The sequence below is a fragment of the Streptomyces sp. GS7 genome (genome assembly GCF_009834125.1).
In the GTDB taxonomy this organism is placed as follows: domain Bacteria; phylum Actinomycetota; class Actinomycetes; order Streptomycetales; family Streptomycetaceae; genus Streptomyces.
This window is the reverse complement of record NZ_CP047146.1, coordinates 7,277,844-7,335,207: the sequence shown is the minus strand read 5'-3', so window position 1 is coordinate 7,335,207 and position 57,364 is coordinate 7,277,844. Positions and strand designations below refer to the sequence as shown.

Sequence of the window (57,364 nt, the reverse complement as noted above, 5' to 3'; positions counted from 1 at the left end):
GCTCGCCGACGCGGGATGCGAGGTGACCCTGTGGGGGCGCAGAGCGGCCCTCGTCGACGCCATCAACAACGGCCGTACCAACCCCGACTACCTGCCGGGGGTGGAGCTGCCCGCGGGGGTACGCGCCACCACCGACCCGGCGGAAGCGGCCCGCGGCGCGGACTTCACGGTCCTCGCCGTGCCCTCGCAGACGCTGCGTGCCAACCTCGCCGAGTGGGCGCCCCTGCTGCCCTCCGAGACGGTCCTGGTCTCCCTGATGAAGGGCGTGGAACTGGGCACCGCGAAGCGCATGAGCGAGGTCATCGAAGAGGTCGCCAAGGTCCCCGCGGAACGCGTGGCCGTGCTGACCGGACCCAACCTCGCCAAGGAGGTCGCAGCGAGGCAGCCCGCCGCCGCCGTCGTGGCCTGCGCCGACGAGGCGGTCGCCCGCCGGCTCCAGACCGCCTGCCACACCTCGTACTTCCGGCCGTACACCAACACCGACGTGGTGGGATGCGAACTGGGCGGCGCCGTCAAGAACGTCATCGCGCTCGCGGTCGGCATCGCCACCGGCATGGGCCTGGGCGACAACGCCAAGGCGTCCCTGATCACCCGTGGTCTCGCCGAGACCACCCGGCTCGGCCTCGCCATGGGCGCCGACGCGCACACCTTCGCGGGCCTGGCCGGCATGGGCGACCTCGTCGCCACCTGCTCCTCGCCGCTCTCCCGCAACAACACCTTCGGCACCAACCTCGGCCGCGGGATGACGCTCCAGGAGACCATCGCGGTCACCAAGCAGACCGCCGAGGGCGTCAAGTCCTGTGAGTCCGTGCTGGATCTGGCCCGCCGGCACGGAGTCGACATGCCGCTCACCGAGACGGTCGTGGACATCGTCCACGAGGGCAAGCCGCCCCTCGTCGCCCTCAAGGAGCTGATGTCGCGGACCGCCAAGTCCGAGCGGCACTGAGCGCACCGCCTGCCTGACCGGCGCGTACGCCACGCCACCAACGGCCGCCGCGGCACTGACGCCGCGCCGGTCAGCAGGTACCCTCGACGCGATATGAGCAGCGAGACCTCCTCCCAGAAGCCCCGCGTCGCCGTCGTGTTCGGCGGGCGCAGCTCCGAGCACGCCATCTCCGTGGTCACCGCCGGAGCCGTGCTGGCCGCCATCGACCGCGACAAGTACGACGTGCTGCCGATCGGCATCACGACCGACGGGCGCTGGGCGCTCACCGCCGACGACCCGGCGCGGATGGCCATCACGGACCGGCGGCTGCCCAGCGTGGCGCAGCTCGCCGAGTCCACCGACGGCGCCGTGGTGCTCCCCGTGGACCCCACCAACCGCGAGGTCGTCTACAGCGAGCCGGGATCGGTTCCCAAGGCGCTCGGCGAGGTCGACGTCGTCTTCCCCGTCCTCCACGGCCCCTACGGCGAGGACGGCACCCTCCAGGGCCTCCTGGAGCTGTCCGGCGTGCCCTACGTGGGCTCCGGCGTGCTCGCCTCGGCCGTCGGCCAGGACAAGGACTACATGAAGCGGGTGTTCGCCTCCTTCGGGCTGCCGGTCGGCCCGTACGAGGTCATCCGCCCCCGCGAGTGGGAGAACGACCCCGCCGCCGCCCGCAAGAAGATCGTGGACTTCGCCGGCGAGCACGGCTGGCCGCTGTTCGTGAAGCCCGCCCGGGCCGGCTCGTCCATGGGCATCAGCAAGGTCGACGGCCTCGCCGGGCTCGACGAGGCCGTCGAGGAGGCCCGCAGCCACGACCCGAAGATCATCGTGGAGGCGCTGCTGCGCGGACGCGAGATCGAGTGCGGGGTGCTGGAATTCGAGGACGGCCCCCGGGCCAGCGTGCCGGCCGAGATCCCGCCGGTCACCGCGCACGACTTCTACGACTTCGAGGCCAAGTACATCGACTCGGCCGACGGGATCGTGCCCGCGCCGCTGACGCCGGAGCAGACCGCCGAGGTGCGGGAACTGGCCGTCGCGGCCTTCGAGGCGGCGTCCTGCGAGGGCCTGGTCCGCGCGGACTTCTTCCTCCAGGACAACGGCGAGTTCGTGATCAACGAGATCAACACGCTGCCCGGCTTCACGCCCATCTCGATGTACCCGCGGATGTGGCAGGAGAGCGGCGTCGACTACCCGGAGCTCATCGACCGGCTCCTCCAGGCGGCGCTGCGCCGGTCCACGGGCCTGCGCTGAGCACGGGCCCCTCGGGGGCGTGCGAACGGATCCCCTAGGGGATGCGCGCGCCCCCTGCGGGGCCCAACGCGGCCCGGCCGGGCCGTATTCCGGTACGCGCCGCCCTGGTCCGGTGCGCTGCGCACCGCACAGGGTTGCCGCCAAGGACTGCCGCCCGGGGGCCGGTCCGATGGGTGAGGGGCGGAACGGGGCAGGGGCGGACGGACGCCGGACCCCGGCCGGAGCCCCAGGGCCTGTGCGACGGGCCGGGACCGGAGAGGCCCCGGACGTCTTGCTGTGCTGCCCCTAGACCCCGGCCGGAATGGCCTTCTTCACGGCGTTCGCGAGGTCGGGGAGCACATCGACCTCGGGGGCGTACTTCCCCGGCACCGTCACCTCGACGTAGACCTTCCGCAGCACCGTCGTGAAGCGGTAGCCGTCGTCCTGCTTCTCGAAGAGCCACTGGACGCCGTTGACTTCCGCCGCGTCGGGGTTGGCGTTGTAATGTTCACTCCCGTACCTCAGCACGTCCGGCTTCGGCACTCCGCAGCGCAGCTCCACGGCAGGATCGCCCCATATGGCAGTGAAGTCCGAGACCGGCTCGGCGATACCCCGCTTCAGGCCGTTCACGGTCTGCGGCAGCGCCTTGTGGAGCGCCCGGCAGTGCTGCGCGGCGTCGCCCTCGGGGGAGGGCGCCGCCACGTGCGTCGCGGACGAGCAGCCGACCGCCCCGAACAGCACGGCTAGCAGGGGCAGGGCCAGGTACCGGCGTCGTGCACGTATCACCCGGCCGAGCATACGGGGGAGCTAGAGATGGACGACCGGGCAGGTGAGCGTGCGCGTGATGCCCTCTACTTGCTGGACCTTCGCGACCACCATGCGCCCCAGTTCGTCGACCGTGTCGGCCTGCGCGCGCACGATGACGTCGTAGGGACCGGTGACGTCCTCGGCCTGCAGGACGCCGGGGATCTTCGCGATCACTTCGGCCACCGCCGAGGCTCTGCCGACCTCGGTCTGGATCAGGATGTAAGCCTGTACCACGGAACCTCCAGGGCGGCTACGAGGATCATGTGGGAAGAAGGGACGCCACGGTACCGCGTCACCGAGCGGAGCGGGGAGACCCGCGCGGTGAACACGGCAAGTGCGGCGCAGTCGTCAGCCACGTACGGACCGTCCGTACACATGGGAAGGGCAACAGCATGAAGGGCACCGTGGGCGAGCTGGGGGAATTCGGGCTGATCAGGGAGCTCACCTCCCGGCTCACCTCCACCCCCGCCGTACGGATCGGGCCGGGGGACGACGCCGCGGTGGTCACCGCGCCGGACCGCAGGGTCGTCGCCAGTACCGACGTTCTCCTCGAAGGACGGCACTTCCGCCGCGACTGGTCCACCGCCTACGACGTGGGCCGCAAGGCCGCCGCGCAGAACCTGGCCGATATCGCGGCGATGGGCGCGGTGCCCACCGCCATCCTGCTGGGCCTGGTCGTCCCCGCGGAGCTGCCCGCGACCTGGGCCACCGAGCTGATGGACGGGCTGCGCGACGAGTGCCAGGTGGCCGGCGCCGCGGTGGTCGGCGGGGACGTGGTCCGCGGCGACACCATCACCGTCGCCATCACCGCCCTCGGCGACCTGCGCAACCAGGAGCCGGTCACCCGGGCCGGCGCGCAGCCCGGCGACGTCGTCGCGGTGACCGGCTGGCTCGGTTGGTCCGCCGCCGGCCACGCGGTGCTCTCCCGCGGGTTCCGCTCCCCGCGCGCCTTCGTGGAGGCGCACCGCCGCCCCGAGCCGCCGTACCACGCGGGCCCGGCCGCGGCGGGGCTCGGCGCCACCGCCATGACCGACGTCAGCGACGGGCTGGTCGCCGACCTCGGGCACATCGCGGAGGCCAGCAAGGTCCGTATCGACCTGCGGTCCGCCAGCATCGACATCCCCTCGCAGATGTCCGATATCGGTACGGCGGTCGGCGTGGATCCGATGCAGTGGGTGCTGAACGGCGGCGAGGACCACGCCATCGTGGCCACCTTCCCGCCCGACGTGAAGCTGCCCGCCCGCTGGAAGGTCATCGGCGAGGTCCTCAACCCCTCCGCGCTGCCCCAGGTGACCGTCGACGGCGCTCCCTGGGCGAGCGCCGGCTGGGACCACTTCGGGGACACCGCGGACGCGGAGTAGATTCGCCGCATGCGCACACCTCCCCGCGTGCTGACCGTCGCCGGCTCCGACTCCGGCGGCGGCGCGGGCATCCAGGCCGACCTGAAGACGATGCTGGCCCTGGGCGCCCACGGCATGAGCGTGCTCACCGCGGTCACCGCACAGAACTCGCTGGGCGTGCAGGGCGCGTGGGAACTGCCCGCGGACGCCGTGCGCGCCCAGTTCCGCAGCGTCGTCGACGACATCGGCGTCCAGGCCGTGAAGACCGGGATGCTGTCCTCGGCCGAACTGGTCACCACCGTCGCGGAACTCCTCGCCGGCCTCTCCGTGCCGGTCGTCGTCGACCCCGTGGGCATCTCCAAGCACGGCGACGCACTGCTCGCCGCCTCCGCCCTGGACGCGGTCCGCGGCACGCTCCTGCCGACGGCGACGGTGGCCACGCCCAACCTGGACGAGGTGGCCCAGCTGACCGGCGTACGGGTCCGCACACCGGCCGACATGCGGCGCGCGGCCGACGCGATCCTGTCCTTCGGGCCGCGCTGGGCGCTCATCAAGGGCGGCCATCTGCCGGGCGGTACCGCGGAAGCGGACGGCGGCCCGGCACCGGCGGTCGACGCCGTCGATCTGCTCACCGACGGCAGCGAGGAGCACTGGCTGCGCGCCCCCCGCCACGACAACCGGCACACCCACGGCACCGGCTGCACGCTCGCCAGCGCGCTCGCCGCCCGGCTCGCCGCGGGGGACACCGTCCCGCAGGCCGCAGCGGCGGCGAAGGAGTACGTCACCGGCGCGATCGCGGCCGGCTTCCGGCTGGGCGCCGGCATCGGGCCGGTCGACCACGGCTGGCGGCTGCGCGGCTGACCCGGCCGCCCGAGGCCGGCCCGGTCCGGCCCGCCACCGGGAAAGGCGAAAGCCGGCCCACCACGGAGGTGGACCGGCTTCACAAGCAACCGGCTTGGCTGCGCTACGGCTAAGTCGTCAGCGCGAGACCTTGCCGGCCTTGATGCACGAGGTGCAGGCGTTCAGCTTCTTCGGCGTGCGCCCGACCACTGCACGAACCGTCTGGATGTTGGGGTTCCAACGACGGTTGGTGCGGCGGTGCGAGTGCGAGACACTCTTGCCGAAGCCCGGCCCCTTGCCGCAGACGTCGCAGTTGGCAGCCACGGGTCACTCCAAAGACTTCAGATGCACTTACGGTGAAATCCCACCGGGCCGAGTGCATTGCCGTGCCGGCGCCGACAGGAGAGGAATGGCCCGATTTTCATCGGGCAACCGGAGCAGCATACAACGGCCGCTCCCGCAGAGCGAAACTATCACGCACCTCCCGGCCCCCGCCCCGGCCTCCTCACCGGACCGCGGCTACTGTGCGGTGCATCCCACGATCCAGGAGGACGACGTGCCGTACCCGCTCGACGCCGCCGCCGTCCGCACCTGGTGCGAACTGGCCCTGGAGGCGCTCGGCCGGGAACGGGAGCGGATCGACGCGATCAACGTCTACCCGGTGGCCGACGGCGACACCGGCACCAACCTCTACCTGACCCTCGAATCGGCCGCCCGCGCCGTCGAGGCCGCCTTCGACGGCCACGCCTCCGCGGGCACCGCCCCCGCCCTCGCCGACGCCATCGGCGCCATGGCACACGGCGCCCTCATAGGGGCGCGGGGCAACTCCGGCACCATCCTCGCCCAGCTGCTGCGCGGCATGACCCAGGTGCTGGCGGTCGCCCCGGACGCCGGGCCGGGCTCCGCCGACGCCCTGCGGCGGGCCCTGCGCCGCGCCGCCGCCGCGGCGTACGAGGCGGTCGCGCACCCCGTGGAGGGCACCGTGCTGTCGGTGGCGACCGCCGCCGCCGACGCCGCGGAGCGGGCCGTGGCCGAGACCGCCGAGCCGGCCGAGGTCGCCCGGGCCGCCCACCGGGGTGCGAACGACGCGCTGCAGGCCACCCCGGGGCAGCTCGCGGTCCTGGGGCGGGCCGGCGTCGTGGACGCGGGCGGCTGCGGACTCGTCGCCCTGCTGGGCGCGCTCGCCGCCGCGCTGTCCGGGGAGGTCTCCGCGGCCCCCGTCGCCATACGGGCCGACGCCCCGCTCCCCGAGGCGGCCGGCTGCGGGGTACCGCGCCCGGAAGGCCCCGGAGCCGACGGCTGCGCCGACCCGCACGCCGGCGGTCCCGCCTTCGAGGTGATCTACCTCCTGGAGGCCGGCGACGCCCAAGTGGCCCGGCTGCGGGCCCGGCTCGACCGGCTCGGCGACTCGCTCGTGGTGGTCGGCGGGGACGGCCTGTGGCACGTCCACGTGCACGTCGACGACGCCGGGGCGGCGGTGGAGGCCGGTATCGAGGCGGGCCGCCCGTACCGGATCCGGATCACCCACTTCGGCGGCGCCACCCGCGCCGAGGAGCCCGCCCTGGCGGCCCGCGCCGTGGTCACCGTGGTCCCGGGCGCCGGGCTCGCCGGGCTCTGCGCGCAGGCCGGCGCCACCCCGGTCCCGGTACGCCCCGGGGAGCCGCCCGCCAGCGGGGAACTGGTGCAGGCGATCCGGCAGGCCCGCGCCCGCGAGGTGATGCTGCTGCCCAACGACCCCGAGCTGCGGCACACCGCGGCGGCCGCCGCCGAGCAGGCCCGCACCGAGGGCGTGCGGGTCGCCCTGATCCCCACCCGCTCCGCCGTGCAGGGCCTGGCGGCGCTGGCCGTGCACGAGCCGGGCCGCAGCTTCGACGAGGACGTGGTGGCGATGACCGCGGCGGCCGGCGCCACCCGCTACGCCGAGCTGGCGGTCGCCGAGCGGCAGTCCTGGACGATGGCCGGGGTCTGCCAGGCCGGGGACGTCCTCGGCCTGATCGACGGCGATGTCGCGGTGATCGGCCCCGACCTCACCCGGACCGCGATGACGGTGCTCGACCGGATGCTCTCCGCGGGCGGCGAAATGGTCACCCTGGTCCTCGGCGCGGATGTTCCCGATTCCCTCGCCGACCGGCTGGAGCGGCATGTACGGGAGCGCTATCTCGCGGTGGACACCGTCGTCTACGAAGGCGGCGAGTATGCGGCACCGCTGCTGATCGGCGTCGAATAGTCGAAATAGCCGCCTCTCACCATCTCTCACCGCCTCTCAACATCCCTCACCGCCTCCGCGGAACGCCGGTGAACGGCGGGCCGGGGAATGCGGTGATTGTGGCCCGCTGTCAGTGGCGTGGTGTGCAATAGGTTGCGTGGCAGCGCTCGACGAACCCCTGAAGAAAATCCTCGGCGGCACCACCGCGAAGGTGCTGGCCGAGCATCTCGACCTGCATACGGTCGGCGATCTGTTGCACCACTATCCCCGGCGCTATGCCGAGCGCGGTGAGCTGACCCGGCTGGCCGATCTCCCGCTGGACGAGCACGTCACCGTCGTCGCCCAGGTCGCCGACGCCCGCGTCCTCACGTTCAACCACGGCCGCGGCCAGCGGCTGGAAGTGACCCTCACGGACGGCAGCGGCCGTCTCCAGCTGGTCTTCTTCGGCAAGGGCATCCACAAACCGCACAAAGAGCTGCTGCCGGGAAAGCGCGCGATGTTCGCGGGCAAGGTGTCCGTCTTCAACCGCAAACTCCAGCTCGCCCATCCCGAATACCAACTCCTCGACCGCGACGCCGACAGCGAGGCGGGAGCGGTCGACGCATTCGCCAATCAGCTGATGCCGATCTACCCGGCCTGCCAGCAAATGGCGTCCTGGAAGCTCGCCAAGGCGGTCGACGCGGTGCTGCCCAGCGCCCGGGACGCCGTCGACCCGCTGCCCGCGGCGCTGCGCGAGGGCCGGGCGCTGATCCCGCTCCCCGAGGCGCTGCTGAAGATCCACCGGCCGGGCAGCAAGGCGGACATCGCGGGCGCGCGCGCCCGGCTGAAGTGGGACGAGGCGTTCGTCCTCCAGATCGCGCTGGCCCGGCGCCGCTTCGCCGAGACCCAACTCCCCGCCGTGGCGCGGGCGGTGACCGAGGGCGGCATCCTCGACGCGTTCGACGCCCGGCTGCCGTTCACGCTCACCGACGGCCAGCAGAAGGTCAGCCGGGAGATCTTCGACGACCTGGCGACGGAACACCCCATGCACCGCCTCCTCCAGGGCGAGGTCGGCTCCGGCAAGGCGCAGCCGCTGGACGCCCTGGTGCTGACCCCGCGCGGCTTCCGGCCCATGGGGGAGATGGCCCCCGGCACCGAAGTGGTGGTGCCGGACGGCGGGATCGCCCTGGTGGACGGCGTCTTCCCGCAGGGCGAGCGGGAGGTCTGGCGGCTGGTGCTGTCCGACGGCAGCCGCGTCGAGGCCGACGACGAGCATCTGTGGATCGTCGGCTCCCGCAGCACGGGGGAGCGGGTGCTGACCACCCGCGAGCTGCGGGCCGATCTGCTGGGCCCCGACGGCCGGCCCCGGTGGTCCATCGCGCCGGCCACGCCGGTGGACCTCGAAGGCGGCGGGGACCGCCCGCACGATCCGTACCTCCTGGGGCTGGACCTGGGCGGCGGGAGCGCGCACGGACGCCGGGTCCCGGACGCCTGCCGCAACGCACCGCTCAAGGACCGGCTGGCGCTGGTGCAGGGCCTGATGGACGCCGGGGGCGAGCCCGCGGGAGCCGCCGCGGTGTTCCGCGGGGCGCCCGCCCCGCTGGCCGGTGACCTCGCGTGGCTGGTGCGCTCCCTGGGCGGCTGCGCCCGGATCGCGCGCGTGCCGGACGGTTCCTGCAGGGTGCACGTGGCGCTGCCGGCCGCGTATCCGCCGTTCCGGGAGGCCGGCGGCGCGTGGGCGCCCCCCGAGGGCGACAGCGGCTTCCGGCGCACCGTCGAGGCCGTCGAGCACGTGGGCCGCAAGCCCGTCCAGTGCATCAGCGTCGCCCACCCGAGCCGCGCCTACGTGACCGACCACTTCACCGTCACGCACAACACCATGGTCGCGCTGCGCGCCATGCTCGGCGTGGTGGACAGCGGCGGCCAGGCCGCGATGCTCGCACCGACCGAGGTGCTGGCCCAGCAGCACCACCGCTCCGTCACGGAGATGATGGGGGAGTTGGCCGAGGGCGGGATGCTGGGCGGCTCCGACCAGGGCACCAAAGTGGTGCTGCTGACCGGCTCGATGGGCGTCGCGGCCCGGCGCCAGGCGCTGCTCGACCTGGTCACCGGCGAGGCCGGCATCGTCATCGGCACGCATGCGCTGATCGAGGACAAGGTGCAGTTCCACGACCTGGGCCTGGTCGTCGTCGACGAGCAGCACCGCTTCGGCGTCGAGCAGCGCGACGCCCTGCGCGGCAAGGGGAACAACTCCCAGGGGGAGAAGCGCACGCCGCATCTCCTGGTGATGACCGCGACCCCGATTCCGCGCACGGTCGCCATGACCGTCTTCGGCGATCTGGAGACCTCGGTCCTGGACCAACTCCCCGCCGGGCGCTCGCCGATCGCCAGCCATGTGGTGCCCGCCAAGGACAAGCCGCACTTCCTCGCCCGCGCCTGGGAGCGGGTCCGCGAAGAGGTGGCCGCCGGGCACCAGGCGTATGTGGTGTGCCCGCGGATCGGCGACGACGAGGACGAAGTCGCCGCCAAGGGCGGGAAGAAGGGCGCGGCGGGCGCCAAGGGCGGGGCGGCCACGGCCGGTTCACCGGAGGACATCGCGGAGAAGCGACCGCCGCTCGCCGTCCTCGAGATCGCCGACCAGCTGGCCAGGGGCCCGCTCGAAGGGCTGCGGGTGGCGGCGCTGCACGGCCGGATGGCCCCGGACGACAAGGACGCCGTGATGCGCCGGTTCGCCGCCGGCGAGCTGGACGTGCTGGTCGCCACCACCGTCATCGAGGTCGGCGTGAACGTCCCGAACGCCACCGCCATGGTGATCATGGACGCGGACCGCTTCGGCGTCTCCCAGCTGCACCAGCTGCGCGGCCGGGTGGGCCGCGGCTCCGCGCCCGGCCTGTGCCTGCTGGTCAGCGAGATGCCCGAGGCCAGCCCGGCGCGCGCCCGGCTCGCCGCGGTCGCCGCCACCCTCGACGGCTTCGAGCTCTCCCGTATCGACCTCGAACAGCGGCGCGAGGGTGATGTCCTCGGCCAGGCCCAGTCCGGCGTCCGCTCCTCGCTGCGCATGCTCGCCGTCATCGAGGACGAGGAGGTGATCGCGGCGGCCCGCGAGGAGGCCACCGCGGTGGTCGCCGCCGACCCCGAGCTGACCGGCTATCCGGAGCTGCGCACCGCGCTGTCGGCGCTGCTGGACGACGAACGGGAGCAGTATCTGGACAAGGGCTGACGGCAGGGCGGGGGAGTGCCCGCCGGGTGAGATCGATCACGGCCGGAGGGCGACGCGGCCGGGCACCGCCGCGCAGGTGACGGAATATCGTGGGAGAGCGGGAGCCCACCGGGGCGCCCGCCCCTGCACCACCGACCATGCTCAACGTAAGGACGGGCCCATGACCCGCGTGATCGCCGGTACGGCCGGCGGCCGGCGCCTCGCCGTACCCCCGGGGAACGGCACCCGCCCGACCTCCGACCGGGCGCGCGAGGGCCTGTTCTCCACGTGGGAGTCGCTCGACGGGCCGCTGACCGGTGCCCGGGTGCTCGATCTGTACGGCGGTTCCGGCGCGGTCGGCCTGGAGGCGCTCTCCCGCGGCGCCGCGCACGTCCTGCTGGTCGAGGCCGACGCCCGCGCCGTCCGCACCATCCGGGAGAACGTCCGGGCGGTCGGCCTGCCCGGTGCCGAGGTCCGCGTCGGCCGGGCCGAGCAGACCGCCGCCGCCCCGGCCCCGGCCGAGCCGTACGACATCGTCTTCCTGGACCCGCCGTACGTGGTCGGCGACGACGAACTCCGCGAGATTCTGCTCACACTCCGTGGTCAGGGGTGGCTTGCCGAGGAGGCACTCGTCACCGTGGAACGGAGTACCCGAGGCGGCACGTTCCCCTGGCCGGACGGTTTCGAAGCGATCAAGGCCCGTCGCTACGGCGAGGGGACGCTTTGGTACGGTCGCGCCGCTTCGGCGTCCGCCGAATCGACGTCAACAAGCGTGTCATGAACGGACCGGAGAGCGAGGAGACGAAGTTGCGCCGCGCCGTCTGTCCGGGGTCCTTCGACCCCATCACCAACGGGCACCTGGACATCATCGCCCGTGCCTCCAAGCTGTACGACGTCGTCCATGTCGCCGTGATGATCAACCAGTCCAAGAAGGGGCTGTTCACGGTCGAGGAGCGGATCGACCTGATCCGCCGGGCCACCGCCGAGTACGGCAACGTCGAGGTCGAGTCCTTCCACGGCCTGCTGGTCGACTTCTGCAAGCAGCGCGACATCCCCGCCATCGTCAAGGGGCTGCGCGCGGTCAGCGACTTCGACTACGAACTCCAGATGGCCCAGATGAACAACGGCCTCTCCGGGGTGGAGACGCTGTTCGTCCCCACCAACCCCACCTACAGCTTCCTGTCCTCCAGCCTCGTCAAGGAGGTCGCGGCCTGGGGCGGAGACGTCTCCCACCTGGTCCCGCCGTTCGTCCTGGACGCGCTGACCGAGCGGCTCCGCCAGCAGTCGTGACCCGGTCCGCGACGCGGTGCGGGCCGACTGCCTCCGGAGGCCTTCTGATGGGGCGTCAGTAGGTGTCGGGCCGGGGGTCCCTGGCCGTACAGTCGTCCCGTTCCCTCGTTCCAACCCTGCAGAGAGTGGCGAGTCCAAGGTGGACGTCCAGAAGAAGCTCGACGACATCGTCGCAGCCGTCGGCGGTGCCCGGTCCGTGCCCATGTCGGCCTCGTGCGTGGTCAACCGCGCCGAGCTGCTCGCCATGCTGGAGGAAGTGCGCACGGCCCTGCCCGGCTCCCTCGCGCAGGCCCAGGAACTGCTCGGCGGGCGCGAGCAGATGGTCGAGGAGGCGCGAGCCGAGGCGGAGCGGATCATCGAGTCCGCGCACGCCCACCGCGGTTCGCTGATCTCCGACACCGAGGTCGCCCGGCAGTCCCAGGACGAGGCGGACCGGATCCTGGCGGAGGCCCGCCGGGAGGCCGAGGAGATCCGCGCCCAGGCCGACGACTATGTGGACAGCAAGCTCGCGAACTTCGAGGTCGTCCTCACCAAGACCATCGGATCCGTCGACCGCGGCCGCGAGAAGCTGCTCGGCCTCGACCCGGGGTCCTACGGGCCGGACTACGACGCACAGGCGGACGCCGAGGCCCCCGAGCGCAGCTCCGACCCGGAGACCCTCAGGCGGCGCGCGGACGAGTACGTGGACACCAAGTTCGGCGCCTTCCAGGCCGTGCTGACCAAGACCCTCGAAGCGGTCGGCCGGGGCCGCGACAAGCTCCAGGGCGCCCGCGCCGTCGACGAGCTCGGCGCCCACCTGGCGGCCCAGGGCGACCCGCAGTCCGCCACCGCGCCGCAGGCCGACGCCGAGTACCTGGCCGGCCTGGCGGGCATCGGCGCCGCCGGCGCCGGTCACGACTCCGCACCCCAGCAGCACCATGAGCAGCAGCTCCACGAGCAGGCGCAGCCCGTCTACTACACCGACCAGGCCGCCGCCTACCAGCAGCCGGACGTCTACGCCTACCAGCAGCAGCCCGAGCAGGTCTCGTACGCCCAGCACCAGGACCCGTACGCCTACGACTGGCAGCAGGCCCAGCAGCAGACCCAGCAGGGCTACGACCCGAACACCGGCTACCTCCCGCCGCAGGTGCCCGCGCAGCCCCAGCACACCGCGCAGCACCCCGGCGCACTGGACGAGACCAGCCTCTTCGATACCAGCCTGATCAACCTCGACCAGCTGCGGCAGTACGAAGAGGGCCGCCAGTAGGCGTCCCGGCCCCGGGGCGCCCGACCCGCGAGCCGGGAACGGCCGGATGCGGATTGGGCCTATCGGGGCCGGTCCAGTATCCTGGCTCTTCGGTCGCGTGTATGTCCGCGATCACTGCTGCCCGCTTGCCGCTCGTCGGTGACGGTCGGCGGATACCGCAGTACAGAAAGCAGGAAGCCATCAACGCCCGCCTCGACCACCGTTCCCCGCTCGTGTTCGATACACGCGAGCTGGGTCGTCGTCCCGGCACGCTCAAGCGGCTCTCCCGCTCCGCCGAGGCCCCCGCGGACCTCGGCAACGAGGTCATCGGAGTGCCCGAGGGCGAACCGATCGAGCTCGCCCTCCGCCTGGAAGCGGTCATGGACGGGGTGCTTGTCACAGGCACCGCCCGTGCAACCGTCAAGGGGGAGTGCGTAAGGTGTCTGGAGCCGCTGGAGCAGGTGCTCGAAGCGGACTTCCAGGAGCTGTTCTCCTACCCCGACGCCGATGCCCGGACCCGCACCGCGGAGTCCGGCGACGACGCCGAGGACGAGGAGGACAGCCTCTACATCGAGGACGACCTGTTCGACCTCGAACCCGTGCTGCGGGACGCGGTGGTGCTGTCACTGCCGCTGCAGCCGGTGTGCCAGGACGACTGCCCCGGCCTGTGCTCCGAGTGCGGAGCGCGGCTCGCGGACGATCTGGACCACCACCACGATGCCGTCGACATGCGCTGGGCGGCACTGCAGGGACTCGCCGGGACCAACCAGGACCGCGAGAAGGACAACGTACCCCGCGACGGCGGGGATGAACCTCAGGAGAAGTAGCCGTGGCTGTTCCGAAGCGGAAGATGTCGCGCAGCAACACGCGCCACCGCCGGTCGCAGTGGAAGGCTGCGGTCCCCACCCTGGTGGCGTGCGAGCGCTGCAACGAGCCGAAGCAGCAGCACATCGCGTGCCCCAGCTGCGGCACCTACAACAAGCGCCAGGTCATCGCGGTCTGAGCGGCTGGTGACAGGCACTGTGTCTAGCCCCAAGAAGGCGGAAGACGCTCATTCGTCGCCCCGCGCACGCGGGGAGGAAACGGCTCCCGCGGACACGGCCTCGTCTCTCACGCTTCTGGAAGGGCGGCTCGGGTACACACTTGAGTCCGCCCTTCTGGTGCGTGCGCTGACGCACCGCTCGTACGCCTACGAGAACGGCGGTCTGCCCACCAACGAGCGGCTCGAATTCCTCGGGGATTCGGTGCTCGGCCTGGTGGTCACGGACACGCTGTACCGCATCCACCCCGACCTGCCGGAAGGCCAGCTGGCCAAACTGCGGGCCGCGGTGGTCAACTCGCGGGCGCTCGCCGAGGTGGGCCGCGGCCTCGACCTCGGCGCCTTCATCCGCCTCGGCCGGGGCGAAGAGGGCACGGGCGGCCGGGACAAGGCGTCCATCCTCGCCGACACCCTGGAAGCGGTGATCGGTGCGGTCTATCTCGACCAGGGCCTCGACGCGGCCGGCGAGCTGGTGCACCGGCTCTTCGACCCGCTGATCGAGAAGTCCTCCAGCCTGGGCGCCGGCCTCGACTGGAAGACCAGCCTCCAGGAGCTGACCGCGACCGAGGGCCTCGGCGTTCCGGAGTACCTGGTCACCGAGACCGGCCCGGACCACGAGAAGACCTTCACTGCTGCCGCCCGCGTCGGTGGTGTCTCGTACGGCACCGGCACCGGCCGCAGCAAGAAGGAAGCCGAGCAGCAGGCGGCCGAGTCCGCGTGGCGTGCGATCCGCGCCGCGGCGGACGAGGCGGCCAAGGCCAAGGAGTCCCCGGCTTCCGGCGACTCGGCTCCGGCTTCCGGCGACGGCTCGTCGCCGGCGCACTGAACCACTTCCTCTGACCCCGTCCGCGGCGGCCCGGCCGCCGCGGACGGGGTCAGAGGTCTTTCCCGACGATGACGAGGAGCGTCCCGTGCCCGAGCTGCCCGAGGTCGAGGTCGTACGCCGCGGCCTTGCGCGCTGGGTCAGCGGCCGGACCGTCGACGCCGTCGAGGTCCGCCACCCGCGCGCGATCCGCCGGCACACCGCGGGCGCGGCCGACTTCGCGGACCGGCTCAAGGGGCTGCGCATCGGCACCGCCCGCCGGCGCGGCAAGTACCTCTGGCTCCCGGTGACCGGCGGCGGCCCGGCCGCGCAGAGCGCCGCCGAGGGCATCGCGCCGATCATCACCCCGTCCGTCACCCACGGCCTGGCGATCCTGGCGCACCTCGGCATGAGCGGCCAGCTGCTGGTCCAGCCGCAGGACGCCCCCGACGAGAAGCACCTGCGGATCCGGATCCGCTTCGCCGACGACCTCGGCACCGAGCTGCGCTTCGTCGACCAGCGGACCTTCGGCGGCCTCTCGCTGCACGACACCGTCCCCGGCGACGCCGACCTGCTCCCCGACGTCATCGCGCACATCGCCCGCGACCCGCTCGACCCGGCCTTCGACGACGCCGCCTTCCACGACGCGCTGCGCCGCCGCCGCACCACCGTCAAGCGGGCCCTGCTGGACCAGTCGCTGATCAGCGGCGTCGGCAACATCTACGCCGACGAGGCGCTGTGGCGCTCCCGGCTCCACTACGAGCGGCCGACCGCCACCTTCACCCGCCCGCGCACCGCCGCGCTGCTGGGGCACGTACGGGACGTGATGAACGCGGCGCTGGCCGTCGGCGGCACCAGCTTCGACAGCCTCTACGTCAACGTCAACGGCGAGTCCGGCTACTTCGAGCGCTCCCTGGACGCGTACGGTCGCGAGGACGAACCGTGCCGCCGCTGCGGTACGCCGATCCGCCGCCGCCCCTGGATGAACCGCTCCAGCTACTTCTGCCCGCGCTGCCAGCGCCCGCCCCGGCCGCGCTGAGCCGGACCGGCTCGGTGGCCCGCACCGGGCAGCGGGCTCAGAAGCCGAACAAGTGACAGACCAGGTGTCTCACCTGCGGTCAGCTAACCGATCAACGTTGTGACCTGCGGTTGAGCGGTCGATGGTTGTCAGTGTTGGTTATTACTGAGCGCCCTTTCACGGCCCCAGGACGGCCCGGCTTCGCTCGGACGGAGTTCCGTAAGTGACCTTGACCTGCGCAGTCGATTTAGGGTCGTTTCGTGGATATTGCGTCGTTGATGGTGGCCTTGGCGGGTGTTCTGGCATCCGGACTTGGGATTGTCTTCGAACGACTTGCGAAGCGTCGGGTAGACGCCTCCCTCAAGCCAGTGCCACTAGACCAGCGTGTGCAGCAACTCGGTCGATCGATGCGTGAGTCCGCTCGATTGATCGAGCAAGTGACAGCAGAGCTTGAGGCTCGATCAGCCTCGGCTCAGCGACTTAAAGAAGAAGCAGAGTCAGCTCAGGTGCTAGCAAAGCTTCAGGAAAAGGAGAGGAAGGCGGTGGCTGACCTCGTGAAGGCGGAGATTGAAGGACAGCGCCGGCGCACCCTTCGTGATGGCTTGATCGCTAATGCCTTCTTTTTCGTGGGAGGTGGGCTGGTCACGCTTGCGGTGGCACTTTTCGTTCATCCGATCGGATAAAGCCTGGAAGTCGTCACCGTTGCTGTACTCAGCTGCTGTGCCGCAGGGTCTGCGCTAGCCTTTGATCGGGCCGATCGCGCTGGCCTGTCTCCGCTGGGGTGCCCACGTTGCCCCTGGAACGCGGACAAGGTTCTCCGAATCGCGCGTCCTTATCGCTGCATGTCTACAGCGGTCAGGGCGTGGGTCGGGGCCGCAGGAAGCGCAGTTATGAACCGTACGCCGGCCACGGTTGATCGGAAGTCTCGGCAGATTTCTCGGCCTTCGCGGCTTGCAGCTTGGGCCTTCTTCCCCATAGGAGCAGTTGTCGGCCTGGGCAACCTACAGACCTTGCCTGTTCACCTCGCATGGCTCGCCGTGTGCGTTGTCGGCTCAGCCGTCCTCGTCTTCCTAGCCGCGGCATACGTCCTGCTTTTTACGGGTACCACTGAGCAGCGGCGTACGGGAGCGAGGTTCCTCTTGGATCGTCTGCCTGGCCTTCGTTCACGACCGTAGCCCAGGAGGGAAGCAGCCCCGCGGGACCGGCGCATGCCCGCGCTGGTGGTGTGGAGAGAGTTTGAGGTCTGGCCCTTGGGGTGAGAGATCTTGGGGCCTTACGCTGCTCCGCGAATCGGGCTGGCTCCTTGCCTGCCCGCAATAGCCCGATCGGCCCCAAGATCTTAGAGGCTCGCCCCAAGGGCCAGACCTTAAAGTCTCGGAGCGCCGCCGGCCCCAGCCACTCTCCACCCCTTCACCGCCCCACACTCGCACCTTCCTTGCCGGGGCTGCCCCGCCTCGTTCGGGGCTGCGGCGTGTGCGGCGGTGGCACGCGCTCTGGGTGGCGTTCGGTGGCGGCGTACTCGGCGCTTCGGGGTGTGCTGCTGCGGGCTTTGGCTTCGCGGCCGGTGGCGTCACGCCTGGTCGGCGCGCGGTCATCGGTCGGTCGGAGGTGTGGCGGGTGGGGGCCTGGAGCTGTGTTCCTAGCCTCCGGCATGTGTTTCCGCCCCTTGTGGGCGCGGGCGGGGGCCGGCGCACGCCCAGCCGGCGGCGAAGACGGGGAGGCAGGGCGGGCGCCGGGCACCGGCCGGCGCCGCCGCGCTGTGCGCGGCTACTTTCGAACGTGTGAGAAGACCTTGTGTCCTTGAGTTGTCGGATGGTGAAGCGCTATGCGCGTCGGCCCCTTTTCCCGGGCTGCTTCCGGCGGCCGTGCCGTGGGTCGCGCTGTTGATCGTGGTGGGGCGGCTGCCGGGCGGTGAGTGGCCGGGAGGGGAGCCCTGCTAGCTTGCGCGACGCCCGTCAGCATCCGGGGCTTCGCCGGCCTTTCGTTCTGCCTGGCCGGGGCGCTGAGTCCTTCCGCCGGCACTTCGCCAAAGGGCTCCGGGTAGAAGGGGGTTGGCAGCCTCGGGCGGCTCCCCCTCCCCGACCGAAGGGAGGGGCTTGATGAGGTAGAGAAACCTGTAACGGCACTCCAGCCTCAGCGCATCGCGTCCGCGATGGCCTTCATGTACTCGGTGACTGCCTCGGCGCCCGCCTCTACGAACGCATCACGCTTATGCGGCTTATTGGCGTATCCGATCGCCGTGCCTCCAGCCAGGTGGGCAGCCTGGATATCCGTGATGGAGTCGCCGATGAGTACGCATTCAGACGGGCTGACTTCCAGCAGCTCGGCTGCCCGGAGCAACGAATGCGGGTGCGGCTTCATGAGGTCTGGACGATTCACCGGGCGTCCGATGACTTCACGCACGTGTTCATCCAGCAAGTGCCGTGCAAGGAACGATCGGACGCACTCGGCAGAGTTGTTGCTCACCACGGCAATCCGGCGTCCCGCGGCCTTGACTGCTTCAAGTGCGGCCACGGCTCCGGCAGTGGGAGCTCCTGCGACTGCTACGGCCTCAACCTCGGCCGCAGTCAGGGCCTGGTCGACCTCCGACCCAATTTCGGGGTCGGCATCGAAGGCAAGTCGTAGTACTTCGATTGGGTCGTCCGTGGCGGCGAGCTTCGCACGGAGCGCCGCGTCATGAGCGCTGGCCTTCCGGGCCAACTCGCCTGCCACCTTTGGCGCCGGCATACCGGCGAATACGTCACACAGGGGGCCATCGAAGTCGAAGAGCACTGCTGACGCTCCAGCCAGCGTCTTGCTGAGCTCGTCACTGTCCATCAAGATCGAAGTCCCTTGCGATCGTCTCCCACACGCTGTCGAACCACATGCGAGCCTGCTGTACCTGTTGGGTGCCGCTGGAGGACTCACCGTCGTTCATCGAGTGATGGAAGAGCACGGTGTCCTTGCCAACCAGGTCATAGATCTCGATTGCTTTGCCCTGGGCGACAACCTTGTTCGGTTTGATGGGGTAGTAGCCGAAGAACGCGTCTTCATTGTTGATCACGTACAGCTTGAAGAACTGCGTACCGCTGTGAACGCGCACGTTTACGTGTGTCTCCGGCACTAGGCCAAGGTGCTCAAGTTCTGCGATCGAGTCTCGGATGCTGCGTGTGTACCCGACCATGATGTCGTGCATCCGATTGCGAAGCCGCGCATCATCCGCGCAGTCCTCACGACGGACAGGCGCCGCCTGGGGTACTGACATGTCCGGCACAAGTATCCGGACCGTGATGCTTGATGGGGTGAGTCGCCCCACCCGGACTTTGTCCATCGGCTCTTGCAGCGCGCCGTGAAGCGTCTCGCTGGAGAATCCGGCGAAGTCAATTGTGACGTCCTTGCTGGAGAACGCCTGCTCGACGTACGGGCGCAGGCCCGCGGGGCGCTCGGTCCGGTTGCGAACGAAGACGCCGCTGCCCTTGCGGGACACGACGAGACCTTCATCTTCCAAGTCACGTAGTGCGCGCTGGATCGTCCCCCGGGCGAAGCCGTACATCTTCGTCAGCTTCTCGTGCGACGGGAGTTTCTCGCCGGGAGAGATCTTCCTGGTCCGGATAGCCGCCCCGAGGCTGCTTGCCACCTGCTCGTATGGCGGGCGCTCGTCGTCCGGGTCTAGCGGGTCGGGAACGAAGGTCATGCCCCGATGGTACGCGCCAGCCCCCGCATTAGGACAGCCAAGTTGGTCAGGCTATTGACCTGGCTAACCAGGATGGGTACGTTACCCACATGGTCGATCTGGTTAGTCAGGTTGGTCATCTCGTCCAGGCCCGGAGGGCGGCGCTCCTACCGCCAAGCAGATTCGCCGCCCTCCTTCGTCCCATAGAGGGAGCCTCCATCATGCCTGCAACGCTCGTTGCCCCGCGCCCCGCGCCCGTTGCTACACCTCCTGTTGCGCTTGCTCCGGTCCGTCGGCACAACGGCCGGGTCTGCCCGGTGTGCGCTGAGCGCCGCTGCCAGGATGCTGCCGAGTGCGCAGCCGAGTACGAGTCCCGTACCTGGATGGCGTGCCCGGACTGCGACGGCACCGGCTACGACACCACCGAGTTCCAGATCTGGTGCCTGGTGTGCGGCGGCGCCAAGGAGATCGAAGGCGAGTACGCAGTCACGCTGATCGCCGGGCTCGCGGAGGTGGCGGCATGAGCCTGTTTCCCTCCTGCCTGGACCTGCTGGACCGCCCGGCCACTTGCCCCCGCTGCCACGCTCACGCGCCCGGCTGGGTCCGGATCCCGATGGACGGACGGAATGTCCTGACCCATGACGGTGACCTGGTCTGCCCGGCCGACCCCACCTTCGGCGCGTCGGTCCGACCGGCCTCGGCCTTGTCTCCCGCGCCCGTGGTCCTCGTGGGGGTGGCGGCGTGACCTACTTCAACGACCCCCAGCACGCTGCCGAAGCGGCCGACGAAGACCGCACCGGAATGATCGCCGCGTACCTGGATGAGCACGACGTCCGGCCGCACACCGACTTCTTCACGGTGGTGGATGACGCGATCTACGCGGAGGAGTGGGCCAAGCTGCACGGCGGCCAGTACCCGCCCCTTGGGCACGGCTACCCGAGGGAGGACTACCTGTGACGGTCTTCCCCGTCGCCCCTGAGGCCGTGGCTGGCGCTGCGGCCTCCCTGGGCACCGACCCCGTGACCCTCGCCGACATGCTGCGGGTGGCCAACTCGCCGGGCTTCGACCGCTGGCAAGAGCAAGTCCGCCGCACCGGCGGCTGCTCGAACCCCATTCGCCTGATGGGCCAGACGGTCACGCGCGATGCCCGTACCGGGCAGGTGCTGTACTCCTACTCCACCGAGCATGAGCCGGGCGGCTGCCTACGGGTGGCCTGCGGCAACCGCCGCGCGTCGCGCTGCCCTTCGTGCGCCTGGACCTACGCGGGCGACACCTACCACCTGATCCGCGCCGGGATCACCGGCGGCAAAGGCGTCCCGGCCACGATCCGCGATCACCCCCGCGTCTTCGCGACCCTAACCGCGCCCTCGTTCGGTCCGGTCCACAACCGACCCGAGACCGGCCGCTGCCGGTGCGGCACCCAGCACACCGAGGACGATCCGGCTCTGGGTACGGCCCTGGCTCCGTCCCGCTACGACTACACGGGGGCGGTGCTCTGGAACAACCACGCGGGCGACCTGTGGCGCCGGTTCACGATCTACCTGCGCCGGGAGATCGCCGCCCGCGCCGGGCTGACACAGAAAGAACTGCCGGACTCGTGCCGGGTGTCCTTCGGCAAGGTCGCCGAGTTCCAAAAGCGCGGCGCGGTCCACTTCCATGCGGTCGTCCGCCTCGACGGTCCCGACGGCCCCGACAGCGAGCCGCCCGCATGGGCCAGCGTCGCCCTGCTCGATGACGCGATCCGCGCTGCGGCGAACCGAGTCAGTGTGCCCGTGCCGGCGTCCGGGGACTTCCCCGCCCGCGTCCTGCGCTGGGGTGATCAGGTGGACGTCCAGCCGATCGGCGGCCTGGCAGACGTTGAGCTGACCGAAGCGGCGGTTGCCTCCTACGTGGCCAAGTACGCCACCAAGGCAGCCGAGACGACTGGCATGGTCGATCACCGCATCGGCGAACTCTCCGAACTCGACAAGCTGCCGGACCTGCCCGACCACACCCGGCGCCTGATCGAAGCCTGCAACCGCCTGGACGACGCCTACCCGGACCGGAAGCTGTGGCAGTGGGCGCACATGCTCGGCTTCCGCGGCCACTTCTCGACCAAGTCCCCGCGCTACTCCACGACCCTCGGTGAACTCCGCCAGGTCCGCGCCGACTACCGCGCACGCCAGGACCGCCGCGAACGCGGTTTCTCGGAAGACCTGGACGACGCGGAGGGCTCCACGCTGGTCCTCGCCCACTGGACCTATGCCGGACAGGGCCACACGCCCGGCGAGTCCTGGCTCGCCGCACAGCTCGCAGGTGAGATCAAGGCCAACCGCGACACCGCCCGCGAAGCCTTGGCAGACCTGACGGACCCGGACGACTGGGAGGTGTGCGCGTGAAGCGTCCGCTGCCTGAGCGCTACCTGACCCCGGTGGACCTGGCCGATCTCCTCGGCGTCCCAGTCGAAACCGTCTACCAGTGGCGACGGAAGCACACCGGCCCCCGCGGCTTCCGCGTCGGCCGACACCTGCGCTACGACCCCGAAGACGTCCGCGTCTGGGTCGCCCAACTCATGGAAGGGGCCGCCTGATGGCCGGACACATCCAAGACCGCTGGTACAAGGTCGAGACCGGTGCGGACGGCAAGCCCGTCAAGGTCAAGACCGACCGCTACGGCACCGGCCTTCGCTACCGCGCCCGCTACATCGGCCCGGACGGCACCGAGAAGAGCAAGAGCTTCCCGGACAAGCAGAAGCGCAAGGCTGAGCAGTGGCTGAACAACGTTGAGGCTGACATGTCGCGAGGCGACTACATCGACCCCAGCGCCGGGAAGCTGACGTTCGCTCAGTACGTCGCGACGTGGTTGACGACACAGACGACCGATCCGTCGACCCGTGAATCGGTGGAGGGCCGCCTTCGCCTCCACGCGACGCCACATCTGGGCACTCGGCCTATGGCGTCGTTCCAGCCGTCTCACATTCGCCTATGGATGAGGACGATGGAGGACGCGGGCCTGTCCGCTGCCTACCGGCGTGGGATCTTTGCGCACGTCTCGACGGTCTTCACCGCTGCGGTAGAGGACAGGATCATTCGAGACAACCCGTGCCGGGCACGGTCCGTGAAGGCTCCCCGCCCCGACCCGCGCAAGATCAAGCCGTGGCCCTACGAGCGGGTCAGCGCGGTACGGGGCAAGCTGCCCGACCGCTATATAGAGATGGTTGAACCGGCGGCCGGGTGCGGCCTGCGCCAGGGCGAAGTCTTTGGCCTGGCTGTTGAGGATGCTGACTTCCTTGGGGGAGTGCTCCACATCGTGCGCCAGGTCAAGCTACTCCGCGGGCGCCCTGTGTACGCCCCGCCAAAGGGCGGCAAGGTGCGGGATGTGCCGCTGCCTGAGTCCGTCGGCTTCGCTCTTGCGGCGCACATCACCAGGTACCCGCCGCGGGAGATCACTCTGCCGTGGAAGACGCTCGAAGGTGCGCCGGTCACGGCAACGCTGATCTTTTGCAGCCCTGAGGGCCTGGCATTGAATCGGAACCGCTTCAACGACCGTGTGTGGCGTCCGGCGCTGCGGGCCGCTGGCGTGCCGACCGGACGGGACAACGGCATGCATGCGCTCCGGCACTTCTACGCCTCGGTGCTCCTGGATGCCGGCGAGAGCATCAAGGCTCTGAGCGAGTACCTGGGCCATCACGACCCCGGTTTCACCTTGCGGACCTATACGCACCTGATGCCGATGAGCGAGACCCGTACTCGGGCCGCTGTGGATCGGGTCTTCGGGAAAGGCGGGGCAACGGATGACGGCCCCACGACGGCCCAGCAAGCTGGATAAGCCTCTGACCTGCGGCTTTCTTAGAAGCCGAACTCCTGGGTCCACCACGGGCCGCCCGGCCCGAAGTGCGCGCCGACGCCGAGGGTCCGGTACTCGCAGTTGAGGATGTTGGCACGGTGCCCCGCGCTGTTCATCCAGGTGTCCATCACGGCCCGGGCGTCGGCCTGGCCGCGGGCTATGTTCTCGCCGCCGAGGTCGGTTATCCCGAGAACGCGGGCGCGGTCCCACGGGGTGTGGCCGTCCGGATCGGTGTGGCCGAAGAACCCCCGCTGCGCCATGTCCTCGCTGAAATGCTGGGCCAGACCGTCCAGTTGGCTGCTGTCGGCCACCGGCGAGCAGCCGGCTGTGGCGCGCTGCTGATTGACCAGCGAGAGCACCTGCGCCGCGGCGGACGTCCCGGCTTCGGGGGCCTTCGACGCCGTCGCCGTGCTCGTGGGCGCCGGGCTCGTGGGCCGGCCGGTGGGCTGCGCGGACTGCGGCGCACCGGGCGTTGCGGTGGGGGACGGGGAGGCCCGGCCCGCCGACGGGGAGGCGCTGGGGGCGGCGGGGGAGGAGGGGGAGTCGGTGGCGGCGGGCTGCCCGGTGCCGGGGGACGCGGGCTGCCCGCCGCCCCCGCTGCTGCCGGTCGCCGGATCCGTGGCGCCGGTCGGTGCCGCCGAGCGGCTCTCCTGGGGCTGCAGGTCCGGCAGCGCGCCGGCGCGGATCCGGTCGGCACGGTGGCCGTCGCCGCCCACCACGAACTGGCCGCCGCCGGGGACGAGTCCGGACGCGACCGCCACGGCCCCCATCGCCATCGCGGCGGAGGCGCCGAGCAGTCCGGTGCGCACCGGGGCCGACCGGCGGGGCCGGGCGGCGTGGTGGGCGCGGTGGCGGGCGGCCGGCGGCGCGCCTGCCGGTCCGTCAACTGGCCCCGGACCAGGGGATTCGGGCGCGTGGGGAGCAGAGCGTCGGTGGCGGCCCATCCGCGGTCGTTCCTTCCGTCAGCGTCATATCGACTCACCCGAAAGGGTGAGCCTTCGCTGTCGGGGGACTGTACGCCATGACGGAAGGGGCCGAAGTTCCTCCTGAGCAATTGGCCGGTTAACGTGCACACATGGATGAAGACGTGCGGATGACCGCCTGGGTACGCGGCCGGGTCCAGGGAGTTGGGTTCCGCTGGTTCACCCGTGCGAACGCTCTGCGCATCGGCGAACTCGTCGGCTTCGCGGTCAATCTCGGCGACGGCCGGGTCCAGGTCGTCGCCGAGGGCCCGCGGGGCCGCTGCGAGGAGTTGCTGGACTGGCTCCGCACCGGGGACACGCCCGGGGCCGTCGACGGCGTCACTGAGATATGGGACACGCCCCGGGGCGGCTACGACGGCTTCGCGATCCGCTGACATGGCCCGGAAAGGCCGTCCGTCCGGGAGCCGTGGCTGATCTTGGCGGTATGCCTTTGTCAGCTGCTTACAGGAGATAAGCCCTGGTGGTTGCCAACTCGGCCGACCCGTGCAAGGCTGCCGCTGTACGGATGATCTCCACGCCCCCGCGGGACCTTTCTGGGGAGTCGGCGCAGTGCCCTGAGGCCGCGCACTCTCAGGTGCCCGAGGATACGGGGTGTGATCGTGTTGACCCTCCATCCGTTTGGTGAGACTCTGGAATCCCCGCGCACCTTAGCTGTTTGGCATTGAAGGCACCTGGAGAATGACAAGCACCGCGGGTGCGAATCCCTCACGACCCACACCGCTTCGGTCGGTCACTCATTGTGGAGGACCATCCATCATGGCAAAGGCGCTTCTCGGTTACGTCGGCGGCTCCGACCCCCGAGTCCTCTCCGAGATGCGACGGCTTCAGCAGCGCGTCCAGGACCTTGAATCCGAACTTATTCGGATGCAGGCCGAGAACGACATGCTGTCGGCTGCCGCACGTCGCGACGATTCGGTGCTCGACATCGACGTACCCCAGGCGGAGCCCGCGCTCACCTGACCCCAACCCCAGGGTCGGTCGGGCTGCTCGCCAGCCGCTTGAGGCACCGCTCTTCAAGATCTGCAAGGGACGCTTCGGCGTCCCTTCGTCGTTCCCGTCGTACTCCCCGGTGGTGGAATTCCGTCCGGCGGCCTGAATTCCGCCGGCCGGCGCCTCGCCGTCCGGCCACTTCAGCCCTCCGGTGCCTCCCTCACCGCATCATGTGCCCTGCACTTTCACCGGTGAAACCGAAAAGAGGCGTCCGCGGATACCCGGGGGCCGTACCGGGCGGCGGGCCGGCGCCGGAATGTTGGGGACGTCCGCCGAGGAGCGGCCGGTAGAGTCCAAAGGCGTGCACCTCAAGAGTCTGACCCTGCGAGGCTTCAAGTCCTTCGCCTCCGCCACGACGCTGCGGTTCGAACCGGGCATCACCTGCGTCGTGGGCCCGAACGGTTCCGGCAAGTCCAACGTCGTGGACGCGCTGTCCTGGGTCATGGGCGAGCAGGGTGCCAAGTCGCTGCGCGGCGGGAAGATGGAGGACGTCATCTTCGCCGGGACGACCGGCCGGCCGCCGCTGGGCCGGGCCGAGGTCTCGCTCACGATCGACAATTCCGACGGCGCGCTGCCCATCGAATACGCCGAAGTCACCATCACACGGATCATGTTCCGGAATGGCGGCAGCGAGTACCAGATCAACGGCGACACCTGCCGGCTGCTGGATATCCAGGAACTCCTTTCCGACTCCGGTATCGGCCGCGAGATGCATGTCATCGTCGGCCAGGGCCAGCTCGACTCCGTTCTGCACGCCGATCCGATGGGCCGCCGGGCGTTCATCGAGGAGGCGGCCGGCGTCCTCAAGCACCGCAAGCGCAAAGAGAAGGCGCTGCGGAAGCTGGACGCGATGAAGGCCAATCTCGCCCGCGTACAGGATCTGACCGACGAGCTGCGGCGGCAGCTCAAACCGCTGGGGCGGCAGGCCGCGGTCGCCCGGCGGGCTGCCGTCATCCAGGCCGATCTCCGCGACGCCCGGCTGCGGCTGCTCGCCGACGATCTCGTCACCCTGCGCCGGGCGCTGGCGGCGGAGATCGCCGACGAGGCGGCGCTCAAGGAGCGCAAGGAGGCCGCGGAGGCCCGGCTGCGGACCGCCCAGCAGCGCGAGGCGGTGCTGGAGGAGGAGGTGCGCACCCTCACGCCGCGGGTGCAGCGGGCCCAGCAGACCTGGTACGAGTTGTCGCAGCTCGCCGAGCGGGTGCGCGGCACGATCTCGCTGGCCGAGGCACGGGTCAGGAGTGCCTCGGCGGCCCCGCCGGACGAGCGGCAGGGCCGCGACCCGGAGGACATGGAGCGGGAGGCGGCCCGGATCCGCGAGCAGGAGGCGGAGTTGACCGCCGCGCTGGAGGCGGCGAGCCGGGCGCTGGAGGACACCGTCGAGCACCGGGCCGCGCTGGAGCGGCAGTTGGCCGACGAGGAGCGGCGGCTGCGGGATGCCGCCCGGGCCATCGCCGACCGGCGCGAGGGGCTGGCCCGGCTGAGCGGCCAGGTCACCGCGGCGCGCGGCCGGGCCGCCTCGGCGCAGGCGGAGATCGGCCGGCTCACCGAGGCCCGGGACGCGGCCCGGGGCCGGGCGGTGGCTGCCCAGGAGGAGTACGAGCAGCTCAAGGGCGAGGTCGCCGGGCTGGACGCGGACGACGCGGAGACCGGGGAGCGGTACGGGGCGGCGCGCCGGGAGCTGGCCGCGGCGGAGGCCGCGCTGACCGCCGCGCGGGAGGCGCTGACCGTGGCCGAGCGCGAGCGCGCCGCGACGGCGGCCCGGCACGACGCGCTGGCGCTCGGACTGCGCCGCAAGGACGGCACCGGTGCGCTGCTGGCGGCCACCGACCGGCTGAGCGGGCTGCTCGGCCCGGCGGCGGAACTGCTGACCGTCACCCCCGGGTTCGAGGTCCCGGTGGCGGCGGCGCTCGGCGCGGCGGCGGACGCGGTCGCGGTCACCGACACGGCCACCGCCGCCGAGGCCATCCGGCTGCTGCGCAAGGAGGACGCCGGACGGGCGGCGATGGTGCTCGGCGGGAGCCGGGCGGTGCGGGTACCGGCGCCGGCGCGCGCGGTGGAGGCCGTGGCGGCGGTGGAGGTCGCCGAGCGGGTCGGCGGCGACGGCGCGGGTGGCGCCGAGGCGGCCGGTGGGGACGCGGGCGCGCCCGGGGCGGGGGCGGCGGTCGCCGGTGCGGGGCCGGTGCCCGCTCAGGAACTGGTCAACGGGCCGCGGGAGTTGACGGCGGCGGTGACCCGGCTGCTGCGGGACGTGGTGGTGGTCGGGACGCTGGAGGAGGCCGAGGAGCTGGTGGCCGTCCGGCCCGAGCTGACGGCGGTGACCGCGGAGGGCGATCTGCTCGGGGCGCACTTCGCGCACGGCGGTTCGGCCGGGGCGCCGAGCCTGCTGGAGGTGCAGGCGTCCGTCGACGAGGCGGCGGCCGAGCTTGCGGAGCTGGGATCCCGCTGCGCGGAGCTGGCCGTGGCGCAGCGGGCGGCGGCGCAGCGGCGTACCGAGTGCGCCGCGCTGGTCGAGGAGTGGGACGGGCGGCGGCGGGCGGCGGACCGGGAGAAGTCGAAGGTCGCCGGGGACCTGGGGCGCCTCGGCGGGCAGGCGCGGGCCGCCGCCGGTGAGGCCGAACGTTCCGCCGCGGCGGTCGCCCAGGCCGAGGAGGCGCTGGTGCGGGCCACCGAGGAGGCCGAGGAGCTGGCCGAGCGGCTCGCGGTGGCCGAGGAGGAGCCGGGCGACGAGGAGCCCGACACCGGCGTACGTGACCGGCTGGCGGCGGACGGCGCCAATGCCCGGCAGACGGAGATGGAGGCCCGGCTCCAGGCGCGGACGCACGAGGAGCGGGTCAAGGGGCTCGCCGGGCGGGCCGACGCGCTGGACCGGGGGGCGCGGGCGGAGCGCGAGGCGCGGGCGCGGGCCGAGCGGCGGCGCGCCCGGCTGCGCCATGAGGCGGCGGTGGCCGGGGCGGTGGCGTCCGGGGCGCGGCAGCTGCTGGCGCATGTCGAGGTGTCGCTCGTACGGGCCGAGGAGGAGCGGGCCGCCGCGGAACGGGCCAAGGCCGAGCGTGAGCAGGCGCTGGTGGCCGAACGCGGCCAGGGCCGGGAGCTGAAGGCCGAGCTGGACAAGCTGACGGACTCGGTCCACCGGGGCGAGGTGCTGGGGGCCGAAAAGCGGCTGCGGATCGAGCAGTTGGAGACCCGGGCGCTGGAGGAGCTGGGGGTGGAGCCGGCGGTTTTGATGGCGGAGTACGGCCCGGACCAGCCCGTTCCGCCGTCGCCGCCGGCTGAGGGCGAGGAGCTGCCGGAGGACCCCGAGCACCCGCGCAACCAGCCCGTGCCCTACGTACGCGCCGAGCAGGAGAAGCGGCTGCGGGCCGCCGAGCGGGCGTACCAGCAGCTCGGGAAGGTGAACCCGCTGGCGCTGGAGGAGTTCGCGGCGCTGGAGGAGCGCCACCAGTTCCTCAGCGAGCAGCTTGAAGACTTGAAGAAGACCCGGGCCGACCTGCTGCAGGTGGTCAAGGAGGTCGACGAGCGGGTGGAGCAGGTCTTCACGGAGGCGTACCACGACACCGCGCGGGAGTTCGAGGGCGTCTTCTCGCGGCTCTTCCCGGGCGGCGAGGGCCGGCTGGTGCTGACGAACCCGGACGACATGCTGGCGACCGGGGTGGATGTGGAGGCGCGGCCCCCGGGGAAGAAGGTCAAGCGGCTCTCGCTGCTGTCGGGCGGTGAGCGGTCGCTGACGGCGGTGGCGCTGCTGGTGTCGATCTTCAAGGCGCGGCCCAGCCCGTTCTATGTGATGGACGAGGTCGAGGCGGCGCTGGACGACACCAACCTCCAGCGGCTGATCCGGATCATGGAGGAGCTCCAGGAGAGCTCCCAGCTGATCGTGATCACGCACCAGAAGCGGACGATGGAGGTCGCCGACGCGCTCTACGGCGTCTCGATGCAGGGCGACGGCGTCTCGAAGGTGATCAGCCAGCGGCTGCACTGAGCCAGGGGGAGACCGCACCGCGTCACCGCCCGCCACATCTTTCGAAGATCAATTCAGGACTTGAACGAGGCGCGCCGCTGTCTTGTGGGAAACAAATCAGTTACACGCTATTGACTTCGAAACTTGAAGGCATAGTCTCTGCAGCGTTGCTTTTACCTTCAAGTGGTGGGTGTCCCCAAGCTATGCACCACTTGTAGTGCCAGCCCCCTACGCCCGGCAGCGCAGCCGGGCCACTGGAGTTCACGTTGACCAGCACCGCGCAGCCGACGGTCCCGGAAGGCCGCAAGGCCCACCCCGACCACCTCGGCCATGTCATCTTCATCACCGCGGCTGCCGCGATGGGCGGCTTCCTCTTCGGCTATGACAGCTCCGTCATCAACGGCGCCGTGGAGGCGATCCGCGGCCGCTACGACGTCGGGTCCGCCGGCCTGGCGCAGGTGATCGCCATCGCGCTGATCGGCTGCGCCATCGGCGCCGCCACCGCCGGCCGGATCGCCGACCGGATCGGCCGGATCCGCGTGATGCAGATCGCCGCGACGCTCTTCACCATCAGCGCCATCGGCTCCGCCCTGCCGTTCGCCCTCTGGGACCTGGCGATGTGGCGCGTGCTGGGCGGTATCGCGATCGGCATGGCCTCGGTCATCGGCCCGGCCTACATCGCGGAGGTCTCGCCGTCCGCCTACCGCGGCCGGCTCGGCTCCTTCCAGCAGGCCGCGATCGTCGTCGGTATCGCCATCTCCCAGCTCGTCAACTGGGGCATCCTCAACCTCGCCCACGGCGACCAGCGCGGCAAGATCGCCGGCCTGGAAGCCTGGCAGTGGATGCTCGGCGTGATGGTGATCCCGGCCGTCCTCTACGGTCTGCTGTCCTTCGCGATCCCCGAGTCGCCGCGCTTCCTGATCTCCATCGGCAAGACCGACCGCGCCAAGGAGGTGCTGGCCGAGGTCGAGGGCCACGCCGTCGACCTCGACGCCCGGGTCGTCGAGATCGAGGAGGCGATGCGCAGCGAGCACAAGTCGACCTTCAAGGACCTGCTCGGCGGCAAGGCGGGCTTCCTGCCGATCGTCTGGGTCGGTATCGGGCTCTCCGTCTTCCAGCAGCTGGTCGGCATCAACGTCGCCTTCTACTACTCCTCGACGCTGTGGCAGTCCGTCGGGATCAACCCCGAGAGCTCGTTCTTCTACAGCTTCACCACCTCGATCATCAACATCATCGGCACCGTGATCGCGATGATCTTCGTCGACCGGATCGGCCGCCGCCCGCTGGCGCTGATCGGCTCGGTCGGTATGGCCGTCGCGCTCGGCCTGGAGGCGTGGGCCTTCTCCGCCAAGTCTGCCGCCGGCACCCTGCCGACCACCGAAGGCACCATCGCCCTGATCGCCGCCCACGGCTTCGTCCTCTTCTTCGCGCTCTCCTGGGGCGTCGTGGTCTGGGTCTTCCTCGGCGAGATGTTCCCGAACAAGATCCGCGCCGCCGCGCTGGGCGTCGCCGCCTCCGCGCAGTGGATCGCCAACTGGGTCATCACGGCCAGCTTCCCGAGCCTGTCCGACTGGAACCTCTCGGGCACCTACGTGATCTACATGGTCTTCGCCCTGCTCTCGATCCCCTTCGTGCTCAAGTTCGTGAAGGAGACCAAGGGCAAGGCGTTGGAGGAGATGGGCTAACCCCCCGCCAGTCCGTCTCCTCAGTTGTGGCTGCTGCCCCCGGCTCACCCGAGCCGGGGGCAGCGGTCGTCTCCGGACGCGGCCCGGGAGCCCGGGAGCCTCAGCCCAGCAGCGGGCTGCCGTCCGGTATCTCCACCCAGCGGCGCGGCGCACCGGCCACCGCGTGCGGGTCCGTCAGGCGCAGGCCCGCCATCGCGGAGGCGTACGCCAGCTCGGCGGCGCCGTACATGCCGTCCGGCCGGTCCCAGCTCCAGAAGCGGTACAGCCAGTGGCCGTCCGGCTCGTCCCCGTACGGCGGGAGGCCGATCTCCTCGGTGAGCTCGGTACGGCCGTCCCGGGAGAGCGCGCCGAAGGTGCCCCCGCTGGGATTGAAGTAGACGCCGTAGGCGGTGGTGCCGGCGGAGAGCGCGTCCAGCACCGGGGCGGTGCTCAGCCGATACGACACGGGCTGGACCAGGACGCATCCGCCGGGCACGCCCGTCACCCCCACCTGCCGCTCGGCCTCCTCCGGCGCGTACGGATCGAAGCCGTTCGGGCCGGTGCCGTGCGGGCCGGGCTCCGCGTCCAGGTCGAGGACCGGGCACTCGGCCGGGTCGCGGCCCAGGCGCCGCACGGCCTCCTCCTCGTCGATACCGGGGACGAAGGCGACCGAGAGGCCGTCCGTCTCCACCCCCTCGAAGACCGCGGCCCGGTCGTCGGCGTCCTGCTGGGCGGCGCGCTCCCGGGGCGTCAGCGGCACCGCGTCCGGCAGCCCGGCGAACAGCGGGGCCAGGGACGTCGCCAGGGCCAGCCGGCCGGGCGAACGGCCGCCGATCCGCGGGCTCCAGGCATCGGCGCCGGCCCCGAGCAGCAGCGCGGCGTTCGCCTCGGCGCCGTGCACGACCGCGTGCCACAAGGGAGTGCAGCCCTGGTCGTCCACCACGTCCACCTCCGGTCCCCGTGCGAGGAGTTCGGCGACGACATCCGGGGAACTGTGGGCGGCGGCCAGATGCAGCGGGGCGTCCAGGGAACCGGACCGCAGCGCGGCGGGATCGGCCCCCTGCGCCAGGCGCGCCCTGATCAGCTCGGTGTCCTGCCAGTGGAAGGGGGCCAGCTCCTCCCAGTCGCCGCGCGCCGGGTCGGGCGCCGGCGGGGACCACGCGGGCAGCCCCGCCGCCGCCGGCCGCGCCAGGATCTCGGACGGCCCCAGGCTGACGCTGAGGAACCCCCGCGGCTCCTCACCGGCCCCGGAGCGGGCGGGCGGCGCGGCGTCCGGCCAGATCTCCAGCGCGCCGCCGGCCGCCGCCCGCAGGATCGCCGCGTCGAGGACCGTGACCGTCTCCGGCACCCCCTCGTCCGGCCACTCGACCACCAGCTGGGCCGGCCCGGCGGGCGGCAACTGCGAGAGGTGCAGCTCCAGTTGGTAGTGGAAGGCGCCGCCCGTGCCGCCGCTCAGCCGGAGCGTGGGCCGGCTCCCGTCGGCCATCGGCCAGGGCTCGCCGTCGAGAGTGGTGACCTTCCGCCCGTCGGCCAGCAGCAGCCCGCAGCGCAGTGCCCCGCTGCCGGGGCGGCCGTACGGCGTCGTCCGGCCGCCCGGCTCGATCCGCCGCAGGAAGACCGCCAACCGCATCGTCACCGACGCCGGCCACACCTCCCAGCCGGTCAGCATGATCCGCACGTCGGGGCCGGCGCCGACCTCCGCCACCTGCGGCAGCTGAGCCGGCACGAACCAGTGGGCGGGCGCGAAATCCTCGGTGCCGCCGGGATCGTAGGCGCTCAACACCATGGTCTCGGCGGGGGGTTCGGGTGGTGGGTCGGGAGCGATCAGGCCGTCGAAGAAGCTCATGCACCGATCGTGACACCCGCCACTGACAATCCGCCGTGACGTGCGCGCCGCCGCCGCTCCGGGCGCCCCGCCTCAGCCCCCGAGCCCGGGCAGCACCCGCTCCGCGAACAGGTGCAGCGACCGCCAGCCCTCGTCGACCGGCATCCCGCCGCACAGCGGATGCAGGATCAACGCGCCCTGGGCGCGCGCCTCTTGAGCCAGCTTCACACACGCCTCCGGTGTGACGATCCGGTACACGCCCTCCGCGCGCAGCGCCGCGGCGTCCCCGGCGGTGGAGCGCACCGCGGAGCGGATCCCGGCGGACTGCCACGAGGCGTACATCCGCGCCTCGTGCAGCAGATGCCCGCCGTACTCGGCCCAACTCCGGTCCGGATCCTCGGAGATGTGCAGCAGGCAGGTGCGCTCCGGCGGCTGCATCACCCAGCCCTCGGTGCCGAACCCGGCGCGCTGCTCGTGGTAGTAGCGCTCCAGCTCCGGCAGGCGGTCGCTGGGGAAGAGGGGCAGCCCGAACCGGGCGGCGCGCCGGGCCGCCGGCCGCGAACTGCCGCCGACCAGCAGCAGCGGATGCGGCCGGGTGTACGGGCGCGGGGTGACCTGGACCGTACGCCCCTGATAGGTGAACGGTTCACCGGTCCAGGCGGAGAGCAGCGTCTGCAGCACCTCGTCCTGGAGGGCGCCGCGGCGCCGCCAGTCCTTGCCGTGCGCCGCGTACTCCTCGGGCCGGTAGCCGAGGCCGGCGACGGTCACCAGCCGGCCGCCGCTGAGCAGGTCGAGCGCGGCGATGTCCTCGGCCAGCCGCAGCGGGTCGTGCAGCGGGGTGATCAGGGCGGAGACGGTGACGCCGATGCGCCGGGTGGCGCCGAAGACGGCGCCCGCGAAGGCGAGCGGAGCGGGCATCCAGCCGTTGGTGGTGGCGTGGTGCTCCTCGGTCTGGACCATGGTCAGGCCGCGGTCGTCGGCGAACGCGGCCATCTCCAGGGCGGCCCGGTAGCGCGCGGCGAGCCCTTCGGGGGTGGGCGACGGGTCGACGAGGTTGAAGCGCAGGACCGTGGTGCAGAGGGGCGGCGCGGTGGGGGGCCGCCCGGACGGAGTCTGGAGGAGCCTCGTCGGGCGGTGGTGGTCGGGTGACGGGCGGGCTGACATGACGGCGTCCCCTTCGCCGGGCGGATGGCGAAGGGGACGCTAGCTGACGACTCGTCAGTTATCCAGGCCGGTGGCCGGAACCGGCCAGGACGGTGGCGCGGATCCGGCCGGGGCGGCCACCGGCTGCGCCGCCGGCCGCCCGGTCGTTCAGCCGACCTCGACGGTCGGCCGGTCCTCGTCGGCGGCCCGCTCGGGCGCCTGCTCGGGGGCGTTCTCCCGGGCGGCCGGCAGCACGGCGAAGATCACCGCGGCGATCAGGATCGTGGCCGCCCAGCCCAGGCCGTTCCGGCCGACCCAGGTGCCGGCCAGCGGGCCGGTGAACCACTCCACCTTCGTGAAGCACAGGCCGGCGACCAGGGCGACCGCCCAGGCGGTCATGGCCTGCCAGGAGAAGCCGCCCTTGTACCAGTAGCGGCTGGTGGGGCTGATGTTCATCAGGCTGTCCGCGTCGTAGCGCACCGCCTTCTTGTGCCGGCGGGCCATGTCGACGCCGTAGACGCCGATCCAGGCGGAGAACGAGACCGCGAGCAGCGTCAGGAAGGCGATGAACTGGCCGATGAAGTCCTTGGCCACCAGCATCATGAACAGCCCGCCGATCAGGCTGATGGCCGCGTTGATGCTGACCGCCATGGCGCGCGGCAGCTTGACGCCCATGGTCTGCGCGGTGAAGCCCGCGGAGTACATCGACAGGCTGTTGATCAGCATCATCCCGATCAGCGCGGTGATCAGGTACGGAATCGCGATGGCCGACGGCAGGGCCTGGCCGAGGAACGACATCGGGTCGGTGTTCTGGTTGGCCAGCTCCGGGTTGGACACGGCCATCACGCCGCCCATGACCACCATCGGGACCAGCACCAGGGCCGCACCGGAGACGGTGGTGCCGACGATCTTCCTGCCGGACGCGGAGTGCGGCAGGTAGCGCGCGAAGTCCGGGCCGGTGGGCACCCAGCTGATACCGCCGGCCGCGATCGTGCCGATGCCCGCGATCATCATGGCGCCGCTGCCCGGCGACTTGGCGAAGATGGCGCTCCACGGCATCTTGACGATCAGGTAGATCAGCACGACGACGCTGATCAGGCTGAAGAGGTACGTGGAGTACTTGTTGCAGAGGTTCAGCGCCTTGCGGCCCATCCCGCTGACCAGGAAGGTGCAGGCGACGAAGGCGAGCAGGGTGACGACGATCAGGACGTTGTTGGCCTTGATGCCGAACACCAGGTGCAGCACGGTCAGGATCGCGTACGCGCCGGTGACCGCGTTGATCGTCTCCCAGCCGAAGCGCGCGACCCAGAGGATCGCGCCCGGGAAGTAGTTGCCGCGGACGCCGAAGGCGGCCCGGGAGAGCATCGCGCCGGGAGCGCCGCCCCACTTACCGGAGACGGACAGCAGGCCGACCATCCCGAAGGAGACCGCGGAGGCGATCGCGGCGACCACCAGCACCTGCCAGAAGTTCAGACCGTTGTTGATCACCAGGGAGGCACCCATGGTGAGCAGCAGCACGCTGATGTTGGCGGCGACCCAGGTGGGGAACAGCTCGCGGACCCGGCCCCGGCGTTCGTGGTCGGGAACCGGCTCGATGCCACGGGTCTCGACGGCGCCGTCGGCTTCGGGGATGGACGTGGATGCGGACGTGGTGCTGGTGCCCATGGGTGCAGCTGTCTCCGTGCGGGGTCTGGGGGGCACCCCCGGGGAGGAGGTGCAGGCAGCGGCCGTGGTGCCTGGCCAGAAATGGTTGCCAGGACTCTACGCGCGTTGCGCAGCCGTCCACCATCGTACTTTGATCCAACTTCTACCGGTCCGCCCCCTTGGACTCCTCGACGATGCCAGAGATTTCCGGTTCCTGTCGATGAGTCCAGTCACACCCTCCTGAACAGGCACGGTGTGACGGCACCGGATCCCGGCGGCGGAAACGGAAGCCGGTCCGCCGGTCGGCAACCTCGTGGTTTCGCCCAACGCGGTGCCTCCGGAGAGACGCATGTCTCGTTTAGGGCGGGTTCCGGTGCCGCCGCGGACGGCGATATTCCGGCTCCGGGTCATCCGGGGCCGTATGTGGTGCAAGGTGATCCCGATGAACGAGAGCGAGTACTCGCAGGAGGCCGATGTGCCCGGCAAGACGTGTCAGTGGTGCCAGGGCACCGGCTATATGTCGCAGGCCCTCGCCTACGCCCCCGGCGTCGATCCCTTCCGGGGGCCGTACGAGACCGTTCACCGGGCCGGCGAATGCCGGCACTGCCGGGGGTCGGGCACGTACGACTCGCACCGCGATCCCACCCTGGAGCGCTGGCGCGCCCAGGAGCCCAGAGAGAGCTAGGGCCTGGCCGGTGCGCCATAGCCGGGCCCGCGACCCGACCCACCGGACAGACCCCAGGTCCTGGCCGACGGGGCGTGGCCGAGCAGGCCCTGGCGCCCGACCCACCGCACAGGACCCAGCGCGCGCCTCCTCACGGCGCGGGCCGTGGCTGATACTGGAGGGGTTATGGAATTCGTCATCCTTGCTGTAGTGATCGCCGTGGTCGCGCTCGGCGCGATCAGCGGGCTTGTCGTCAGCAGCCGCAAGAAGAAGCAGCTGCCGCCGCCCCCGCCGGCTGCCCCCAAGCCCTCCGTCACCGCGCCCCCCGCCGAACCGCAGGTCGGCGAGGAGGCCGAGACCCCACGCGACGAAGAACGTCGCACCATCGAAGAAGTCGCGCTGCCCACTGCCGAGGCCCCCGAGGCCGAGGCGGAGGCGCCGGCCGCCGAACCCGAGGCGCCCGCGGCGCCCGAGATCGAGGTCCCCGAGCCGACCGCCGGCCGGCTGGTCCGGCTGCGCGCCCGGCTCTCCCGCTCCCAGAACAGCCTCGGCAAGGGCCTGCTGACCCTGCTGTCGCGCGAGCACCTCGACGAGGAGACCTGGGAGGAGATCGAGGACACCCTTCTCACCGCCGACGTCGGCGTCGCCCCCACCCAGGAACTCGTCGACCGGCTGCGCGAACGCGTCAAGGTCCTCGGCACGCGCACCCCCGAGGGCCTGCGCGAGCTGCTGCGCGAGGAGCTGCTGACCCTCATCGGCACCGACGCCGACCGCACCGTGCACACCGCCAACGGCATCGGCAACGGCGGCGACGAGATCCCCGGCGTCGTGCTGGTGGTCGGCGTCAACGGCACCGGCAAGACCACCACCACCGGCAAGCTCGCCCGGGTGCTGGTCGCCGACGGCAAGTCCGTGGTCCTCGGCGCGGCCGACACCTTCCGCGCCGCCGCCGCCGACCAGCTCCAGACCTGGGGCGAGCGGGTCGGCGCCCGCACGGTCCGCGGGCCCGAGGGCGGCGACCCCGCCTCGATCGCCTTCGACGCGGTGAAGGAGGGCATCGCCGAGTCCGCCGACGTCGTCCTGATCGACACCGCCGGCCGGCTGCACACCAAGACCGGCCTGATGGACGAACTCGGCAAGGTCAAGCGGGTCGTCGAGAAGCACGGCCCGGTCGGCGAGGTGCTGCTCGTCCTGGACGCCACCACCGGCCAGAACGGCCTGGTCCAGGCCCGGGTGTTCGCCGAGGTCGTCGACATCACCGGTGTGGTGCTGACCAAGCTCGACGGCACGGCCAAGGGCGGCATCATCGTCGCCGTCCAGCGCGAGCTCGGCGTGCCGGTCAAGCTCGTCGGCCTGGGCGAGGGCGCGGACGACCTGGCGCCGTTCGAGCCGGAGGCGTTCGTCGACGCGCTCATCAGCTGAGGCACAGGCGCCGCCGCGCCACCCGCGGCCCCATCGGCCCCCGGTACCCGCACCCGTCGGGTACCGGGGGCCGTCGCTTCTCCTCATGGGCACGCGCGGCGCGGACGGCAGTACGCAACACCGGGCGCCGCCCCTCAGGAGCGGCGCCCGGACACGGCGACGACGAAACGATTTGCCCGGTTCAGACCGGCGGCCGGGGGCAGCCCGCCCCGTGGGCGGCCGGGCGGCTGCCCACTGAGCGGTTGCACACATACGCCAGCGTCCCGAGCAGCAGCCGGGCCTGCGGCGGGCAGCCGGCCGAGTCCAGCGTGGGCGGGCGCAGCCAGCGCATCGGTCCGTGGCCGCCGAAGTCCGAGGGTGGCGCGGTGACGTAGTCGCCGCGGCCCAGTGAGCGCAGGTCCAGACCGGCGTCGTCCCAGCCCATGCGGTAGAGCAGGTCGGGGAGCGCGCCGGCCGCCCCGGGGGCGACGAAGAACAGCGCCCGGCCGGTCGGGGTGGCGGCCACCGGCCCCAGCGGCAGTCCCATCCGCTCCAGCCGCACCAGCGCGCCGCGGCCGGCGTCCTCGGGCACGTCGAGGATGTCGAAGGACCGCCCCACGGGAAGCAGCACCGCGGCCCCCGGGGTGTCCGCCCAGGCGGCCGCCGCCTTCTCCAAGGGCGCGCCGGCAGCCAGCTCCTGGCCGAAGGACAGTGGATGGGCGCCCGGCGACGGGCAGTCGGCGGCGCCGCACGAGCAGTCCGTGCGGCTGCCGGTGCGGACCGCGCGGGCACCCGGCGCCACGTCCCAGCCCCACAACCCGGTGTACTCCGCCACCACGGTGCTCTCGGTCGAGCGGGCGCGGCGGCGCGAACCGGAACGGATGTCCCGAATGCCGCCGATCGTGAAGTCCATGCCCCCTCCAACGGGTGGTGCGTGCGAGTGGTTACGAGGCGGCGCATTGACGAGGAGGCGGTGTCCACGCGGGGCTTCACGCTCCGTCGACGGCCCGCGGTGCCGGTGGTGAGCCGTCGCGCGCCGGGCGGTGCGATGCGCCGCGCACGCCTTCGTGTGCTTCGCTCCGCCCGGCCCTCTTCGGCCTGCGTCAAGTCAATCGCGAGTGCAGCCCGGGGAGTTCATTCAAAGGGGTGGCGAATGGTGGCGTTTCCGCGGTCGCCCTCGCGACGGGCGTGATCGTAGGATTACTTTCGGTGCACGAACCCCGGAGAGGCATCGTTCGCACGGGTATGCCGGTGGCAATGCGCCAGGAGGACGGACCGCGGCCGGAGGTGTGGCCGGAATCCGCGCTCGGGTAGATGTACCCCCGGAACGGGCGCCGCAACAGGCGGCATCCTGTGGGTGGTTCGCAGTTCGCAGCAAAGCGCTATCGGAATGGGGGCATTCCTGTGGGCGGCACTGGCGGCACCGCCGGCTCCATCGGCACGGGCGGCACCGACGCCGTCAAACGTCCCAACGCGCAGTTGGGTTCATGGTTCATGCGCAGCGGCTGGTCCAAGGGCGAGCTGGCGCGACAGGTCAACCGGCGGGCGCGCCAGATGGGCGCCCACCACATCAGCACCGACACCTCCCGCGTACGCCGCTGGCTGGACGGCGAGCAGCCGCGCGAGCCCATCCCGCGGATCCTGTCCGAACTCTTCTCGGAGCGCTTCGGCTGCGTGGTCGGCATCGAGGAGCTGGGACTGCGCTCGGCGCACCAGTCCCCGTCCGTCTCCGGGGTCGACCTGCCCTGGGCCGGGCCCCAAACCGTCAGCCTCATCAGCGAGTTCTCGCGCAGCGACCTGATGCTGGCGCGCCGCGGCTTCCTGGGCACCTCCCTGGCGCTGGCCGCCGGACCGACTCTCATCGAGCCGATGCAGCGCTGGCTGGTGCCGGTGCCGGCGGCACCGGGCGACGTACCGGCGCAGCATGACCGGGCCCCGCGGCCGGCCAGGCTGTCCAAGCCCGAGCTGGAGCTGCTGGAGTCGACGACCGCGATGTTCCGGCAGTGGGACGCGCAGTGCGGCGGCGGGCTGCGGCGCAAGGCGGTGGTCGGCCAGCTTCACGAGGTCACCGACCTCCTCCAGGAGCCGCAGTCGCCGCAGGTCTCCAAGCGGCTGTTCAAGGTCGCCGCCGAACTCGCCGAGCTGGCCGGCTGGATGAGCTACGACATCGGGCTCCAGCCGACCGCGCAGAAGTACTTCGTGCTGGCGCTGCACGCCTCCAAAGAGGCCGGCGACCGCCCCCTGGGCTCGTACATCCTCTCCAGCATGAGCCGGCAGATGATCCATCTCGGCCGGCCCGACGACGCGTTGGAGCTGATCCACCTCGCCCAGTACGGCAGCCGGGAGACCGCCACCCCCCGTACGCAGGCGATGTTGTATGCGATGGAGGCGCGCGCGTACGCCGGCATGGGCCAGCCCAGCAAGGTCAAGCGGGCGGTGCGGATGGCCGAGGACACCTTCTCCGACGTCACCCCCGGCGAGCCGGAGCCGGACTGGATCCGCTTCTTCTCCGAGGCCGAGCTGAACGCCGAGAACGCCCACTCCTACCGCGACCTCGCCTACGTGGCGGGCCGCAGCCCCACGTACGCCTCGCTCGCCGAGCCCGTGATGCGGCGCGCCGTGGAGCTGTTCGGCCGGGACCCCGAGCACCAGCGCTCCTACGCGCTCAACCTGATCGGGATGGCGACCGTGCATCTGCTCCAGAAGGAGCCGGAAGCCTGCGCGGAGATGGCGCAGCGCGCGATCCCGTTCGCCCGGCAGGTCCGCTCCGAGCGCGTCAACACCCGGCTCCGCAAGACCGTGGACACCGCGGCGCGGGAGTACGGGGGCGTCGCCGAGGTGATCCAGCTGGGCGACGAGCTGTCCCGGCAGCTCCCGGAGACGGCGGAGGCCGGCTGAGCGACGGTTTCCGCGGGCTGAACAGGCGGTGCCGGGCCGATCTCGGAGTTCACCGGGGCGTAACACGGAGGGTGCCTTCGTCACCCCGGTGAAACACCGGCAAGGTTTGGCCGAAACGGTGCTGCGACAACCTCATCGCGAAGTCGGCCCACCCCCACACCCAGCGCGGGCCGCATCGACGACGAGGAGACGCCGATGCCCCCAGGCATCCTGACGATCGCGGCAGACAAAGCGACGCTCAGCCCGGCCAACACCGGGTTCATGCTGATCTGCTCCGCACTGGTGATGATCATGACCCCCGGCCTCGCCTTCTTCTACGGCGGCATGGTCCGGGTCAAAAGCGTCCTGAACATGCTGATGATGAGCTTCATCAGCCTGGGCATCGTGACGATCCTGTGGGTGCTGTACGGCTTCGGGCTCGCGTTCGGCAAGGACAACGGCGGCGTCATCGGCTGGGACAGCACCTTCGCCGGAATGGGCCACATCGGCCTGACCCAGCTGTGGGGCACCACCTCCATCCCCGTCTACGTCTTCGCGGTCTTCCAGCTGATGTTCGCGGTGATCACGCCCGCGCTGATCAGCGGGGCGCTCGCGGACCGGGTGAAGTTCACCGCCTGGGCGCTGTTCATCGCCCTGTGGGTGACCCTCGTCTACTTCCCCGTCGCGCACTGGGTGTGGGCCGACGGCGGGTGGCTCTTCAAGCTGGGCGTGATCGACTTCGCCGGCGGCACCGCCGTCCACATCAACGCCGGTGCCGCGGCGCTCGGCGTCATCCTCGTCGTCGGCAAGCGGATCGGCTTCAAGAAGGACCCGATGCGCCCGCACAGCCTGCCCCTGGTGATGCTCGGCGCCGGCCTGCTCTGGTTCGGCTGGTTCGGCTTCAACGCCGGCTCCTGGCTCAACAACGACGACGGCGTCGCCGCGGTCGCCTTCGTCAACACCCAGGTCGCCACCGCCGCCGCGATGCTCGGCTGGCTCGCCTACGAAAAGATCCGGCACGGCTCGTTCACCACCCTCGGCGCGGCCTCCGGCGCGGTCGCCGGACTCGTCGCGATCACCCCGGCGTGCGGTGCCGTCAGCCCGCTCGGCGCCATCGCCCTCGGCGTGATCGCCGGCGTGGTGTGCGCGATGGCGGTCGGCCTCAAGTACAAGTTCGGCTACGACGACTCGCTCGACGTCGTCGGCGTCCACCTCGTCGGCGGCGTCATCGGCTCGCTGCTGATCGGCGTCTTCGCCACCGGCGGCGTGCAGAGCGACGCCAAGGGCCTCCTCTACGGCGGCGGCTTCGCACAGCTCGGCAAGCAGACCGTCGGCGTGGTCTGCGTGCTCCTGTACTCCCTCGTCGTCTCGTACGTCCTTGCCAAGGCGATCGACCTGGTGATGGGCTTCCGGGTCGGCGAGGACGAGGAGATCGCCGGCGTCGACCAGGCCGCGCACGCCGAGACCGCGTACGACTTCGCCGGCGCGGGCGGCGGCACGGCCGCCCGCACGACCACGGCCCTCGGCGAGACCCCTACCAAGAAGGTGGACGCGTGAAGCTCATCACCGCAGTAATCAAGCCGCACCGGCTGGACGAAGTGAAGGAAGCCCTCCAGGCGTTCGGCGTGCACGGCCTGACCGTCACCGAGGCCAGCGGCTACGGCCGGCAGCGCGGGCACACCGAGGTGTACCGCGGCGCCGAGTACACCGTCGACCTGGTGCCCAAGATCCGCATCGAGGTGCTCGTGGAGGACGCGGACGCCGAGGAACTGGTGGAGGTCGTGGTCAAGGCGGCCCGCACCGGCAAGATCGGCGACGGGAAGGTGTGGAGCGTCCCGGTCGACGAGGCGGTCCGGGTGCGGACCGGCGAGCGCGGACCCGACGCGCTGTAAACCGCGGCACGGCGGCGGGGAGGCCCGGTGAGGGCACAACACGACCAAGGAGAAGCCGAGTTGACCGAGAGCGCCGAGGACACCGCAGGCCGGCCCGCGGCCCCGCCGCCCAGCGCCCCCGAAGGCGGCTACCCCGCCGCCCGGATCCGGCTCCTCCAGGACGACACCCCCACCGGCCCCGACCGCCGCGCCGCCCTCGCCCGGCTCACCGACGACTGGCTCGCCGCCCTGCTGACCGGGGCGGCGGGCACGACCGGCGTCACCGGCACCGCGCTGGTCGCCGTCGGCGGCTACGGCCGCGGCGAACTCTCCCCGCGCAGCGACCTCGACCTCCTCCTGCTGCACGACGGCCGGGCCGCCACCGCGGACCTCGCCGCCCTCGCCGACCGCCTCTGGTACCCCGTCTGGGACCTCGGCCTGGACCTCGACCACTCCGTACGCACCCCCTCCGAGGCCCGCAGGGCGGCCCGCGAGGACCTCAAGGTGCAGCTGGGCCTGCTGGACGCCCGCCACCTGGCCGGCGACCCCGAACTGACCGCCGCGGTACGCACCGCCGCCTACGCGGGCTGGCGGGAGAGCGCCCCGAAGCGGCTCCCCGAACTCCACGCGCTGTGCCAGGAGCGCGCCGCACGCCAGGGCGAACTCCAGTACCTCCTCGAACCCGACCTCAAGGAGGCCAGGGGCGGACTGCGGGACGCCACCGCCCTGCGCGCCATCGCCGCCTCCTGGCTCGCCGACGCCCCACGCGGCGGCCTCGAAGCCGCCCGCACCCGGCTCCTGGACACCCGCGACGCGCTCCACCTCACCACCGGCCGCGCCACCGACCGGCTCGCCCTCCAGGAACAGGACCAGGTCGCCGGCGCCCTCGGCCTGCTCGACGCCGACGCGCTGCTGCGGCAGACCTACGAATCCGCCCGCACCATCTCCTACGCCGCCGACGTCACCTGGCGCGAGGTCGGCCGGGTCCTGCGCGCCCGGTCCGTCAAACCGACGCTCCGCGGGCTGCTGCCCGGACGCACCGCGGCCAAGGGGGAGCGCACACCGCTCGCCGAGGGCGTCGTGGAACTCGACGGCGAGGCGGTACTGGCCCGCACCGCGCGCCCCGAACGGGACCCCGTCCTGGTCCTGCGCGCCGCGGCCGCCGCCGCCCAGGCCGGACTGCCGCTCGCCACCCACGCCATCCGCCGCTGCGCCACGGCCGCCGCCACCGCGCCGCTGCCCGTGCCCTGGCCCGCCGAGGCACGGGAACAGCTGGTGACGCTGCTCGGCGCGGGCGCGCACACCGTGCCCGTATGGGAGGCCCTGGAGGCCGAGGGCGTCATCGGCCGGCTGCTGCCCGACTGGGAACGCGTCCGCTGCCGCCCCCAGCGCAACGCCGTGCACACCTGGACCGTCGACCGCCACCTGGTCGAGACCGCGGTACGGGCCGCCGCGCTGACCCGCCGGGTGCACCGCCCCGACCTGCTGCTGGTCGCCGCACTGCTGCACGACATCGGCAAGGGCTGGCCCGGCGACCACTCCGTGGCCGGCGAGACCATCGCCCGCGACGTGGCGGCCCGGCTCGGCTTCGACAGCCGCGACACCGCCGTGCTCGCCACCCTCGTGCGGCACCACCTGCTGCTCATCGAGACCGCCACCCGGCGCGACCTGGACGACCCGGAGACCGTCGCAGCGGTCGCCGAGGCCGTCGGCAGCCCCGGCACCCTGGAACTCCTGCACGCCCTCACCGAGGCCGACGCGCTGGCCACCGGGCCCGCCGCCTGGAGCTCCTGGCGCGACGGCCTGGTCACCGACCTGGTCGCCCGCGTCGCCGACCGGCTCGCCGGGGAGCCCGCGGCCGACCCCCGCGAGACGGAGGGCCCGACCGCCGAACAGGAGCGGCTGGCCATCGAGGCCGGGCGTACCGGCGGCCCGGTACTGGCGCTGCACACCAGGCCCGAGAACACACCGCAGGCCGCCGCCGACGGCACCGCCACCGCCCGGGAACCGATCGGCGTGGAACTCCTGATCGCCGTCCCCGACCAGGCCGGCGTGCTGCCCGCCGCGGCCGGCGTGCTGGCCCTGCACCGGCTCACCGTCCGCGCCGCCGACCTGTGCGCCCTCGACCCCATCGGCCAGGGCCCGGTCCTGCTGCTCAGCTGGCGGGTGGCCGCCGAGTACGGCTCGCTCCCCGAGGCCGACCGGCTGCGCGCCGACCTGGTCCGCGCCCTGGACGGCTCCCTCGACATCCCCGCCCGCCTCGCCGAACGCGAACGCGCCTACGCCCGCCGCTCCCGCGCCGTACTGGCCCCGCCGCCGCGCGTCACCGTCGCCACCGGCAGCTCCCGTACGGCCACCGTCATCGAGGTCCGCGCCCAGGACGCGCACGGGCTGCTGCACCGGATCGGCCGGGCGCTGGAGGCGGCCGGGGTCTGGGTGCGCAGCGCCCATGTGAGCACCCTGGGGGCGAACGCGGTGGACACCGTGTACGTCACGCGGGACGACGGGACGCTGCTGCCGGAAGGGGAGGCGGCCGATCTGGCGAAGGCGCTGGAAGAGGCACTGCGGTAGCGCTCTGTACCGGGCCTGTCCGCCGCCCGCCCGGCGGCGCCCGGTGAACGGCCGGGAGCGGGTCCGGGACGGTCCGCTTGCGTGGCCGGATACCCTAGAAGCCGACTGCACCCCGCCCCCGACCCCGAGGATCGACGACCGCCGTGTTCGATACGCTTTCCGACCGCTTGGCGAGTACTTTCAAAAACCTCCGGGGCAAGGGCCGCCTGAGCGAGGCGGACATCGACGCCACGGCGCGCGAGATCCGTATCGCCCTTCTCGAGGCCGATGTCGCCCTCCCCGCCGTCCGCGCCTTCATCAAGCACGTCAAGGAACGCGCCTCCGGTGTCGAGGTCTCGCAGGCGCTGAACCCGGCCCAGCAGGTCATCAAGATCGTCAACGAGGAGCTCATCGGCATCCTCGGCGGCGAGACCCGCCGGCTGCGGTTCGCCAAGACGGCGCCGACGGTCATCATGCTGGCGGGTCTCCAGGGTGCCGGTAAGACGACCCTGGCCGGAAAGCTCGGCCGCTGGCTCAAGTCGCAGGGCCACGCCCCGCTGCTGGTCGCCTGCGACCTCCAGCGCCCCAACGCCGTCAACCAGCTCCAGGTCGTCGCCGAGCGCGCCGGCGTCGCCTTCTACGGCCCCCAGCCGGGCAACGGCGTCGGCGACCCCGTCCAGGTCGCCAAGGACTCCATCGAGCACGCGCGCACCAAGCAGTACGACGTCGTGATCGTCGACACCGCCGGCCGCCTCGGTATCGACGCCGAGATGATGCAGCAGGCCGCCGACATCCGCGACGCGGTCAGCCCCGACGAGGTCCTGTTCGTCGTCGACGCGATGATCGGCCAGGACGCGGTCAACACCGCCGAGGCGTTCCGCGACGGCGTCGGCTTCGACGGCGTGGTGCTCTCCAAGCTGGACGGCGACGCCCGCGGTGGTGCCGCGCTCTCCATCGCGCACGTCACCGGCAAGCAGATCATGTTCGCCTCCAACGGCGAGAAGCTGGACGACTTCGACGCGTTCCACCCGGACCGCATGGCGTCCCGCATCCTCGGCATGGGCGACATGCTGTCGCTCATCGAGAAGGCCGAGCAGACCTTCAGCCAGCAAGAGGCCGAGAAGATGGCGGCCAAGCTGGCGAAGGGCCCCAAGGAATTCACGCTGGACGACTTCCTGGCCCAGATGGAGCAGGTCCGCAAGATGGGCTCCATCTCCAAGCTCCTCGGCATGCTGCCCGGTATGGCGCAGATGAAGGACCAGATCAACAACCTCGACGAGCGCGAGGTCGACCGCACGGCCGCGATCATCAAGTCGATGACCCCGGCCGAGCGCCAGGACCCGACGATCATCAACGGCTCGCGCCGCGCCCGTATCGCCCGGGGCTCCGGTGTGGACGTCAGCACCGTCAAGAACCTCGTCGAGCGGTTCTTCGACGCCCGCAAGATGATGTCGCGGATGGCCCAGGGCGGCGGCATGCCCGGCATGCCCGGCATGCCCGGGATGCCGGGCATGGGTGGCGGTGCCGCGCGGAAGAAGAAGCAGCTCAAGCAGGCCAAGGGCAAGCGCAAGAGCGGCAACCCGATGAAGCGCAAGGCCGATGAAGAGGCCGCGGCGGCGCGCCGCGAGGCCGCGGCGGCGGGCAACCCGCTGGGCCTCCCGCAGGGCGCCGGCCAGGACCCGCAGAACTTCGAACTGCCCGAGGAGTTCAAGAAGTTCATGGGGTGAGCACGCCGAGGCGGGGGCGCTTCTCCCTCTTTGCCCGGCCCCCGGGCCGCCCCCGTCTCACTCTCCTTGCGTGCCCACCGGCCTCGGCGACCGTCCAGCCGGCCCTTCTCCGCTTCCTCGCCTGACTGTCCGGCCCTCTTCGCCGGCCCTCCTCGCCTCGTTTCCTGGCTGCCGGGCCCCTGCGTCTGGCTGCGGGGGCCTCTTCATGGTGACGGGGCCTCTTCTGACGGTTGGGGCTCTCTTCACGACTGCGGGGCCTCTTCTGACGGTTGGGGCTCTCTTCTGACTGCCGGAGCCCCCTTCGCCTCCTCGCCCGCCCACCCGCCCCCTCCGCACCTCCTCACCCGCCCACCCCCCGAAGGGGGGTGGGCGGCGGGAAAAAAAATTAGGCGCGGGGTGGGCGGCGGGTAAGAGGAGCGCACCCCACAGGCCCCCACGGTCTCGCCCCCACGGCAGGTCTCACCCCCTACGGGAACTCACCTCAGCCGGACCCGGAGCGTCAACCGGGCCTTCAGGGAAGGCAGTTCGCGCCCTGTAAGGGCGGTCGGGCCTAACGGGTGCGCGCGATCAGGTAGCGGAAGACGTTCGGCATCCACACCGTGCCGTCCGCACGCTGATGCGGATGCAGCGCCTCCGTCAGCTCCTTCTCCACCTGCCGCGGCTCGGTGGCCTCCAGCGCCGCGTCGAACAGCCCCGTCGACAGCAGCCCGCGCACCGCGCTCGCCATGTCCGCGTAGCCGAACGGGCAGGACACCCGCCCCGACCCGTCGGGCCGCAGCCCCGCCCGGTCGGCCAGTTCCTCCAGATCGTCCCGCCCGGCCAGCCGCCATCCCGCGGAGCCGGCGGCGAAGTCGGCGGGGGAGTCGGCCAGCCGCTGCGCCACCCGCAGCACCCCGGACGTGGCGCACCGCTCCACCGGACCCCAGCCGCCCAGCACCACCGCGCTGCCGCGCTCCGCCAGCGCCGCCGCCGCGGTCAGCGACGCGGTCAGCCCCCCGGCGCTGCTCCCGCAGCCCACCGGGTGGAACGCCGTCACCACGGTGAACGCCGCGTCCTCCGGTGCCGCGTCCGCCAGCCCGCCGCTGACCAGCCGGGTCACCTCCGGCATCCCGTCCGGCGTGAGCCGCTCGCGGGCCAGCTCCAGCCGGCACTCGTCCGCGTCCACACCGCTGACCTGGGCGCCGCGCGCCGCCGCCAGCAAAAGCGCCAGCCCGGAGCCGCAGCCCAGCCCGAGCAGCCGGGTGCCGGGCCCGACGCCGAGACGGTCGTACGCGGCTTCGTAGAGGGGGACCAGCATGCGCTCCTGGATTTCCGCCCAGTCACGGGCGCGTGCTCGGGCGCCGGCCGCGGCGGGCGGGTCGTCGCAGCCCATGGACCCGGTGTTCGGAAGCTGGTGCCGCACGAGCGTGGGTGACATCGAAAGCGCCCCTATTCGCCGAGAACCCGAAGCTGATCCGTACCGTCCGCCCCCGTTTCCGAGCGTTGTGCGCCCCCGCAATCCAGACAACTGCGCATCCGTCCGGCCGTCCAGAGGGTGCGCCGGGGTTGTCTCCCGCGCGCCCCCGTGTGCGCCGGGCCCGCACCCCGGAGCGTCGTTCCAGGGTGCCCCGGCGAGCGCGGTCCCGCCACGGCAGCGCGCACCACCCGGCACCCGTGCGCCGCCCGGGCCACGCGCCCGGGCGGGTCGTGCTGCCCTACGGTGGAGGGGCGGGGCGGCGCCCGGGGCGATCCCCACCACCCGTAACATCGCCGCGTGATGGTTGCCCCGCCGTACGACCGGCTTACGCCATGCGGTGTACGCGGGGGTACGCGGTGGTACGTACCGGCTTGCTGCCCGGCGGGCGCCTTCTCCGCAGATCGGCGCACCAGGCCCACGGCACGGCCGATGACCAGAAACTGACCGGTACGTGCAAATTATTTGGGATGCCCCGGAATCGGAACACTGGGCGACCCCGGCTCGTTGTCACGACGTGAGCACGACACCGCCTGTTCTCGCCGCCGAGCTGGCGCTCGCGTGGGCCGACATTCAACGGCACCACCCCGAGCTGCCGGACCTGGCCGCGCCCGAGTCCCTGATCGGAGAGTCCTCGTCCGCCTGTGGCGCCGAGCTCTCCTTCGAACGGCTGCTCCATGAGGCAGTCCACGGCATCGCCGCCGCCCGCGGCGTCCGCGACACCTCCAGGGCAGGCCGCTACCACAACCGCCGGTTCCTGGCGATCGCCGAGGAGCTGGGCCTGGACCACGCCGACGAGCCGCATCCCAGCAGCGGCTTCTCGCTGGTCACGCTCAACCCCGAGGCCAGAAGGCGCTACCGCCCCACGATCGAGCGGCTCACCAGAGCCCTCAAGGCCCACAGTGCCGCGACCGCCACCGACACCGCCCGCAGCTTCCGCGGCCCGGCCGCCCGGCACGGCTCCTCCGGGGGCGGCGTGCGCGTCAAGGCCGTCTGCGACTGCGGACGCAATGTCCGGGTCGTACCGTCCGTGCTGGCCCAGGCGCCGATCGTCTGCGGCGGCTGCGGCAAGCCCTTCCGTATCCCCGAGGTAGCCGCGGTCGGCTGACCCCAGGGCGTGTGGCACAATGAATGGCTGTACTCGACAGTCGCACAGGACCCCTCTCTCCTCCGGCTGACGCGTCCATCGGGCACCCGAGTACCGCAACCCCACGTGGCATCTCGTTGTGCCCAACCACGTCAAGACCAGGAGACACCACTCCAGTGGCAGTCAAGATCAAGCTGAAGCGTCTGGGCAAGATCCGTTCGCCTCACTACCGCATCGTCGTCGCCGACTCCCGCACCCGCCGTGACGGCCGGGCCATCGAGGAGATCGGCCTGTACCACCCGGTGCAGAACCCCTCGCGCATCGAGGTCGACTCGGAGCGTGCGCAGTACTGGCTGGGTGTCGGCGCGCAGCCGACCGAGCCCGTCATGGCCATCCTCAAGGTCACCGGCGACTGGCAGAAGTTCAAGGGCCTGCCCGCCCCGGCGCCGATGCTCGTCGCCGAGCCGAAGGCCGACAAGCGCGCCCTCTTCGAGGCCGCCGCCAAGGCGTCCGGCGACGAGCCGAAGGGTGAGGCCATCACCCCGAAGGCGAAGAAGTCCGAGAAGAAGGCGGACGAGGCCGCGGCCGAGGCCGACAAGCCCGCCTCTGAGCCCTCCGAGGACTGAGCGTGCTTGAGGAGGCCCTTGAGCACCTCGTCAAGGGCATCGTCGACAACCCCGATGACGTGCAGGTAGCCTCGCGCACCCTGCGCCGCGGGCGCGTGCTGGAGGTCCGGGTTCACCCCGACGACCTCGGCAAGGTGATCGGCCGCAACGGCCGTACCGCCCGTGCGCTGCGGACCGTCGTGGGCGCCATCGGCGGCCGGGGCATCCGCGTCGACGTCGACCAAGTTCGCTGACAAGTTGAACACCGGCTCGGGCCGGGGAGGGCCTTCGGGTCGTCCCCGGCCCGCGCTCGTATGCCACCGTGGGACCACGGCCACCCGTCGGATCGACGGTCACCACCCCCCATCGGACCCACCACCGCCACCATCAATTGAGGAACCCCCACGTTCCTCGGCCACGTCCGCGAGAGCGGCGGCGGCTTAGCCGCAAAGGGGAGCAGCACAGTGCAGTTGGTAGTCGCCCGGATCGGCCGCGCCCACGGAATCAAGGGCGAGGTCACCGTAGAGGTGCGCACCGACGAGCCGGAACTGCGGCTCGGCCCCGGCGCCGTCCTGGCCACCGAACCGTCCTCCGCCGGACCGCTCACCATCGCCACCGGCCGCGTCCACAGCGGCCGGCTGCTGCTGCGCTTCGAGGGCGTCGCGGACCGCACGGCCGCCGAGGCGCTGCGGAACACCCTGCTGATCGCGGAGGTCGACCCCGAGGAGGTCCCCGAGGACCCCGAGGAGTTCTACGACCACCAGCTGATCGACCTCGACGTCGTCACCCGCGACGGCACCGCCGTCGGCCGGATCACCGAGGTCTCCCATCTGCCCTACCAGGACCTGCTGATCGTCGAACGGCCCGGCGGCGGCGAGGTCATGATCCCGTTCGTCAGCGAGATCGTGCCCGAGATCGACCTGGAGGAGCAGCGCGCGGTCATCGAACCGCCGCCCGGCCTCCTCGACGAGAACCAGGCCGAGATCGCCTCCGGCCGCGAGGACAGCTGATGCGGCTCGACGTCGTCACGATCTTCCCCGAATACCTCGAACCGCTGAACGTCTCGCTCGTCGGCAAGGCCCGCGCCCGCGGGCAGCTCGACGTCCGCATCCACGACCTGCGGCAGTGGACCCACGACAAGCACCACACCGTCGACGACAGCCCCTACGGCGGCGGCCCCGGCATGGTCATGAAGCCCGAGCCCTGGGGCGAGGCGCTCGACGAGATCATCGCCTCCGGCGACGGCGAACCCGTGATCGTCGTTCCCACTCCCAGCGGCGCCCCCTTCACCCAGCAGCTGGCCGTCGAACTCTCCGCCAAACCCTGGCTGGTGTTCACCCCGGCCCGCTACGAAGGCATCGACCGCCGCGTCATCGAGGAGTACGGCGACCGGCTGGACGTCCGCGAGGTCTCCATCGGCGACTACGTCCTCGCCGGCGGCGAGGCTCCCGTACTGGTCATGGTCGAGGCGGTGGCCCGGCTGCTGCCGGGCGTCCTGGGCAACGCCGCCTCCCACCAGGACGACTCCTTCGCCCCTGGGGCGATGGCCGACCTCCTGGAGGGCCCCGTCTACACCAAGCCCCCGGAGTGGCGCGGCCGGACCATCCCGGAGGTGCTGCTCAGCGGCCACCACGGCAAGATCGCCCGCTGGCGCCGGGACGAGGCGTTCCGCCGCACCGACCGCAACCGCCCCGACCTCATCGAGCGCGCCGACCCCGCCGCCTTCGACAAGAAGGACCGGGAAATCCTGTCCATCCTGGGCTGGTCGGAGAACGAGGGGGGCCGATTTGGGCGGGCGAGCGGGGCCGTGGAAGAATAGGCCGCTGCTGTGTGCGTCCGGCGCGCGCCCCTGCCACAGGGGGAACGACGCCCGCCCGACGGAACGGCATCCGAAACAACCTTTCCCCATATCCCGTTGATGACCTGTGGCATCAGCGAAGAAAGCAGTAGTCATGCACCTTCTCGACAGCGTCGACTCCGCTGCCCTGCGCAGCGACATCCCGGCCTTCCGCCCGGGTGACACCGTCAACGTCCACGTCCGCGTCATCGAGGGCAACCGCTCCCGTGTGCAGCAGTTCAAGGGCGTCGTCATCCGCCGTCAGGGCTCCGGCGTGCGCGAGACCTTCACGGTCCGCAAGGTCAGCTTCTCGGTCGGCGTCGAGCGCACCTTCCCGGTGCACACCCCGATCGTCGAGAAGATCGAGGTCGTGACCCGCGGTGACGTCCGTCGCGCCAAGCTGTACTACCTCCGTGAGCTCCGCGGCAAGGCCGCGAAGATCAAGGAGAAGCGCGACAACTGAGCCGCGCCGCACCGGGCCGCGGACTTCCGCCCCGGTGCACCGCGAGGCCACGCTCGCGTCCGGTGTCCGGACCCGGCCGGATAGGCTCTGGGCCCGATGGACACCGACGCACAGCTCACGGAGCGCGACCCCTCTCCCGCCCCCGACCGGGGGCCGGAGCGGCGGTCGCGCTCCGCGCGTTTTCTCACCTCGGTGGCGCGCCTGCGGTACCGGCCGGTCACCCTCTTCGCCCTCTGCCTGGCCTTCCTGTTCCTGCTCAGCACCTTCGTCGCGCAGCCCTTCCTGATCCCCAGCACCTCCATGGAGAACACCCTCCAGGTCGGGGACCGGGTGCTGGTCAACAAGCTGGCGTACCGTTTCGGCAACCAACCGCGGCGCGGCGATGTCATCGTCTTCGACGGCATGGGGACTTTTGTTCACAGGGAGCAGGAGGAGAATCCCGTCACGGGACTGCTGCGCGGGGCCGGTTCGGCCCTGGGCCTGGCCCCGGCCGCGGACACCGACTACGTCAAGCGCGTGATCGGTATCGGCGGGGACCATGTGACCTGCTGCGACAAACGGGGGCGGATCGAAGTGAACGGTGAGCCGGTGAGCGAGAGCTATCTCTACCCGGGGGACGCGCCGTCCGCCGTGCCCTTCGACACCGTGGTACCGGAGGGCAAGCTGTGGGTCATGGGCGACCACCGCGCCAGATCCAGTGATTCCCGCGACCACCTGGGCGAGGCCGGCGGCGGCACCGTCCCCGAGGACAAGGTCATCGGCCGGGCGGACCTGATCACCTGGCCGTTCAGCCGTTGGCGCACCATCGGCACACCGCGGTCCTTCGACGGCATACCGGCTCCGGCGGGCCCGCATGGGTAACCGGGGACGCCCGCGGCACGGGCGCCAGGACACCCAGGAGCCCGGCCACGGCGCCGCCGGCGCGTATGGCCGCCCGTACGGCCGCCCGGGGGAGGACGAGGACCACGAGGGCCCGCAGCAGGGGACCCGCCGGGCGACCGGCGGCCGGGCCGAGCGGCGGCGCCAGGCCCGCCGCATCAAGCGCCGCAGGCGTCGCTCCTACCTCAAGGAAATCCCCATCCTGGTCGGCGTGGCGCTGGCCATCGCGCTGGTCCTGAAGACCTTCCTCGTCCAGGCGTTCGTGATCCCGTCGGGCTCCATGGAGCAGACGATCCGGATCGGGGACCGCGTCCTGGTCGACAAGCTCACCCCCTGGTTCGGCGCCAAGCCGCAGCGCGGCGACGTCGTCGTCTTCAAGGACCCGGGGGGCTGGCTCAAGGGCGAGCAGAACCAGACGTCCGGCGACCCCGGCCCGTTCAAGGACTTCATGACCTTCATCGGGCTGCTGCCGTCCGCCAACGAGCAGGACCTGATCAAGCGGGTGGTGGCGGTCGGCGGCGACACCGTCCGCTGCTGCGACAAACAGGGGCGGGTGACGGTCAACGGGACGCCGCTGACCGAGCCGTACGTCCACCCCGGAAACCCGCCCTCCCAGCTGACGTTCACGGTCAACGTCCCCACCGGGCGGATCTTCGTGATGGGCGACCACCGCTCCAACTCCGCGGATTCGCGCTACCACCTGGACGAGCCGTACCGTGGCACGGTCTCGGAGGACAACGTCGTGGGCCGGGCCGTGGTCATCGCCTGGCCGTTCAGCCACTGGCGGATGCTCGAAGAGCCCGACACCTTCGCAACGGTGCACGACGCGCCGGGCGCGAAGGCGGCGGCAGCGAACGTGCCGCATAGGCTGTCACCCGAGAGTTTGACCGTACTCCCGACCCCTGCGGAACTCCCGCTCGTTATGGGAGTGGTGGGCCTGCACCGGTTGACGGGCAGGCGAGAGCGCGGAGTAAGGAGCAGATGTGGGGGACTTGGCGGTCGGCGCGCGGTCCGGAACCGAAGAGCCCGAAGAGCCGGCGGGGCGCGGTGAGACCGCGCGGTCGGCGGCGAGTTCCGTGCATCGGCCACAGTCACAGTCAGGACGGTCCGCGCCGGCGGACCTCTCGAAGCAGTCGGACACAGCGGCCGGCGAGGAGGCGAGCGGCAGCGTGACCAAGGGCAAGAAGCCGCGTGCCTTCTGGAAGGAGCTGCCGATCCTCATCGGCATCGCCCTGCTCCTCGCGCTGCTGATCAAAACGTTTCTGGTGCAGGCGTTCTCCATCCCGTCCGACTCGATGCAGGACACCCTCCAGCGCGGGGACCGGGTCCTGGTGGACAAGCTCACACCGTGGTTCGGGTCCAAGCCGCAGCGCGGCGAGGTCGTCGTCTTCCACGACCCGGGCGGCTGGCTCAACGAAACGCCCACCCCGCAGCCCAACCCGGTCCAGAAGGTCCTCAGCTTCATCGGGCTGATGCCCTCGGCCGAGGAGAAGGACCTGATCAAGCGGGTCATCGCGGTCGGCGGCGACACCGTCGAGTGCCAGGGCACCGGCCCGGTCAAGGTCAACGGCAAGGCCCTCAAGGAGGACTCCTACGTCTTCCCCGGCGCCACCCCGTGCGGTGACCGCCCCTTCGGCCCGATCCACGTCCCCAAGGGCCGGATCTGGGTGATGGGCGACCACCGCGACGACTCCCTCGATTCCCGCTACCACCAGAACCTGGAGGGCAAGGGCACGGTCTCCGAGGACGAGGTCGTCGGGCGGGCCTTCACCATCGCGTGGCCCATCAACCGCTGGGCAACCCTCCCCGTACCGGACACCTTCGACCAGGCCGGGATCAACAAGGCAATGGCCGCGGCTCCGGCCGCGCTGGGCCTGACCGGCGCGGTGCCGATCGTGCTGTGGCGCCGCCGGAGGCTTACCGGAGGGCGTAACCCCAGGTAAGGTGCCGTCCCGGATCTTTCGACGCGGGCCGGTACCGCGGGGTGGGAGCGCTGGGATGAGCAGCAGTACGGAACGCAGGACAGACGGCCGCGGCCGGACCACGGGCAGTGTGCTCTCCGGTCTGGCCGTGGCCGTCGGCTGTGTGCTGTTCCTGGGCGGCTTCGTCTGGGGGGCGCTGACCTACCGCCCCTACACGGTGCCGACCGATTCGATGACGCCGACGATCTCCGTAGGGGCCCGGGTGCTGGCCGAGAAGGTCAACGGCTCCGAGATACGCCGCGGCGACATCGTCGTCTTCAAGGACTCGACCTGGGGCGCGCTGCCGATGGTGAAGCGGGTCGTCGGCATCGGCGGCGACAAGGTCGCCTGCTGCACCAAGCAGGGGCTGCTGACGATCAACGGAACCCCCGTTGAAGAACCGTATCGGCAGGGTGGTGGCCCCGCCTCACCCGTCGGCTTCAAGGCCACGGTCCCCAATGGCCAGCTCTTCCTCCTGGGCGACCACCGCAGCGACTCCCTCGACTCCCGCGTCCACCTCACCGACGGCGACCAGGGATCCGTCCCCCGCAGCGCCGTCGAGGCCCGGGTCGACGCCCTCGCCTGGCCGCTCGGCAGCGTCGGCGTGATGCAGCGCCCCGCGGCCTTCTCCGCGCTTCCCGGGGGCACGTCCCAGCCGGGGCCGATCCAGCCCATCACCCTGGCCGTCGCCGCGGGCACGGTGCTCATCCTGGGAGGTGCGGCATACGGGCCGATCGCGCGGAGGAAAGGGCGCCGTCGTGGCTGAGCGGGAGCGGGGGCCGAACGCCGGGCCGGCGCGGAAGCCGGAACGGGCGGTGACCGGCGGTGAGCCTGCCGAGGTGCGGCAGGTCTCCCGTGTCGTCCTGCTCGACCCCGACGACCGGATCCTGCTGCTGCACGGCTTCGAACCGGACAACCCCGACGACACCTGGTGGTTCACCCCCGGTGGCGGTGTGGAAGGCGCCGAGACCCGCGAGGCGGCGGCGCGCCGCGAGCTCGCCGAGGAGACGGGCATCACCGATGCCGTTCTGGGCCCCGTCCTGTGGAAGCGCCGCTGCGCCTTTCCGTTCGACGGGCGACGCTGGGAGCAGGACGAGTGGTACTACCTGGGGCGGACCGACCGGACCGCCACCGACACCGGCGGCCACACCGACCTGGAGCGACGCAGCGTCTCGGGACTGAGGTGGTGGACTTCGGAGGAACTGTCGGCGACGCATGAGACGGTGTATCCGACCAGACTCGCCGGGCTGCTGCGCACACTGCTCGACGAAGGCCCCCCGAGTGCGCCAGTGCTCCTGGAGACCGAGAGGGTCTGACGCACAATAGGGGGACGCACGGCTGAAGGGGATCTGCCATGAGCGCCGAGGACCTCGAAAAGTACGAGACCGAGATGGAGCTGAAGCTCTACCGGGAGTACCGCGACGTCGTCGGGCTGTTCAAATACGTGATCGAGACCGAACGTCGCTTCTACCTCACCAACGACTACGAGATGCAGGTGCACTCGGTGCAGGGTGAAGTGTTCTTCGAGGTCTCGATGGCCGACGCATGGGTCTGGGATATGTACCGACCGGCCCGTTTCGTCAAGCAGGTGCGGGTACTCACGTTCAAGGACGTGAACATCGAAGAGCTCAACAAGAGCGATCTGGACCTTCCGGGAAGCTGACCGGTGGAGGGGCGGACCGGGGAACCGTTCCTCGCGGAGCGTCCCCGGTCACCCCGGCGGGTGACGGAGTTGTCCACAATCGATCCGCTGTCCACCAAGATCCAATAGATCCGCGCGGAGGCGTCACAGTCGGTGCCGGAGGTGGTACCGCATGAACGCCACGCACACCGGCAGGCAAGCCGGAGACAACGCACGGACCCGGGACGGCGGACGGACCGCGGACGGTGCCGGAGCCGCCGAAGGCACGGGGACCAGGGACGGCCACGGGCCTGTGGCAGCCGCACGGAGCCGAGAACACCCAGCGCCCGGCACGACCGCACGCGCCAGGAAGAACGCCCCCACCGGGCCAGGCGCCCGCGGCAGAGCAGCGCGCGCCCCGGACCGGCCCACGGCCGCCCGGCCCCGCACCCGCCGCCGCGCACTGGGGCGCTACGGCGAGGACCTGGCGGCCCGGCGCCTCACCGAGGCCGGGATGCGGATCCTCGACCGGAACTGGCGCTGCCGCGACGGCGAGATCGACATCGTCGCCGCCGATGGCGACACCCTGGTGATCTGCGAGGTCAAGACCCGCAGGGCGGGCTCCTACGAACACCCCATGGCCGCGGTACGGCCCGCGAAGACCGCCCGGCTCCGGCTGCTCGCCGAACGCTGGCTGGAGCGGCACGGCGGCCCACCGCCCGGCGGCGTACGAATCGACGTCATCGGCGTCCTGCTGCCCGCCCGCGGCGCGCCCGCGGTGGAACAC

55 protein-coding genes (2 of these 55 only partly in view) are annotated in these 57,364 nt (G+C 71.6%); 44 read left to right on the top strand and 11 right to left on the bottom strand.

Translation table 11 applies throughout. The features are described 5' to 3' along the window. Positions 1-946, top strand: partial view of an NAD(P)H-dependent glycerol-3-phosphate dehydrogenase gene (locus GR130_RS31785; protein WP_159507896.1) — the 3' portion only. The gene continues 56 nt to the left of window position 1, outside the view; 946 of the gene's 1,002 nt are visible here — the last part of the coding sequence; its start codon lies off the left edge, out of view; its stop codon occupies positions 944-946. A gap of 93 nt (positions 947-1,039) precedes the next feature. Further along, positions 1,040-2,176, top strand: coding sequence for a D-alanine--D-alanine ligase family protein (locus GR130_RS31780; protein WP_159507895.1), 1,137 nt, complete (start codon positions 1,040-1,042; stop codon positions 2,174-2,176). Between the two features lie 285 nt (positions 2,177-2,461). Here GR130_RS31780 and GR130_RS31775 read toward each other — a convergent pair whose 3' ends face one another. Together GR130_RS31775 and GR130_RS31770 are read right to left on the bottom strand one after the other, a co-directional pair. Continuing rightward, a complete protein-coding gene (locus GR130_RS31775) occupies positions 2,462-2,953 on the bottom strand; it encodes a DUF3515 domain-containing protein (protein WP_159507894.1) in 492 nt (163 codons plus the stop codon). A 9-nt stretch (positions 2,954-2,962) separates the two neighbouring features. Next, positions 2,963-3,196 (bottom strand): Lrp/AsnC family transcriptional regulator, encoded by a 234-nt coding sequence (locus tag GR130_RS31770; RefSeq protein WP_159507893.1) that lies wholly within the window; start codon positions 3,194-3,196, stop codon positions 2,963-2,965. A gap of 158 nt (positions 3,197-3,354) precedes the next feature. Here GR130_RS31770 and GR130_RS31765 point away from each other — a divergent pair, with 158 nt between their 5' ends. Next, the gene (locus GR130_RS31765; RefSeq protein WP_159507892.1) at positions 3,355-4,323 is read left to right on the top strand and encodes a thiamine-phosphate kinase; all 969 of its coding nucleotides are present in this window, start codon (positions 3,355-3,357) and stop codon (positions 4,321-4,323) included. A 9-nt stretch (positions 4,324-4,332) separates the two neighbouring features. Further along, the gene (gene thiD, locus GR130_RS31760) at positions 4,333-5,163 is read left to right on the top strand and encodes a bifunctional hydroxymethylpyrimidine kinase/phosphomethylpyrimidine kinase (RefSeq protein ID WP_159507891.1); all 831 of its coding nucleotides are present in this window, start codon (positions 4,333-4,335) and stop codon (positions 5,161-5,163) included. A gap of 117 nt (positions 5,164-5,280) precedes the next feature. Here the strand turns inward: thiD and rpmB are convergent, their stop codons facing one another. Further along, on the bottom strand, positions 5,281-5,466 hold the full coding sequence (gene rpmB, locus GR130_RS31755) for a 50S ribosomal protein L28 (protein ID WP_043266286.1): 186 nt from the start codon (positions 5,464-5,466) through the stop codon (positions 5,281-5,283). A gap of 232 nt (positions 5,467-5,698) precedes the next feature. On the opposite strand from rpmB, the gene GR130_RS31750 reads away from it, so the two are divergent. From GR130_RS31750 to GR130_RS31705, 10 genes are all read left to right on the top strand, one after another. Then, positions 5,699-7,369 (top strand): DAK2 domain-containing protein, encoded by a 1,671-nt coding sequence (locus GR130_RS31750; RefSeq protein ID WP_159507890.1) that lies wholly within the window; start codon positions 5,699-5,701, stop codon positions 7,367-7,369. Positions 7,370-7,496: 127 nt separating this feature from the next. Further along, the gene (locus tag GR130_RS31745) at positions 7,497-10,547 is read left to right on the top strand and encodes a helicase-related protein (RefSeq protein ID WP_159510340.1); all 3,051 of its coding nucleotides are present in this window, start codon (positions 7,497-7,499) and stop codon (positions 10,545-10,547) included. A 160-nt stretch (positions 10,548-10,707) separates the two neighbouring features. Beyond that, positions 10,708-11,307, top strand: coding sequence for a 16S rRNA (guanine(966)-N(2))-methyltransferase RsmD (gene rsmD, locus GR130_RS31740; RefSeq protein WP_159507889.1), 600 nt, complete (start codon positions 10,708-10,710; stop codon positions 11,305-11,307). Positions 11,308-11,333: 26 nt separating this feature from the next. Further along, entirely contained in the window at positions 11,334-11,816 is a 483-nt protein-coding gene (coaD, locus tag GR130_RS31735) for a pantetheine-phosphate adenylyltransferase (RefSeq protein ID WP_328707601.1), read from the top strand. Between the two features lie 139 nt (positions 11,817-11,955). Then, complete coding sequence (locus tag GR130_RS31730; protein WP_159507887.1) at positions 11,956-13,062, top strand: ATP synthase F0 subunit B; 1,107 nt, start codon at positions 11,956-11,958, stop codon at positions 13,060-13,062. A gap of 212 nt (positions 13,063-13,274) precedes the next feature. Then, positions 13,275-13,868 carry a YceD family protein gene (locus GR130_RS31725; RefSeq protein WP_443043782.1) on the top strand — a complete coding sequence of 198 codons (594 nt, stop codon included), beginning with the start codon at positions 13,275-13,277 and terminating at the stop codon, positions 13,866-13,868. 2 nt (positions 13,869-13,870) lie between these two features. Beyond that, positions 13,871-14,044: a 50S ribosomal protein L32 gene (gene rpmF / locus GR130_RS31720; protein ID WP_159507885.1), complete on the top strand. Its 174-nt coding sequence runs from the start codon at positions 13,871-13,873 to the stop codon at positions 14,042-14,044. Positions 14,045-14,051: 7 nt separating this feature from the next. Then, the gene (gene rnc / locus GR130_RS31715) at positions 14,052-14,906 is read left to right on the top strand and encodes a ribonuclease III (RefSeq protein ID WP_201305056.1); all 855 of its coding nucleotides are present in this window, start codon (positions 14,052-14,054) and stop codon (positions 14,904-14,906) included. Between the two features lie 85 nt (positions 14,907-14,991). After that, positions 14,992-15,921 carry a bifunctional DNA-formamidopyrimidine glycosylase/DNA-(apurinic or apyrimidinic site) lyase gene (gene mutM / locus GR130_RS31710; protein WP_159507883.1) on the top strand — a complete coding sequence of 310 codons (930 nt, stop codon included), beginning with the start codon at positions 14,992-14,994 and terminating at the stop codon, positions 15,919-15,921. Between the two features lie 239 nt (positions 15,922-16,160). Next, positions 16,161-16,583: a hypothetical protein gene (locus GR130_RS31705; protein WP_159507882.1), complete on the top strand. Its 423-nt coding sequence runs from the start codon at positions 16,161-16,163 to the stop codon at positions 16,581-16,583. A 1,450-nt stretch (positions 16,584-18,033) separates the two neighbouring features. Here GR130_RS31705 and GR130_RS31700 read toward each other — a convergent pair. Together GR130_RS31700 and GR130_RS31695 are read right to left on the bottom strand one after the other, a co-directional pair. Next, complete coding sequence (locus GR130_RS31700; protein ID WP_159507881.1) at positions 18,034-18,717, bottom strand: HAD family hydrolase; 684 nt, start codon at positions 18,715-18,717, stop codon at positions 18,034-18,036. After that, positions 18,707-19,573, bottom strand: coding sequence for a GntR family transcriptional regulator (locus GR130_RS31695; protein WP_159507880.1), 867 nt, complete (start codon positions 19,571-19,573; stop codon positions 18,707-18,709). Before GR130_RS31695 ends, GR130_RS31700 begins: the two co-directional genes overlap by 11 nt. Before the next feature lie 200 nt (positions 19,574-19,773). Between GR130_RS31695 and GR130_RS31690 the strand changes: the two genes are divergently transcribed. The 6 genes from GR130_RS31690 to GR130_RS31665 are packed head-to-tail and all read left to right on the top strand — an operon-like array spanning position 19,774 to position 23,359. Continuing rightward, positions 19,774-20,076: a hypothetical protein gene (locus GR130_RS31690; protein WP_159507879.1), complete on the top strand. Its 303-nt coding sequence runs from the start codon at positions 19,774-19,776 to the stop codon at positions 20,074-20,076. Beyond that, positions 20,073-20,297: a hypothetical protein gene (locus tag GR130_RS31685; RefSeq protein WP_159507878.1), complete on the top strand. Its 225-nt coding sequence runs from the start codon at positions 20,073-20,075 to the stop codon at positions 20,295-20,297. The genes GR130_RS31690 and GR130_RS31685 overlap by 4 nt, the downstream gene beginning before the upstream one ends. Further along, positions 20,294-20,509 (top strand): hypothetical protein, encoded by a 216-nt coding sequence (locus GR130_RS31680; RefSeq protein ID WP_159507877.1) that lies wholly within the window; start codon positions 20,294-20,296, stop codon positions 20,507-20,509. The genes GR130_RS31685 and GR130_RS31680 overlap by 4 nt, the downstream gene beginning before the upstream one ends. Positions 20,510-20,535: 26 nt before the next feature. Beyond that, positions 20,536-21,930 (top strand): replication initiator protein RepSA, encoded by a 1,395-nt coding sequence (gene repSA / locus GR130_RS31675; protein WP_328707600.1) that lies wholly within the window; start codon positions 20,536-20,538, stop codon positions 21,928-21,930. Further along, positions 21,927-22,121, top strand: coding sequence for a helix-turn-helix transcriptional regulator (locus GR130_RS31670; RefSeq protein ID WP_159507876.1), 195 nt, complete (start codon positions 21,927-21,929; stop codon positions 22,119-22,121). The genes repSA and GR130_RS31670 overlap by 4 nt, the downstream gene beginning before the upstream one ends. Then, on the top strand, positions 22,121-23,359 hold the full coding sequence (locus GR130_RS31665) for a tyrosine-type recombinase/integrase (protein WP_159507875.1): 1,239 nt from the start codon (positions 22,121-22,123) through the stop codon (positions 23,357-23,359). The genes GR130_RS31670 and GR130_RS31665 overlap by 1 nt, the downstream gene beginning before the upstream one ends. Before the next feature lie 20 nt (positions 23,360-23,379). On the opposite strand, the gene GR130_RS31660 is transcribed toward GR130_RS31665, so the two are convergent. Continuing rightward, positions 23,380-24,321, bottom strand: a complete 942-nt coding sequence (locus GR130_RS31660) for a CAP domain-containing protein (protein WP_159507874.1) — start codon at positions 24,319-24,321, stop codon at positions 23,380-23,382. A gap of 131 nt (positions 24,322-24,452) precedes the next feature. Here GR130_RS31660 and GR130_RS31655 point away from each other — a divergent pair, with 131 nt between their 5' ends. From GR130_RS31655 to GR130_RS31640, 4 genes are all read left to right on the top strand, one after another. After that, positions 24,453-24,734 carry an acylphosphatase gene (locus tag GR130_RS31655; protein WP_159507873.1) on the top strand — a complete coding sequence of 94 codons (282 nt, stop codon included), beginning with the start codon at positions 24,453-24,455 and terminating at the stop codon, positions 24,732-24,734. A 382-nt stretch (positions 24,735-25,116) separates the two neighbouring features. Continuing rightward, the gene (locus tag GR130_RS31650) at positions 25,117-25,320 is read left to right on the top strand and encodes a hypothetical protein (RefSeq protein ID WP_043266296.1); all 204 of its coding nucleotides are present in this window, start codon (positions 25,117-25,119) and stop codon (positions 25,318-25,320) included. A 331-nt stretch (positions 25,321-25,651) separates the two neighbouring features. Next, a complete protein-coding gene (locus tag GR130_RS31645) occupies positions 25,652-29,326 on the top strand; it encodes a chromosome segregation SMC family protein (RefSeq protein WP_159507872.1) in 3,675 nt (1,224 codons plus the stop codon). Between the two features lie 245 nt (positions 29,327-29,571). Continuing rightward, positions 29,572-30,990: a sugar porter family MFS transporter gene (locus GR130_RS31640; RefSeq protein WP_159507871.1), complete on the top strand. Its 1,419-nt coding sequence runs from the start codon at positions 29,572-29,574 to the stop codon at positions 30,988-30,990. A gap of 100 nt (positions 30,991-31,090) precedes the next feature. On the opposite strand, the gene GR130_RS31635 is transcribed toward GR130_RS31640, so the two are convergent. From GR130_RS31635 to GR130_RS31625, 3 genes are all read right to left on the bottom strand, one after another. Then, entirely contained in the window at positions 31,091-32,815 is a 1,725-nt protein-coding gene (locus GR130_RS31635) for an ankyrin repeat domain-containing protein (RefSeq protein WP_159507870.1), read from the bottom strand. Between the two features lie 72 nt (positions 32,816-32,887). Beyond that, a complete protein-coding gene (locus tag GR130_RS31630) occupies positions 32,888-33,958 on the bottom strand; it encodes an LLM class flavin-dependent oxidoreductase (protein ID WP_159507869.1) in 1,071 nt (356 codons plus the stop codon). 147 nt (positions 33,959-34,105) lie between these two features. Further along, positions 34,106-35,602 carry a purine-cytosine permease family protein gene (locus GR130_RS31625; RefSeq protein ID WP_159507868.1) on the bottom strand — a complete coding sequence of 499 codons (1,497 nt, stop codon included), beginning with the start codon at positions 35,600-35,602 and terminating at the stop codon, positions 34,106-34,108. 421 nt (positions 35,603-36,023) lie between these two features. Here GR130_RS31625 and GR130_RS31620 point away from each other — a divergent pair, with 421 nt between their 5' ends. After that, positions 36,024-36,266: a hypothetical protein gene (locus GR130_RS31620; protein ID WP_236573718.1), complete on the top strand. Its 243-nt coding sequence runs from the start codon at positions 36,024-36,026 to the stop codon at positions 36,264-36,266. A gap of 165 nt (positions 36,267-36,431) precedes the next feature. Then, entirely contained in the window at positions 36,432-37,667 is a 1,236-nt protein-coding gene (ftsY, locus tag GR130_RS31615; protein ID WP_159507867.1) for a signal recognition particle-docking protein FtsY, read from the top strand. Positions 37,668-37,848: 181 nt separating this feature from the next. On the opposite strand, the gene GR130_RS31610 is transcribed toward ftsY, so the two are convergent. Further along, positions 37,849-38,559, bottom strand: a complete 711-nt coding sequence (locus GR130_RS31610) for a bifunctional DNA primase/polymerase (protein WP_159507866.1) — start codon at positions 38,557-38,559, stop codon at positions 37,849-37,851. Between the two features lie 491 nt (positions 38,560-39,050). Between GR130_RS31610 and nsdA the strand changes: the two genes are divergently transcribed. The 5 genes from nsdA (at position 39,051) to ffh (ending at position 46,671) form a co-directional block, all read left to right on the top strand. Next, positions 39,051-40,544 (top strand): transcriptional repressor NsdA, encoded by a 1,494-nt coding sequence (gene nsdA, locus GR130_RS31605; protein WP_159507865.1) that lies wholly within the window; start codon positions 39,051-39,053, stop codon positions 40,542-40,544. 195 nt (positions 40,545-40,739) lie between these two features. Next, positions 40,740-42,080, top strand: coding sequence for an ammonium transporter (locus GR130_RS31600; protein WP_159507864.1), 1,341 nt, complete (start codon positions 40,740-40,742; stop codon positions 42,078-42,080). Then, on the top strand, positions 42,077-42,415 hold the full coding sequence (locus tag GR130_RS31595) for a P-II family nitrogen regulator (RefSeq protein WP_159507863.1): 339 nt from the start codon (positions 42,077-42,079) through the stop codon (positions 42,413-42,415). The genes GR130_RS31600 and GR130_RS31595 overlap by 4 nt, the downstream gene beginning before the upstream one ends. Positions 42,416-42,475: 60 nt before the next feature. Beyond that, on the top strand, positions 42,476-44,965 hold the full coding sequence (locus GR130_RS31590; RefSeq protein ID WP_159507862.1) for a [protein-PII] uridylyltransferase: 2,490 nt from the start codon (positions 42,476-42,478) through the stop codon (positions 44,963-44,965). A gap of 143 nt (positions 44,966-45,108) precedes the next feature. After that, positions 45,109-46,671 (top strand): signal recognition particle protein, encoded by a 1,563-nt coding sequence (gene ffh / locus GR130_RS31585; RefSeq protein WP_159507861.1) that lies wholly within the window; start codon positions 45,109-45,111, stop codon positions 46,669-46,671. Between the two features lie 550 nt (positions 46,672-47,221). On the opposite strand, the gene GR130_RS31580 is transcribed toward ffh, so the two are convergent. Further along, on the bottom strand, positions 47,222-48,088 hold the full coding sequence (locus GR130_RS31580) for a methyltransferase domain-containing protein (RefSeq protein ID WP_159507860.1): 867 nt from the start codon (positions 48,086-48,088) through the stop codon (positions 47,222-47,224). Positions 48,089-48,641: 553 nt separating this feature from the next. Here GR130_RS31580 and GR130_RS31575 point away from each other — a divergent pair. The 13 genes from GR130_RS31575 to GR130_RS41110 form a co-directional block, all read left to right on the top strand. Next, positions 48,642-49,232, top strand: a complete 591-nt coding sequence (locus GR130_RS31575; RefSeq protein WP_159507859.1) for a hypothetical protein — start codon at positions 48,642-48,644, stop codon at positions 49,230-49,232. Between the two features lie 155 nt (positions 49,233-49,387). Continuing rightward, a complete protein-coding gene (rpsP, locus tag GR130_RS31570; RefSeq protein WP_159507858.1) occupies positions 49,388-49,837 on the top strand; it encodes a 30S ribosomal protein S16 in 450 nt (149 codons plus the stop codon). Between the two features lie 2 nt (positions 49,838-49,839). Further along, positions 49,840-50,070 (top strand): RNA-binding protein, encoded by a 231-nt coding sequence (locus GR130_RS31565; protein ID WP_159507857.1) that lies wholly within the window; start codon positions 49,840-49,842, stop codon positions 50,068-50,070. 210 nt (positions 50,071-50,280) lie between these two features. After that, on the top strand, positions 50,281-50,826 hold the full coding sequence (rimM, locus tag GR130_RS31560; protein WP_159507856.1) for a ribosome maturation factor RimM: 546 nt from the start codon (positions 50,281-50,283) through the stop codon (positions 50,824-50,826). Continuing rightward, on the top strand, positions 50,826-51,635 hold the full coding sequence (gene trmD / locus GR130_RS31555; RefSeq protein WP_159507855.1) for a tRNA (guanosine(37)-N1)-methyltransferase TrmD: 810 nt from the start codon (positions 50,826-50,828) through the stop codon (positions 51,633-51,635). Before rimM ends, trmD begins: the two co-directional genes overlap by 1 nt. 133 nt (positions 51,636-51,768) lie before the next feature. Then, complete coding sequence (rplS, locus tag GR130_RS31550; protein WP_083107617.1) at positions 51,769-52,116, top strand: 50S ribosomal protein L19; 348 nt, start codon at positions 51,769-51,771, stop codon at positions 52,114-52,116. A 96-nt stretch (positions 52,117-52,212) separates the two neighbouring features. Beyond that, on the top strand, positions 52,213-52,977 hold the full coding sequence (gene lepB, locus GR130_RS31545; protein ID WP_159507854.1) for a signal peptidase I: 765 nt from the start codon (positions 52,213-52,215) through the stop codon (positions 52,975-52,977). After that, on the top strand, positions 52,970-54,046 hold the full coding sequence (lepB, locus tag GR130_RS31540; RefSeq protein WP_159507853.1) for a signal peptidase I: 1,077 nt from the start codon (positions 52,970-52,972) through the stop codon (positions 54,044-54,046). The genes lepB (GR130_RS31545) and lepB (GR130_RS31540) overlap by 8 nt, the downstream gene beginning before the upstream one ends. A gap of 118 nt (positions 54,047-54,164) precedes the next feature. Next, positions 54,165-54,938 carry a signal peptidase I gene (gene lepB, locus GR130_RS31535; RefSeq protein ID WP_443043702.1) on the top strand — a complete coding sequence of 258 codons (774 nt, stop codon included), beginning with the start codon at positions 54,165-54,167 and terminating at the stop codon, positions 54,936-54,938. Positions 54,939-54,993: 55 nt separating this feature from the next. Then, positions 54,994-55,722 carry a signal peptidase I gene (gene lepB / locus GR130_RS31530; protein WP_159507852.1) on the top strand — a complete coding sequence of 243 codons (729 nt, stop codon included), beginning with the start codon at positions 54,994-54,996 and terminating at the stop codon, positions 55,720-55,722. 49 nt (positions 55,723-55,771) lie between these two features. Then, positions 55,772-56,272: an NUDIX hydrolase gene (locus tag GR130_RS31525; protein ID WP_159510336.1), complete on the top strand. Its 501-nt coding sequence runs from the start codon at positions 55,772-55,774 to the stop codon at positions 56,270-56,272. A gap of 38 nt (positions 56,273-56,310) precedes the next feature. Further along, complete coding sequence (locus tag GR130_RS31520) at positions 56,311-56,619, top strand: DUF2469 domain-containing protein (protein ID WP_003980220.1); 309 nt, start codon at positions 56,311-56,313, stop codon at positions 56,617-56,619. 421 nt (positions 56,620-57,040) lie between these two features. Next, a protein-coding gene (locus GR130_RS41110) for a YraN family protein (RefSeq protein WP_236574043.1) crosses the window boundary here: on the top strand, positions 57,041-57,364 show its 5' portion. Its footprint extends 18 nt past the window's final position; only the first 324 of its 342 coding nucleotides appear in the window; its start codon is at positions 57,041-57,043; its stop codon lies beyond the right edge, outside the window.

What these genes read in the sequence shown, in the direction of transcription:
- GR130_RS31780 (WP_159507895.1), top strand. Translation starts at nt 1,040, where the DNA reads ATGAGCAGCGAGACCTCCTCCCAGAAGCCCCGCGTCGCCGTCGTGTTC.
- GR130_RS31775 (WP_159507894.1), bottom strand. Translation starts at nt 2,953, where the DNA reads ATGCTCGGCCGGGTGATACGTGCACGACGCCGGTACCTGGCCCTGCCC.
- GR130_RS31765 (WP_159507892.1), top strand. Translation starts at nt 3,355, where the DNA reads ATGAAGGGCACCGTGGGCGAGCTGGGGGAATTCGGGCTGATCAGGGAG.
- thiD (WP_159507891.1), top strand. Translation starts at nt 4,333, where the DNA reads ATGCGCACACCTCCCCGCGTGCTGACCGTCGCCGGCTCCGACTCCGGC.
- rsmD (WP_159507889.1), top strand. Translation starts at nt 10,708, where the DNA reads ATGACCCGCGTGATCGCCGGTACGGCCGGCGGCCGGCGCCTCGCCGTA.
- GR130_RS31700 (WP_159507881.1), bottom strand. Translation starts at nt 18,717, where the DNA reads ATGGACAGTGACGAGCTCAGCAAGACGCTGGCTGGAGCGTCAGCAGTG.
- GR130_RS31695 (WP_159507880.1), bottom strand. Translation starts at nt 19,573, where the DNA reads ATGACCTTCGTTCCCGACCCGCTAGACCCGGACGACGAGCGCCCGCCA.
- GR130_RS31690 (WP_159507879.1), top strand. Translation starts at nt 19,774, where the DNA reads ATGCCTGCAACGCTCGTTGCCCCGCGCCCCGCGCCCGTTGCTACACCT.
- GR130_RS31685 (WP_159507878.1), top strand. Translation starts at nt 20,073, where the DNA reads ATGAGCCTGTTTCCCTCCTGCCTGGACCTGCTGGACCGCCCGGCCACT.
- GR130_RS31665 (WP_159507875.1), top strand. Translation starts at nt 22,121, where the DNA reads ATGGCCGGACACATCCAAGACCGCTGGTACAAGGTCGAGACCGGTGCG.
- GR130_RS31660 (WP_159507874.1), bottom strand. Translation starts at nt 24,321, where the DNA reads ATGGGCCGCCACCGACGCTCTGCTCCCCACGCGCCCGAATCCCCTGGT.
- GR130_RS31655 (WP_159507873.1), top strand. Translation starts at nt 24,453, where the DNA reads ATGGATGAAGACGTGCGGATGACCGCCTGGGTACGCGGCCGGGTCCAG.
- GR130_RS31650 (WP_043266296.1), top strand. Translation starts at nt 25,117, where the DNA reads ATGGCAAAGGCGCTTCTCGGTTACGTCGGCGGCTCCGACCCCCGAGTC.
- GR130_RS31635 (WP_159507870.1), bottom strand. Translation starts at nt 32,815, where the DNA reads ATGAGCTTCTTCGACGGCCTGATCGCTCCCGACCCACCACCCGAACCC.
- GR130_RS31630 (WP_159507869.1), bottom strand. Translation starts at nt 33,958, where the DNA reads ATGTCAGCCCGCCCGTCACCCGACCACCACCGCCCGACGAGGCTCCTC.
- GR130_RS31625 (WP_159507868.1), bottom strand. Translation starts at nt 35,602, where the DNA reads ATGGGCACCAGCACCACGTCCGCATCCACGTCCATCCCCGAAGCCGAC.
- GR130_RS31620 (WP_236573718.1), top strand. Translation starts at nt 36,024, where the DNA reads ATGAACGAGAGCGAGTACTCGCAGGAGGCCGATGTGCCCGGCAAGACG.
- ftsY (WP_159507867.1), top strand. Translation starts at nt 36,432, where the DNA reads ATGGAATTCGTCATCCTTGCTGTAGTGATCGCCGTGGTCGCGCTCGGC.
- GR130_RS31610 (WP_159507866.1), bottom strand. Translation starts at nt 38,559, where the DNA reads ATGGACTTCACGATCGGCGGCATTCGGGACATCCGTTCCGGTTCGCGC.
- GR130_RS31600 (WP_159507864.1), top strand. Translation starts at nt 40,740, where the DNA reads ATGCCCCCAGGCATCCTGACGATCGCGGCAGACAAAGCGACGCTCAGC.
- GR130_RS31580 (WP_159507860.1), bottom strand. Translation starts at nt 48,088, where the DNA reads ATGTCACCCACGCTCGTGCGGCACCAGCTTCCGAACACCGGGTCCATG.
- trmD (WP_159507855.1), top strand. Translation starts at nt 50,826, where the DNA reads ATGCGGCTCGACGTCGTCACGATCTTCCCCGAATACCTCGAACCGCTG.
- rplS (WP_083107617.1), top strand. Translation starts at nt 51,769, where the DNA reads ATGCACCTTCTCGACAGCGTCGACTCCGCTGCCCTGCGCAGCGACATC.
- lepB (WP_159507854.1), top strand. Translation starts at nt 52,213, where the DNA reads ATGGACACCGACGCACAGCTCACGGAGCGCGACCCCTCTCCCGCCCCC.
- lepB (WP_159507853.1), top strand. Translation starts at nt 52,970, where the DNA reads ATGGGTAACCGGGGACGCCCGCGGCACGGGCGCCAGGACACCCAGGAG.
- lepB (WP_159507852.1), top strand. Translation starts at nt 54,994, where the DNA reads ATGAGCAGCAGTACGGAACGCAGGACAGACGGCCGCGGCCGGACCACG.
- GR130_RS31520 (WP_003980220.1), top strand. Translation starts at nt 56,311, where the DNA reads ATGAGCGCCGAGGACCTCGAAAAGTACGAGACCGAGATGGAGCTGAAG.